The following is a 57,671-nucleotide window of genomic DNA, read 5'->3' on the forward strand; positions in this document are numbered from 1 at the left end:
GAGTTACTTTGTCACAGGGCTTCAACCTTAGGATTTCTCCACCAGTTGCCTGTCAGCTACTGAGCGTCTTGGCACTTACTCAGGTTGGACTTCCACCAACTAGCAATTAACGGCTTGCTGGGCACGCTAACAGTGAAAAAATCAGCGGGTGTGTAATCCCACTGATTTTTAAGCCATTTAGAAGCTAATTTGTAAAAATGACATTTCGATTCTTCCCTGCCTGTTCGTTCCTTTACTCCTTACCTGCCTTTTTGCCAAAAGTCAATAGAATATTCATTTTTAGCAAATTAGCTGAAAATAAAGTGTGTTTGGATGTACAAAATCGCGGGGGATTTGCCAATACGTAGATCCAAAGTGGGTTGGATCTACAAAATCGCGGGGGATCTGCCAAAATGTAGATCCAAAATGGGGGTGGATCTACAAAATCGCGAAGGGCCTGCTAAAACGTAGACCCAAAGCGGGGTTGAATCTACAAAATCGCGAAGGGCCTGCTAAAACGTAGATCCAAAGCGGGGTTGGATCTACGAAATCACGGGGGATCCACCAAAACGTAGATCCAAAGTGGGGTTGGGTGTACGAAAACGCGAGGGATCCACCAAAACGTAGATCCAAAACGTGTTTGGATCTACGTAACCGCGAATGTGCTTAATCATTTTACGAACTTCCGTCACATTCATTCTTTCATCATACGGAGCATTTGCTTAGGCAAATCTTGTACAGATTGAATGACCGCTTCCAGTTTTGCTTCAATCCGGTAGAGTAAATAAAAGGTTACAAGTGCCGGAAATCCGATTTCACTGATAAACGGTAGGAACTGTTCCACTATGATCACCTCCTTTCAATCACAAAAACATAAGAATGTAATAAAATAAAGACGAACGACAGCTAAAACCCTTGATCAACATTTCCTTCAAACTTAACGAACTTTCCACTCCTCTTTGGTTCGTGCAGGAAGAAAGGATAAGGCCCATCCCATACGCTGGGATGAGCCACATTTTAGTCAATATCAATTGTTGTGATGGTTTTGTCGACAATCCGCGCCGACTTGGCCTCTTTCAAAGGATTGCCTTCTGTATCAAGGAAAACATCGGCTTGCAGAATCGCGTCCATCGCCGTTTTGACTTGTTCCGAATCGATTGGATCAATCGGTTCATCGACCGCAATACGCACATTCTTCCCTTCTTCTGATAAAAAGTTTAATTCTAACACTTTCATCTGCTCACCTCCCTTCTGTCAAAACAAAATTACTCACCGATTTGGTACGTATCATTTCGCTCGATGTTCCAGAGCGGCTGGGCTGATAAGGACCCAATTGCATCCGCAGCTTGATAGAGCTGATCAGCAGAAGCTTGCAGACGGATACGATTGAATGTCTTTGTTTTATAGATGGGCTTATTGTCCTCATCTAACCCGTAATCAAACACAAGCTTCATTTTTGACGCTTCTAAAATTTCCTGTGCCATGTTCTCGCCCCCTTTCACCTTCTATATAGAGAAGCACCGAAAAAAAGGATACCCAGTTTTTAAAAATTTTTATTGGCGTAAACAAAAATGTATTCAGATTGAAAAACAATGGCCTAAGTAAAACTTTGCGCTAAGGACATTTTCGTTTCGAAACACTTGTATCTCTCGATAAAATCAATTTGAGCAGCTCGGACAATAAGCCCCGCCCCCACTAGATCAGATCACTTTGCCCTCTTCTTTTAGTACTTGATTTTAAAAAGCTTTATAAAAACATAAAAAAATAATTTATATAAGGGTGTCCTTTTGCGTCTATCGGATCTATATGAGGGGTAGGAGGGATGCAAAATGGAGAAAATCACATTTAGAAAAGAGTTAGCACAAACGATTGGATTGAACGAAAGTATTGTGTTGGAGAAGCTTTACGAACATGTTGAAAAAGCAGGAACCCCTTTGAACGGACAGGTGTGGGTCGAGCGTACATATGAAGCATGGCAAGAGGATTTTCCATTTTGGTCGATTGCCACGATTAAACGAATCTTTGCTTCTCTGAAAAAACAAGGCTTGATTCGAATAGAACAACACGGAAAACATCGTTATGATCGCACGAATTGGTATGCCCTTAGTGAAGAGGGAAACCATTGTTTTGCACAAGAAAAGAAGATAAAGGAGAAACCACAGATTGACGAAGCCGAAGACGTCCAAGAAAAAATAACCATCGTTGAGAAACAATTAAAGAAATTGAATTTTTCCCCCTTCACTTATCGCAAAAAGAAGAATTAACCCATGCTTGCAAAACTTTTTCTTTAGAGCAAATTTTACAAGCCATAGAAGCCACCGCAGAGCGTGCGATTTTTGCATGGAAATATGCATATAAAATCTTATTAACCAATCAGAAATCTACTCCAACTAAGTTGAAGAGAAAAATCATTCGGTCAGAAAAATTGCCAGATTGGTTTCAAAATGAAGAGCACTTGAATACGCAGGAATGGAATGAAGAAACACTTGCAAAAAAACGGCGATTACAGGAGGTTCAGGAAAAATATAAGCAACAACAAGGGGCTACTGTTACTTATATTTGAACAAGGCTGAAGAACAAAAGCGCAAGCGCCTGTTCAGCGACGTACAAATTTAAAGACTTCTGACGAGATAAAGGAAACACGGCGACGAAGGAGCCGATGTTGACTTATCGTAGGAAGAAGGCGTAAATTTGCTAGTCGCTAGGCGCTGGAGCTGGATGTCAACCGCGACATAAGCAGCTTATCCACAAGCTAGGATTTTATAATTTCCTAAGCTACAAAAAATAGCCTCCCCTTTAAATAACGGGTCGGCTATCGGTATTCCTTACACTTTTAAATTGTTGACAATTCTCTTTTCACCTTTGCGCGGAATTCTTCATCTGTTAGGAACTTTAACTGGAAAGCATTCATATTTTTAGATAGCTTAGCTTGCTCCATTGTACTTAAGTTATTAGCGAAAAAGGCTAATTCTGTTTGATTTCCGTGCTGATCTGTTGCGTACATGGCCATTGTCATAACAAAGGCAGTAGATCCACCTTTTTGTCCGGCATGGGCCAGCCATTCTTGATTTTGCGGATTTTCCATTAACCCTTCCATGACAGGATCGAGATAGGTATACACACTGTCATCGAAATACGTTTTGTTGTTCAGTTTCTCCATGATGGCAACATACTCATCGGTTGTCGCTCGTGGCAAACGATCTGACCAAACTTTTTGGAAATCCATATTTAAATCCTTCATGAGTTGCTTTTTTCCTTGAGCATCTAATGGTTGGTGTAGCCATTCTTTATGTGTTTTCAGGGCCCGTTCCCTATATTCTGCCATATCCATCTTTTTCAGCTGAGCAAGAGCTTCCTTTTTCGTTCCTTCCGCTTGAATCATTTGCTTCGGAAGCGCTAAGGCACTAACGAAAGGATAAAGAGGCTCATGAGCGGAAAGCTGCATCTCATCAAGATTTTGGTTTATCTTTTCTAAGCCTAACAAGTGAATAAGATATTCCGTGTTCGCATTAGAACTGTAGACAATCATCCCTTTGGCTACTTCACTTAAGGGAACCTCTCCCGTTTGGTCTCCTTTTACTTCCTTTAGCCAAGCTTCATGTGCACCGCCATCTGTTTTCGGTATGTAAAATTTCTCCAAATCTTCAAAAGAAACGGCTTGTTCAGGATCAATTTGTCCAGCCGCTGCCTGTTTGGCATATTCAATGGCAATGATCGTCTTAACGGTACTCGCAAGTGGAAGTGCTTGATTTTCATTCACTCGCACCCAGCTTTCTTGATTGTAATGAATGGTCAGCGCTACATTCCCTTTGTCCGCTTTTTCTTTTAAAAATTCGACAATATATTCAGGGTCTTCTCTTCCGATTTCTTTTTGAAATAGCCAAATGCCCACCCCAATCAAGACTCCAAATACAACCACAACACTACCAATGATCCAAAGAGCTATTTTCATTTGTTGCCTCCTATTTTTTTCCGTACGATATATACGATCTAAACATATAATAAGATTCATAATTGAAGGCTAAGAAAAACAAGACATTTAGCCTTGGTACCCATTTAAATACTGGATACCAAGGCTAGCAAATATGGAATACAAGAATTACTCCTGGATACGCGGTTTTCCGGGGTCACAATCTGATCCTTGCTGGTTGGTTGCTTCTGCTACTTTAATAAGATAATAGCATTCTTCTCTATACATATGATCAGCCATTAAAGCTGAAAAGGAGCCCAATGCCTCTTTACTTAATTCCATTTCCTCTAATTCTTCCAGAAAGCCCATAAACAACTTCATTTCGAGAGAAACATCCGTATTCATTCTTTCTAGGGCAGGGAATGAGGAAAGATTTGTTCGCAAAAAACCAGCCATTTCCACTGCTTTCAGATAAAAGTCTTCAAAATGTTTCGTATAAAGGTCGCTTTTTTCCTTCAATCGTTTTTCTACACGGGACAGATTTCCAGAAATGGCTCCTGCGTGCCCTGCTGCATCTAGTAACCAGACCATATGATGATGCAATTCATGGAAGATCGGGGGAACTTCTGATTTTTTTAAGTACTCTAATACGCGAATATATTCTTCCACCTCATTAACCATATGATTAATAAAGCTTGGGGTCAAACTAATCGTGATGTCCCCCACTAATTGTCTTTCAATGATCGACAATTTAAATGCACGAATCTTTCTCGCCTCTTCATCAGCGATCCGGCTTAATTGAACCAAATCTGTTGTATCCACCTGATCGAGCAATTGATCAAAAGTCTGAATAAATTCATTTGCTTTTTTGATATCCGCTTTTTCATTAGGTGACAGCGCATCATGCAGAAACCGACCATGTTCTCCTAGGACTTGCAGCCAAAAACGATGTTCAAACCGGGCAGCACTCTGAAAATCTGTTGCCATGAAACTCCCTCCCATTTTCCCTCTGATATATAAGAATATTGAGTGGACAGTGGGAATATGTCTAACAAGGAAATTTTCAGCATTTGAGCAGCTTGAACTTTCGGACGGTTTATGCGGTTCATGCCACTTACATATGATTTTCCATCCTTCCGTCTGTTTCAGGCATGACCTTCCCTTTACGCCGGTCCATTCTCTTAAACAACCATTTGACAAAAGGGGGGACAGCGAAAAAGATAAAAAAGGTTCGGAAAAGTTGATAGCCGGAAACAATATATAAATCCGCGTGAATGGCATGTGCAATGATCCCCATCTGATCCATGCCGCCGGGTGCCAAGCTTAATAAACCTGTGGCCTTTGAAACAGGTTGAATGACCGTTAACAACCATCCCAAGCCAATCCCTCCGATGACGAGCATGAGCCCACTTCCAAGCGCAATCCATAAGGTTTTGAATTTATGGGGCATATCATTCGGTTGGAGCAAAAGGCCGACATAGGTGCCAATCATCAGTTGTGCTAGATTGATAAGAGAGGGAGGAAGATGGAGACCCTCTATGCCAAAAGCCTGTAGAACCGCTGTCCCAATCGCTGGTCCAATTAAATAAGCGGTCGGCATTTTGATTTTGATACAGATGAAGGCCATCCCGACGGAAACGATCGCAAATAAAAGCAGATTGGGAAATAATTGCTCCCAACTTGCAGAAGTAGCTATGGATAGAGCCGAGTCCACCGCCGTCTGTTCGCGCTTTCCCGTTTCTTGAAAAATCGGCAGCATCACAATTAGAGGCGTTGCGATAATAATCATCATCAAGCGGATTACTTGTGTCAGCGTGACAACCCCTAAATTCACCCCTTTTGTTTCTTCCGCCAAAATTAAAACTTGTGAAAGTCCACCTGGTATACTAGCTAATAGGGCCGTTTGATAGTCACTATCCGAAATTTTCGAGACAATATAGGCAATCATCGAACAAAATAATAACAATAACACCGTCAACAACAGCATATAGGGGAGTTGGCGTCCCATTTCAAGTAGTGCTGAAGAAGTCATCGACAAGCCCATTGTATAGCCGACAATGATCATACCCGAATTCCGAATGGAGCTTGGCCACTTCAACCGCCACTGTAAAAGATTGATTGCAAGGAAAATCGAAATCATCGGGCCTAATAACCATGGCACAGGGATATGTAAAAAGTGAAACACTACACCGCCAATGATTGCGATCAAAAGTGTGAGGATGATTTTTCTTATTTGATGAATCTTACTTTCCTTCATAATTGGTAACCCTTCTTTCAACTACCTCAACAAAACCATATCACAGAATCATTTTATCATCCTCTACTATACATGATTTTTTTAGTTGACGTTTCCGATGATTATATTTATAATAATCGTAACCTTTCAAATCTTCCCCTTTTACCACTAACTTCTTTCCCATTTCAAAGGTTTCCATTCTTGTAGATTATTAGCCAAAGTAGGTGATAGATTTTTAATAAAATAGATTAAGATTTTTGGGGATTTGTAAAGGCTATCATATTTCTAAGAGGAGGAAAAATAAAAAATGAAAAACCATAGGTGGTCTGCTTTTGGCGGAGAAGCCAACGAATCTGAAAATAAAAAACCAGTGGAAGTGAAAGCCCATGTCCATACGTTTTCACATCCCGACGAACACAAGGAATTCCTTGAGCGCTTAACATTAGGGAGGCAGTTTGATCTGCGATTTCGAGCCCTTATTCATTATTATGGTGACGATATCATTGCCTATAAACGTAAATATCCAACAAGTCAAAAAGTAAATGAATTTCTTAGGATATTTTCGAATTATCTCACCGATTACCTCGAAGATGACGTTCCTTCATCTTGGCAGGAATGCCAGTCCACATTCTGGGAAGAACTTATTTACTTCTTCTATCCTCACTTTATGAAAACTTCCATCAAACAAAGAGAATCGATTAGTTTTCTTTCCCAACTGAAAAAATTTGTCTATTGGCTTGATCAGCGTACAGGTTGTTCCTGGTATAAAGAAGTGGAAAAATATGCGGAAACAGCTCGTGAAGACCTGCAAACTTGTGAGCGGCTATTGAATGCGCTGTATTTACAAGCTCATCCTCAGCTCCATGACAAAAATTGGAATCCAATGGAAGATATACTTAAAATGAATGAACATGTCCAAAGTTATAGTCACGTTGTAGAAGGAATTTTTGAAGTGAAAGCCGTTGAACAACACATTATCATCGTTGAGGAGATCGATTCAGGGCAATCATTTCAGATTGTAGATTTTCCTGTAGAAAAGCTCGTCCCAGGAATTCTTTTAGATGGGATAATGGGCAAAATGGCAGATGACTTTTTCTGGTCTTGGCAAATGACTCTGGGCGTCTATCCCGCAAAGGCGAAGGCGTATAGCAAGGAAGGATCGTTTTTTTGAAGTGCGAGAAGTTAGGTAGATTTCACCGAGTATAAAATGATTTTTTCATAAAAAAGGAAAATGTAAAGGGGGCCACAAAAAATGCGGCCCCTCTGTTTTGGATTTCCGCTAAGCGGAAATCACCTCATATTTTGTGATCAATGTTCAATCAGCCTCCTTTCCGAATTTCTATCGGTCCGACATCCTTATTAACTCATATATCCCCCTTCAACAAGTGAAAGAATGATTTTAATAAATCTTTACCGGTGTTTCCATTTAAAGCGTTCGATTCATGTCAATGCACAACTTTTCCATACATTGATTGCAAGTACGCGCCTTTACTTTAGGCATATTCTATAAATTAAATCGACTTTTAATCATTGCGGCGACTTCGGCTGCACTTCGTTCTGTATTATCGATCCGCAAATAGTTTTCCTCTTTTATTTCTCCCGCTTCTGAATTTAATCGTAGTGTCTGCATACTACTCAATAAATTTTCCTCGGATTGTTTGATGTTTCTTTTCGTTGGCTTTTGTTCAAGTCGATTCGGTGTTTTATTACGTTTGAGCCTTTCTTCTACATCTGCTTCAAGCTCAACAAAAGATATTTCAGCCCCTTCGGCACGAAAGATACGGCACGTCTTATCCACATATTTCCAATCTGATTTTTTATTGAAGGCCCAGACAAATGTAAAAATCATGCCATACTGATCACTCTTAGAAAATGTTTTAAAAACTTCCCCGCGAAATAAGTCCGTTAATCTCCACATTTCCGGAGTAAACCCGAAAAAAGGTTCAAGTAAATCAATTGTCATATGATTATGAAATAACTTCAACTCTGTGATTTTGGCTAGTTCCTGTCCTACAGTCATCTTCCCAACGGCTTGGGGGCCAAATAATAGAACGAGTTTCAAGAGACTCCCTCCATTCATATTTAGGTGACTTCAAAATGTCACGATGGATACCTTTGAAACATTTTAAAACCCCTTTTTATGTAAAAAAGGAAGTGAAAGCCACTTCCTTGGATGCTGACTTATGCTTCTTTTAATTTTTCCACTTCTTCGATGTCTAGCCCCGTGGCTTCAGCAATTAACTTAGGAGAAAGCACACCTAATAAGGATTTGGCTGTTTTTTTCGCCTGTTCTTTCTTTGCCTTTTCAACAGCCTCCCGTTTTTCCTCTTCAAAAGCTCTTCCTACCTTTGTCATCTTCAACCACTCCTTTACTTTTCTGGCGTATTTGTCATCTATAAATTTATCTGTTGCGGTGAGAATTCCCGCGATCACTTGAATTTGCTCATATTCATTTTGAATGTGTTTGGCTAGTTCAATCGAATCATGGATTAATTCATTACGATCTTTCTTGCTATGCATTAATGGAATAATACTAAGTTTGAACAATTCCTCGTGAGTTAACGGTTCATCCTCATCTATCTTCATCATTAACTTTTCCATTATAGCGTCCCCGTTATACTCAGATAGCAAAATGGCTTTTGACGTAATGTTTAAATCCCCGATATTTAACTCCTCACTAGCCTTTGCCACATCACTCGTATAAATCACAACGATGCGTATTTTTTTAATATCCTTTTCTTTTTGAAAGTATCTTTTCGAAATTCTGTGTGCATATCCTATATACTTCAAATGATTTTCGACAAACCGGATACTGCTTTCATATTCCAACATGAGAATAGAACCATCTTCTAATTGAAAAACGGTGTCTGAACGGTTCCCGTCTGCGGTTACCTCTGGAAAGTCATTCGGCAATAGTTCCTTAATTTTCGGGAAACCTTTCAATCCAAAAACATCAAGAGTGACATCCTCATAAAGTTCACTTAGAGACTTGAATAAAATATCCTTATTTTGATACGAAATCCCCTTTGACACTTTACACTCTCCCTTTGCTACTAATATTATACCATAACTGAAACTTCTGATAAATATCGTCCGACATTGATTTTTGAATCACTTTTAGAAAATTATATTTAATATTTCTTTTATATCCTTCTCACGGATTTTCGAGTGATCTTGCTCATCCGATTCAATTTCCTTTTTACCTTCGAACTTCGATATTCTCCTCATTCAAGTACATCAGATAGTCAAGATCGACATTTCCGTTTGTATAACTGTTGCTATAACCTGGCCATTCCGGAAAAACTACCTCACCTATTTTGTTTTAGCGATAAAATATGTTTCATGTCAGGAGATAAACGAGTGATATTTTGCATTTCCTGATGATGCTTCACAAGTAGAAGGACATTCCCCATTATAAAAATAATCACGATTGTAGCTCCTAGCCATTTCCACTTTTTCGTAATTGTTATAAAACATAAAAGAGCACTAACTAGAAACAACACACACAATATTGATAAAATAAAATAGTCGATCATCTACATATTCAACCTGAAATCGATGCTGAACAAGTAAAAAAACCATTTGCAAGCAGAAAAAACCGATCGCAAGAAATAAGGAAATCCAGCCAATGAACTTCCTGTTTCTACTCTTCTTCATCTGGATCGACCTCCGTTGCAAACTCCCAATTTTACCCACTATCATTTGAGATGAATTTTCCTTTTACTCTGCCCCCGAGATAATCTCCATTCGGCCCTTGATTCAATAACACAGCCAAATGATCGTCTTCCTTAAAAGGCATTTCAGCCCTGACAAAGATCTCTAGGTACTTCTCTGGAACCTTGATTGTGGCGGATTTCCATGTATTCCCGGCGTCTTTTGTGAAGTACAGTATAGGTTCTTGAGGATTTATATAGGAAAGCGAAAGGAAGCCAACCTTTTCATCAATAAATCCACCATCCGACAGCAAATTCGTCACACCAGATGGGTTTGTTCCTTTCCAAGTCCTTCCTCCATCATACGTCAAAAATACATTTGACATTTCCTGGGACATCGTTCGATCACCGGAAACAATCATATAGCCAAATTTGTCATTTAGAAAATTCACTTTCCGGAAACGCATCGATGGGTACGGTTCTGTCACAATCGCTTTCTCCCAATTCCGACCCTGATCAAGAGAATAAATAAAAATAACTCTTTTTCCAACTTCAGCTAAGCCATCTGAATATAAAAATGCCGCCCTCTTTTCATTCAAAATATAACTATGATTGATTAATTCTTCCCTATTCCCATTATATTCACCTGAAAAGAGTTGATCGGGCTCAACCGGAACATTCGTCCAATTTTCTCCCTGATCAAACGTAATTTGCAACTGATCATTTTGCAGAGAATATCCTATTTGTTCATCAGTATAAATCGGCTGTAATGTTTCCGTTCTCTCATTCTCTGTTGACAATTGAGGAGATTGCCCATCCCAAAGCTGAGGTTTTTCCTTACTAGTACTTTCATAATAAAAAGTGGAAATCGATAAACCAATCATTATGACAGCAGCAACACCCAAAATAAATTTATCCACTTATAAACATCCTTTTTCGTTCATTCACATGAAATTCATAACATGTTGGTATTGAGATCTGTTCAATCCATCCCCGGAATATAAATCATCATTTCCCTGCCATCAATTGTACTTTGAAAAGCATAAACAGGTTGATAATAACCTTTGGAATCTAAATAATAACTGACTTCTACTTGATCAATATGTAAGGCTTCAAGCCGATTATTCTCCGGGTAATATTTAAACTTCCCTGCTAAAATCTCGTCATATGCTTCTTGTTCACTTTTTATTTGGACATCCTTTACCTTGTCATAGGTGATCAATTGATTGTCAATGTTCTTCACTGTATCATCGTTATAATACTGAACATTTAAGGAACCATCTATAAGCTGATTTCCGTTGACTATTTTATCTGCTGTCCACTCATATATGCCTGTATCGACTTTTTGAAAATCAGCATCTTCGGGGATATCTATATCGAATGTTGTTACGCTGTCTTTTAAGGTTTTTTTGTTCGTATCTTTTGATTCAGCATCGAAGTTTGAAAAGTCCGTATATCTATAACTCCCATCCAGAAATTGAAACCATATACTATATCCTTGAATCCGATAAATCCCCTCATCTGGATATGTTATAACCTCCATATCCTCTGTATCAAGATGCTGTCTCTTGAAAAAGTCTACAGCAAATTCCTCCCCAGAAACCCTTGTATAGCTTGGCGCCTTATAAATCGGAACGTTTTTTCTTTGATCATCAAGCTGCACATCATTTGTGATAGTGGCACTAGCCATATTTGTCTTATAATTTGGCACAATGATAAGGTTCCCAAATTCCTTCTTATAGTAATAGGCAAACATACTGCCGGATAGGAGGACCACTAGTAATAAAGGAGAAAAATATAACAAAGAATGTTTGATTCCTTTGTCTTTAATCGTCAGGATGCCCATAATAATCCCATAGCCAATAATCGCACCCAATAAATTATTAAATAGATCATCCACCTCAAAAATACCAAACCCTGTTAGGAGTTGAAAAGTTTCAATGGAAAGCGTAAATACTGCTGCCATCCCAATGGTCCACCTGGCTTTTCGAAAGCGAGCATGCCATAACGGGAGAAAAATTCCAAACGGCACAAACATCAAGATGTTTAAATACAAAAACTGCCATTCCCTTACACTAAAACTATACCAAGCCTCTCGGTAAGAACTAAAAAAGGCTAAATTCACCCCACCTGGATAGGTTGAGCTTCTATTCAGGAAAGTCACGCCTATCACCATAATAAAATAGCCAATAAATAAACTGGCAAGAAGCAACTGCTTTTTGGAAAGGCGCTTCTTTCCACCCAAAAGTTTTCTATACACAATGAAATACCCGAGAAAAAAGATAATCCCTACTACTATCACTCCGACTAATGCTAGAGTAAAATTTTCCCTTATAATTCCGATGATTTCTTGTAACCTCATTTTCTATCTCCTTCTATTCTCTCAACTGATTCTTTTTACTTTTCTAGATCACTTATTATTTTATGTATTACCTGCTTATAAAAATCAGACGCAAACCCAGGCGCCTGATAATATAGAAGATCTCGATCTTCTTCTTGATGATCAGCTATTTTTTTCTGCCGCGATCATTAAAAACATCGGTCTGCGGGTTTCATCTTTCATTTCCGGGTCCTTCAACATGTCATCAGAAGGTACGGATTCCTTCACGGCTTTTATTATAAAACCTGATAAAATTAAATCATTTATATAGGTTGAAATCGTACGATGGTATTTTGTCACATTCTCATTCAAGAAGTTTGTTTCACGCACACCTTCTACTTGATAATTGTCAACGGGCCAATGTAGACGATTTCCTTGGTCATCGTAATACCAATCCTGTTCATTCCGAGAGGTAAAAATCGGATGTTCAACCGAGAAAACGAATCTGCCCCCAGGAATGAGACAATCATAAACTTTTGCACAGATTGTTTGAAACGACTGAATATAGTGAAAAGCCAATGAGCTAATGACGACATCAAACTGAGCGTTGGAAAAATCAATATCCTCAATGGACGCTCTTATATAAGCAATGGAAGGATCATTTGTCATTTCGCGGGCTCTTTCAATCATTCTTTCGGAGATATCCACGCCTAAAACAGAACGTGCTTGCTGCTCCCGAGCATATCGGCAATGCCAACCAAAGCCACAACCTAAATCGAGGACCTCTTTATCTTTTAGATCCCCAATCAGCTCTTTCATAATATGCCATTCCCCAGCCCCTTCAAGTCCTTTCACTGACCGTGCCATCTGTTCATACGCAGAAAAGAAATTGGGATCATCATATTTATTTTGTTTCATCGATCATACAACTCCTATTATAGGATGGCCTTCCTACTTTAACATTCCATCCTATTGTTTCTACTTATTATAATTGAGTGTCCGTGTGTGGTGTTTTTTTACATCTTTCCAATCATTAGAAATTCTCCATCGTATACTATTTTCCTTGCCTATCACTCTATTTTTATCCAAATTGATTAGGTTTCTTTCCTATTATCATTCAAATTCAACCTCTTTTGAATACCATTCCCAATACGCATTTCCCTGGGAGATTAACATTCTATCTAGCCACGTAGGTAAATCACAATATAAATTTATTGTATTGACCCCCATCAATAGGATATTTCCTTTATTCGTTTGCTTAAAGTTGGAAAGATCGAGTAATAACGTACCATGATCTACCATATAGCCAATGGGGTAGCAATAATTTAAAATATAATCCACATCACAATACTCTTCTAAAGAATGGTATTCTTTTATCATGTCTTCAATTGAATACAAACAAAAGGAGTAGCCATATTCGTAAGTAAAAAATTCAGCACCGTTATGTAATAATAAAAACTCTCGATATTCCGCAGGCAAGTCCAAATTATTTTTTCTAATCAATTGCTCTAGTTCATATTTTGTAAGAGGTTCATTAAAGACAAAACCCATTTTTGGATAGATTCCAGATGTACTATGAACAGCTAATACATTCTCTTCATCCAATCTTATTTTTAGGGCCTCCAAAACATGTACTATTGATGAATCATTCATCCTGATCACCTCCAAGGCAAAATCAAAATGTAGACCAATGTCCCAAAATGCTAGGGTGCGATTATTCATCCCACAAAGGATTTTCCAACTGTTCTTTTTGTATAGTCTTGGTACGATAACCCTTTCTACATCCCCGGAGTTAACTAGATCATTTTAGCTTCTCGACAATCGCAGTGTACTGACCTTGTTAAATTCACAAATATTTTTCGAGTATAATTTTCGGCTCACTTTGTTTATCCATCTCTATTCCAACCACATCAAAGCCACATTTTATATTCAAAATAAGCATGTTTCGCCATTTATTTTTTGTCTTTGTTTGGACAGTCTTATCCCCTTTAGCTTTTATGTACAAATGTTGTTCATTCATCAGTTTAGTCGCAATGCCTTGATTCCGGTGATTTTCATCAACCGCTCCAAGCCAACTATAAAAAACGTCCGATTTTATCTCATATCCAATTTTATATCCTACAACTTCTCCCTTTATCAGTCCAATTGTAAAGAGAAGTTTCGGCTTATGTTTCGCTTTACTAATTAACGTGGCTGAGTCTTTGAAAATCCTTTCATGAAGACTTAGAACCTTATTGAGTAACCGCTGACCTGGAAATCCAGCAATATTTATACACTCCAAAGAAATCTCTCCTTGATAAATGATCTGACACAAATGAATCTTCGAGATGGGCGTCTGCTTACGGAAGAGTGAAAAAAATCGCTCAGCACTTTTATTTTTAGTATATCAGTTTTAAGCGCTTTAATCTCCTTTGTGGAGGGTCCAGTTTTTGAGGCAAGTCTATCTTCCAATCTACGTTTTTTTATATTCTCCCTTTTTTATTAGACAGTGTTTGACATTGGTATGGGTGTATCAATGAGGGGAATGATCTCTTAGGCAAAGGCCACTTCTACCTCACCTTCTTCGCGAGCAATTTCAAGACAGGATTCGATAAATTTCAAGACTGCCTTTTGCTGCCAATCAAAGATCTCCCCTTTGCTGTTCTCATATAGAAAGGCATGATCCGCTATTTGCATAAATCTTTCTAAAGCTTCTTCTACTTGTGAGGGTGACAGCGTAAGAGTCGCCCCAATGCCACTCACTCCTCCATTATATTGATGCGCATCGAACAAATCATAAAACCAAGGTGCATAAATATCTCCTGCGGTAAAACTTACCTGCTGTAATATTTCACCTTTTTGATTATATGAATATATATCATGACCCACTGATATAAATCCTCCTTTAAAATAGATTTTGGCTTAGGAAATATGCGTTTGTAGAAATTTGTAGGGTTTTTCATAGATGAATAGGCTTTCACTTTTCGGAGAATAAAACGAAGGTAAAAACAGGAAGATAGACCTAGTTAGATATTTACATATTTCGCTAGTTGTAGTCAAATAAAATTTTCGACATATTTCGACTCCACTGTTTGAGGCAGGAATCATCATTGTAATGCTTACAGGAATGATTCCTGTTTTTTTCAGTCAATATCTTCTTAACTCAATTTTCAGAATTGGATTCAAACTCTAAAGCCCTATGGCCGCTTAGATAAAACCAAATTTAAAATTTGTTTTTCTTCAATGAATATGCACTTTTTAGATTTATAAAATATTTCTTCTTGAAGAATCTAAATTCACGTGTGCTATAATCAAAACAACCATGATGAATCATGAAAGGATGAAATTTATGCAGGGTATTCGTGCGAATAATGTGGAGCGCTTTTTAGGCTACAGTCAGCTTTATGATAAAAACCGTCCTGTACCTCCAGCCGATGTTGTCCATATTTTAACGAGATATTTATCGCAAGCACCTAACCGAGTCGTTGATGTTGGTTGTGGAACCGGATTGTCTTCCTTCATTTGGTTAGATCAAGCGAAGGATATTATCGGAGTGGAACCGAATGATGATATGCGTGAGACTGCCATCTCTCATTGGCGGGCGCAGCAGGAGCCGGAAAATCTTCGGTTTGTGAAGGGACTATCTGATCAGCTAGATATAGATGCTGATTCGGTCGATATTCTTACTTGTTCTCAATCGTTCCATTGGATGGATCCGCAACCAACCTTGCGTGAATTTGCTCGTGTTCTGCGTGTTGGCGGAGTCTTTGCCGCCTATGATTGTGACTGGCCCCCCACTTTTACAAAAGAAGTGGAGGAGCATTATCAAACCTTGATTGCTCTTGCCGAATCTCGTGTAGCTGAACTTGCACCAGCCGGGCAATTGGCTTTTAAATGGGATAAAAACAAACATCTACAACAAATTCGCGAATCTCAGCTTTTTTCATTTTCTAAAGAAATCGTGTTCCATCAATGGGAGCGCTGTGATGCCACCCGTTATGCCAATATTGCTTTAAGCCAAGGCGGATTACAGACAGCATTAAAACTTGGGGCTGATGATTTACATAAGGAAATTCAAGCTTTCCAACATCATGTACAACAAGCTTTCAATGGTCAAGCGCAAGACATCCTCTTTAGCTATCGCATGCGTCTGGGGATAAAATAAGCCTTAGTAAAAAATACCTTTTGAGCTTTTCAAAATGGTGTTTTTGCATAAATCTGTCTATAAGAACGTGTTCAAAAAGGAGGATAAAAAGGACCAAGTCGGCTAAAGGCGCTGACGTCCTGTCAGCAACGCCGACACTAGTACGTCCTGTACGTCGAAAGTTCGAGGCGGCGCAGCTTTGAGCAGCGGAATGTATGCATTTAGATACATGAGCACAAGGAAAGCTTCCCCGAATCCGCATCGCACGCCGGAAAAGTGGTTTTCTTTTCCAAGGAGCGAAGAAGCAAGCCAACGAAGAAATTCGCAGTGTCATTTTTACCGGACTTTTTGAACATCCTCTATAAACAATATCGTTAATGAACTCTCCCCTATTCTGAATGACGTGATTTAATCATCAACGGTTACAGGTTTCGTGCCACTTGCTACTAAAAAAAACATTAATGCATATGAATCGGGATTTTCCATCAAATTTTCGAATGCTTTATCAATACTTTGGAACTCACTTTTAGATAGATAGCCAAACTTATAAAACGCTTCAAATCTTTTTGGATTAAATTGCTCTTTAAAACCCTCTCTGCCAACTAAATCACTGTGCACAGAAATGGCATCCATTTCAATATTAGAAAACCCTGTTGATTTAAGTAAACGAGGTAAACTGCGTCCAATTTCACGATTGCCTCCTGCCATTCCTTGCATGGCAATGAACTTATCGATAACAGACTGGAAATTGTCGTCTTTTGGTTCGACTACACCAAAAATTCCATCATCTATATCAATGATCACAAACTTGCCCCCTGGTTTTAATACTCTAAAAATTTCTAAAGCCGCTTTCTCTGGCTCGTAAAGATGGAGAAAGACTAAGCGTGCAATAACAAAATCATACTCATGTTCAGGAAGACCTGTATCATACACAGAAGCGTGTATAAATTCAATATTCGTATTCGTTGCCTTATTTAATCGTTGTTTTGCTGTGGCTAATAAGTTGTTATCAATATCTAATGCTGAAATATTGCTTTGCGGTAAACGTTCAACAAGTTTCTCAGTAACAAATCCCGGTCCACAGCCAACCTCCAACACCTTCATCCCATCAGACAGTCCCAACCACTTCAGGTTTCTAAATTCTTTCTCCCAACTCATCTCGACCTGTGCCTTAAGTCGATCAATCTCTGCCTCTACTCCAATGTTGGAATGGGAGACATTATAAGTTGAATTAAATGGATTCATCATTAGGAAGCTCCTTTTTTCCTATTATTATATTTCGCTTTTCCATTACACCTATAATCGATTAGAAAATTTCTCAAGTCACGATATATACATGACTGCCCTTTAGAGCGTCTTAATCATATACCCATAATGAAAGAGGGCGCCTGAACCCTTCGCTCCAATCCATCTGTAAAATTATTGTATTCTAATAATTTACTATTTAGTAGTCGAAAATCATGATGCTAAAATGAAATATTTCCGGATTCGTCGCCATGCTATTTCGCAACCACGGAAGATAAAAACTTTTTCAGTCATAGATCACCCGTAAAATTCCCGGTATTTTCCGACCCCACCTTTTGAAAATGGAGTACCTTTTGAATGAAGAATGCAACACTTGTATAAACAGGAGCAAAAGCGTAAGCGCCCGTTTAGCGACGTACAAACTTAAAGTAATAAGGTTGAACGGCTAAAGACGCGCCGTCCTGGCGCAACGCCGTTCTGACTAACATCCTGTTAGCCTAAACACGGCGACGAAGGAGCCGATGTTGACTTATCATAGGAAGAAGCTGAAAATTTGCTAGTCGCTGGGCGCTGGAGCCAGACGTCAATACACACTATCAGAACTTATCCACAAGCTAGAATTTTATAGTTTCCTGGCTTAACAGCAAGAAAACTTGAACAGGAATAATCCTAATCAAGTTTTCTCGTCTTTTATAGCTGATCAGCTATCACTCTATTCTTTTAAGGCTATACTCTCTTCTGAAAAAAATTCATTTAATGCTTGTTTATTCTCTTCAAGATCGATGCTTAAGACTGCGCCCACATCGACATTCTGATCCGTAAATGAATCTGGTATAGGGATGCGCATTTTATCCATTTCTTCTGCCTTGTTGGTTATAATGTCTTTTCCCATTGTAAATAAAATACGTTTATCTATATTTGTGTCCACATAAGATGCTACCGTACCAACAATTTTCGGAAGTTGAGCAATATTATGGACAGTAACAGCTTCATCTAAAACCTTGGCTAACACCTCTTGTTGTCGTTCAACTCGTCCAAAATCATTATATTGGTCTTTCCTAAATCGTACATAACCTAATAGTTCATCTCCATCTAACAATTGCTTACCAGGATGCAATGTCATACCAATACCGGTTGACATTTCTTTTTCTATATCCACTTCTATTCCATCTGGAGCAACCAAATCGACTAGTTTCGGAAAGCCGGTAAAATTAACAATCGCATAATAATTTATATCTAAATCGAAATTATGTTTGATTGTTTTTCTAACTAACTCAGGCCCACCAAATGAATAAGCCGCATTTAATTTTTGCATGCCATAACCAGGAATATCTACATATGTATCCCGCATGAGTGATGCTAACTTAATTTGGTGAGTGTTTTGATTATAGTATCCAATCATTAAAGCATCAGAACGACCTTGTTCCCCTTTTCGAGCATCACTACCGATCAAGAGAATCTTAATTTCTCCAAACTTCACCTCCTCTCCTTGAAAAGGTTCCTGCTTCGTTTCTACCAAGTCACCTATTTCTTGATCATCTGCATTACTCGCTAATCCTTTTTGATATTCGTTAACACTATACATAATTAAGAACAAAACTAAAAAGCTAGTAAATAGGCATAATCCTATCATTGCTTTTTTTAATCTTGATTTTTTAGTCTTCGTTCTCAAATCATCTCCTCCTTTAAAACTCCCCTAATCTTTTTGCGATCATTTGCACAGCTAATGCATCATCAATATAACCAATAGGAAAAATATAATCTGGTATCACGTCAACCGGCACAATAAAATATAAAAGGACGCTACCCATTAAAATTAACTCCGCAGAAGAAGCTCTTTTTAGTCGGAATTTCTCAAAAAACCCTTTTAAATTTTTAATGAATGGTCCCACACTATCTACTTTCTTAATTTTCTGTTCAAAGCCTGATAATATTTCTTCCTCTCCATCAGAGGTTTGCACAAAGGCAGCATATTCCTTTAATTTTCGCTCGATGTTTTCCTTAGAAAGTTCAGCGATAGATGGCTCGAGTGAATGTTGAATATTTTCAATGTGCTCACTAAGCTCTGATTCAACTTTTTCTTCGCTAATGGGATAACCAGCAGCCTCTAAAAGCTTATTCATGGAAATATTTAAATGAAGAGAAAATTGGTGTAGATGTTCAAGCGTAGCATTTCGTTTTCCATTAATGATTCTCGATATAGTCGCTGTATCAATTGCAGTTCGTTCACTTAATTTTCTCATGGAAAGGGATTCTTTCTCTAATAAACGTTTTAAAAGCACGCCTAATTGATCATTTTCACTTTGATTTTTCTTCATTGGTATACTCCCTTCCGAAAACTTATTTATCTCGCAGTAAACTATACAAAATCGTTGACACTTTGTCAACACCCAGACCTGAGCTATTTAAAGGTCAGGCCCGAGCTTCTAACCTTCTAAACTTGCACCGATTTTTTATTTATAAAAAAAATAACACGGCGACAAAAATTAATAAGATGCCACTTATGAAAGTTCCGAATTCACCTAAAGTAAACCTTCCTATGCGGACATTGATTAATTTGAAGCCCCAAGTCACCCCAACCCAAATCGCGATAAAGCTTCCTGCAGCTGCTAAAAACGAAATAAGAATTGGAGAAATCCCTAAAAGCCCAGCCCCTACCCCATTTGTGAGGGCATTAGCGGATAGAGCAACTCCTAAAATAATAGACTCTCCAATGCCGATATAAGAAGAATCCTGAGGAGCAACACTTTTGTTTAATGAACATGTTGCTTTTGGCGAATTGGTTGGTTTCGCCAATAAGATAATACGGATTCCAATTATCACTAGTATTACAGCCCCTAAGATAATTGGCAGACCACCATGTAGTATATGAGCGATCCAAATGCCAAAGTAAATTCCAACCACACTAAACAAAAAGCAAATTAAGGCAATGATACAATTGGAATAGGTGCTTATACGAATACCGCGTATACCATATGACAAACCTACTCCTAGATTATCAATACTGGAGGAGATTGTTAGTAAAGCAATAATTAACCATGTTGACATACAATTCAAAACACCCCTTTAACGATTTGCTTTATTGTACTATGTTTGTTGCTTATTGGCATCTTGTCTAAAGAAATTTGTTGACGAATTGACAACAATGACTTTCAGACCAAAACTCTATCCAAAACCTTCCTCAATAAACACAATGGCACAAGCGCCTTTTAATGAAATAGGATGAACGGCTAAAAGCGCGACGACAATCACCCCTCTTCGTTTGTTAAAGCAACATATTCACAGTGTTTCATTCCCATCGCAGAACAATAATCGCATTGAATTTCATCCCTTATAAACGAATAACCCTATCATATAAAATAGGATAGGGTTAACATAAAGTTGTTATTTAATTATGAATCATTAAACCGATAGCCGTTTCTTTTTTACTTGAATAACATAGAGACTTTTGATCTTTTGTACCGATATAATTTGCATTGCCTAGAAATGTTTTCACACTGGATAAATTTATTTCATATTAATCGTTTCAATTTGACTAAGTTTTACACTGATTTTCCGAAACTTTAGCATATACAATGCTGGAATTGCTAGGACGAATACTCCAAATGCAAGCGCAATTCTAGAGGATAAGAACTCGGGAATAGCCCCAGCTAAAAATGTCCCCGCCATTGTAGATAGCCCACCAATAACATATGTAGCGCTTTTAACCCTCGCTAGAAAGTTATTTGGTGTAATGCCTTGATGCACCGATACTTGAACAACAAATGCCATTGAAAGTGCACCATCAAAAATCACCATACCCAAACACATTATTATAAAATTATTTGTTGCAAGAATAACAAAAACACCAAAAGATGAAAAGAAAAGTAATGAACAGAGAAGTAAAAGCCAACTCCTATTTTTAAACAATTTCATTATTAAAACGCCCATGATATTTCCGACACCAGCACTTGATAATAAAATACCTATAAGTTCTTCAGAAAGATTTAAAGATATCCTTGCATGAAATAGAACCGTTAGAACAATGAATACCGTAGAAAACCCTAAAGTACTTAAAGCTATAATGTTTATCAATTGTTGAGTATTCGCAATAAGATATTTTAGTCCGTCTACCGATTGTCTAAGGAAATTTGTTGTTTTATCTTTACTTGAAACGTCATTACTTTGTTGAAAATCTATTTCTTTATTTCGGACTAACGATATAAAGAGTGCTGATAATAAGGATAGTACAGCACAGATACATAATGTTATGGATGATCCTGTTTTAGCTAATAAAAACCCACCTAATGCTGGCCCAATTAAAGTGACAATTGCGTCTGCAGCTTCCAAACTCGTATGTGCTTCTAATAACTTTTCCCTTCCTGCAATACGAGGAATCATTGCCGAAAAAGCCGTGCCACTTATTAAGGCGACTATTCCCATTAAAAATAGAATAAATGCGATTAATGCTGCGTTTAATTGTTCTAACGTTATCAAATAGGCAAGTAAGAAAATACCAATCCCGTATATAAGATGACAAGTTCTTGCTACTCGAACTTTGTTCTTCTTCTCTACCCATGTTCCTATAGGCATTGCAAATAATACTGTTCCTAATTGTTGCGAAAGTGCCACAACTCCAGTAACTAATGGGGAATTAGTTAAACCTAAAACAATTAAGGGTATGACTAATTCTCTAAATCTACTATTTAAAATGGCAAGTAAATTAGAAAACCACATCGATGAAAAATTTCTATTGATAATATTTAATCTCATTATGGTGTACTCCTAGATTATTGTTAGCTTAAGTCCAAAGAATTTTTTTGTTATATACCTTCCCCAATTGCAATATACTCATCTTACCTTTTATACATTTTTTCAAGTATAATTTTCGGATCAGAAGTTATTGCCTTAACGCACCCATTAGGAAGAATAAAATATCGTGTACCACCTTGTATAATATTGATAAGCAACACTTTTAGTCGTGTTTTCCTTTTCAAATACCAAAGCATTTGAATTCTCGTTTCTTTCTACAAAATGCCATCCTTCTTTTTCCATCATTTTAATGTATGGCTCCATCTCCCCTCGTTTTACTATATATCCGTATATCCCATTCACTTCCTCCTTCCCCTTTACTTCAGCTATTTCTTTATCTTGAAAAACAATTTTAGATATGGCCACAGCCAACGGTATTGGGTTCCCTTCTTGAAAAATCACGTCCTTTTTTTGAAATATAAAAATGGATAATAAGCCAAACATTAGTATTGTTGTTATAATAAAAAACTTTGATTTTAACATGTAAACTCACCCCTTTAATTCTCAAACTCTTGTTCAAACTGCTTCTTTAGTATGAGAGAAGAATCATATGTCAAAAGATAAAGGAAAGGAACCAGGATTACCAAAAGAAATTCTCACGGCTGCTTGGGCAATTGCTCTTGGCGCAATTACTCCAATGCTTGCCTCAACGATGGTGAACATTGCTATCGATAAACTAATGAACGATTTCAATACGACATTAGATACTGTTCAATGCTACATTACAGGTTATGTTTTAGCCCTTGCGATTGCGGTTCCAGTGTCTAGTGACGGAAAGAAAATCTTCGTCGGTACAGTTATTGCTTTTGGGTAATCTGTTTTTATTGGAATTAGTTGGGACATTTCCAGATTCATCTTCTTTCGTTTGCTCCAAGGATTTAGTGCCGGTGCTTGTCATTATAAGGCTTTTTCAAGTATAATTTTCGGATCATCGGGTTTATCCGTATCTATCCCGACTACATTAAAGCCATATTTGATATTCATAATAAGCATGTTTCGCCATTTATTTTTCGTTTTGGTTTGGACAAGCTTATACCCTTTATCTTTTATGTACAAATGTTGTTCCTTCATTAGTTTAGTCGCAATACCTTGATTTCGATGATTTTCATCAACTCCTCCAAGCCAACTGTAAAAAATGTCAGAGTTTATTTCATAACCAATTTTATACCCTACAACTTCTCCTTTTTTGAATCCTACCGTAAAGAGAAGTTTTGGCTTAGCTTTTGCCGTGCTTTTGAATGTGTCGGAATCTTTGAAGATTGTTTCATGTAGACTTAGAATCTGGTTAAGTAACTGCTGATCGGGAAAGCCAGCAATATTTACACACTTCAAAGCCATCCCTCCTTGATAAAGATTGACTTAATCTAGTAACTTTATTGTGATTGCCACTGTCCCCCATTCCTTCTCTTTTTCTGGAGTGTATATTTTATAAGTCTGATTAACCATTTCGTCAATTGAATCACCAACAGCATCAAAATCACTTGCAGGAATGCTTTCGTACATTTCTTTAAACGTTGGATACTGCCTTAATCCGATAACCTCAACCACTAACGTCACATGACGATCTGGAAGTCTTGTAAATTTTATCGTGTCCCCGATGTTTAATTTTCTCCTTTTTTCATCGTATAACCTTACTTCCACCGTTTTTTTGCCTGACTTTATTGAATTAAAAGGGGTTTCATAAAGTCCCATTTTGTGTTCCATTATCTCCACTCCCATTCATTTCTTATTACATAAACCTGCCCCGTTTTTCTTTGAAAGGAGATTTAGATTAAACTTTTCGCGAAACCTATACTTTTTTCTATATATCCCATATTCTTGTATAATTTATGAGCGTTAAATCTCTCCGGTCGGTTCCCGCTATTTAACCCAATTCCGGTAGCCCCAATTCTTCTTGCCCAACTTTCTGCTTCTTTTAAAAGTTTCTTTCCTATCCCTTTACCACGAAAATAAGAATCTACAACTAAAGCCACAATACGAACATAGGAGCCATCCATCTCATAATAATAACCTTTAACCAATCCGATCATCCCAACTACTTTTCCTTCATATAATGCTAATAGTGTGTGATAATCAGAACTCAATTCAATATTATTCATTCGTATTCTCATACTTTCAATTGTAGTAGGATAACCAAGTTGCTCCATCAGTGAAGTTAATACCTCGATATCATTTACTGTTGCTTCTCTGATTTGCACTTTCTACACCTCCCTTTTAAACCTAAACTTCATGAGACGTTTATTTATGTTGATCACTAATTTTTAAAGAATCTCCAACTAAACTCCCGATATTCTATTAGCGCCCTGCAAGTTTTAAGAAGAATCAACTTATTTTTCATTGCCAATAACTAAGATATCACCTATCATCTGGATGCTATCTCCATCTACTATAATTCCATCACCATCATGAGCCGCATAAATCATTGTACCCGTTTCTTGTGAGTATTTAAGGACTTCTCGCTTAAAATCCTCATTCCAACGATTATAGTGCGGTAGAAATTCAAAATCTACAAATTGTAAAGTATCCGAATCCTGATTACTTAAATCCCCCGAAAACAATTGAAATAATTTAGTAGATTTGCCAAGTTGAACAGCTCCACCACTAACACCTACAATGGTTCCTCCATTTTTAAAATACTCCCATAAAACATTTTCCATATTACGATTCTTGATAGCATTCCCAAATTCAATTGGGTTCCCTGTTGAAAGATGGATAATATCACATTTTATTAATTCTTTAATTTTCAAAGGGTCAAATTCACTATATAGGTCAAAAAACATTATATTCCTTACCCCGTAATCGCAATAATATTGCACTTCTGTATTAAAATATTTTTTATCTTTGTCTTCCGTAGAAGCAATATAGCCAATTTTAATATTTTTATTTTTCCTATTATTAAATAGAAATTTATCCAATCTTTTATTACCAGGTGATTCAGCTATTTGGTCACTATAAAAGAACAATTTTCCCATTTAGATCCCCTCGACCGTTAAATCTCTTACATCCTTCTACATGTATCCCATCTTTCAGTACAAAACTTTAAAAGGGTTGCCACACTGACAGAAGTTAAGAATTATATAAAATCATAAAGAAATGATTAGGTTTTAATTTTTCCTACCAACATAAAGCAAGTGAGAAGAAACACCTAAAATATAAGGATCAGTTGCTTTTTCTTTCATTAAATCAATTATTTTTTCAATTTCTTGTTCTCCTTTATCTCTCCAGTAATTCCAACTATCATTGGTTAATATGGAAGCTGGGTTGGAACCGATGAGATCTAAAGTCTCAAACCCCTGTGCTTCCATAAAAGGTTTGATGTCATCAATGTTAAAGTAATACGCTCCTGTAAAACGTCCCTCGTCTGCGTGATTAAAACAACCTGATTGAGAAAATTGAAGAATGGAATCCATATTATCGTTTGGTTTCCAATTCTCAGGAGATAAGAGCGAAGTGAGTATGAACCTAATTCTAGGCATAAAGGCAACAAAAACAAGCCCGTTCTTTTTCGTTACTCTATTTAACTCTTTAACTGCCAAAATACGTTCATTCTCTTCCTGCAAATGATACATTGGACCAAGCATTAATGATGAGTCAAATTGTTCATCTTCAATCATTTTAAGTTCTCTCGCATCAGCAGCATAAAAACCATTAAATTGTCCTTCTAAATCAAGCTCTTTCGCTTTATTTTTAGCAACTTCAACTAACCTTGGAGTTAAATCAGTTAATGTTACCTTGTAACCTTCTTTAGCGAGCTCCATTGAATATCTTCCTGGACCTGCCCCATTATCAAGAACATCTCCCGTTTTCGGCAAATATTTTTTCATATAATGCCAATTTACTTGGAACTCAATCGGTTCTCGTTCAAACCTTCCCCACTCATCAAACTGATTGTAATAGTTAATTATACTGCTCATCCATTTCACCTTTTCTATACTCATTCCCGATTTGATTCTATAAAACATATCATGATGAATAAGAGAATAAAAGATCATTCGCTAAATTACCAAAATGTCTTATATCACTTAGATAATCATACCCTTTGGGGTTTCTTAACTGGTTATACATTCTTACTACTACTGCATTATATTTTGGCACAACTAGGCAAGCGCATCCTGTAATACCCAGTACCTGGTAAGAACAACTTGGTAGATTCTCTCCTAATTGATTAAAAGGGCTATCGCTTTGTAACCACCATATAAAACCATTTCGTGGAAAGTGTTTGGATAAGGCTTTTGGAGTTTGAAGTGTCGTTACACGTTCAAAAATACTTATCGGCAGAATTTGATTTCCCGAGAGGCAGCCTTTTCTAAGGTGAATATACCCCCACATAGCTAAATCTTTTGCACTAACAAACAAATTACTTTGGTCTCCTGCCTTACTATCATTTGGTCCGACCCAAGTATCCTTATCCTCGTAATAGTTGTAAATTAGGTATTCATTATTCTCTGTTCTCCATCCAGTTTCATTAAGATTAAAAATTTTTAATATACCCTTCATGAAATCGCTTAAGTTTTTACCAGATAAATGCTTAACTAAGCGAATTAACATTGTGATACCTGTATTTGTATACTCCCAACTTTCTCCAGGGGAAAACTCCCTTTTTATCTTCCCTTCTTCCTCAATTAATCCGTGCGTATGTGTAAGCAGGTGCCGTAAAGTAACTCCTTCACTTATATCTTTATAAGCCTCTACATAGCTTGCAATTTCATCATCAATACTTTTAATCTGGCCTTGTTCAATTAACAAACTTATAGCTAGGGCAAGATATGTTTTACGAATTGAACCAACATTAAATTGAGTGTGTTCATCTACGATTCGTGATTCTTTAGAAGAGTCGTGTCTTCCTGAATACCACTCATTGACAACCTGCCCATCTTTTATAATATAAGTTGCTGCAGCAGTAGCGCCAATTTCCGTTTGAATTTTAGATACATAATCATTTAGACTTCTAAAATGGTTGTACTCCAGCATGTTTCTATCTCCTTAGATTTAGCCTGTTAAAAATTAGTCGAACCCATTTTTTAAATGTACTGTCCCTATTTCAAAGTATTTTTTGAGATGCTCAAAAATTCCCAAGGGTGCAACTTCTTTCAATCCTAACTGGTCTATAGTACGCCACACCATCTTGACATCTGCGTATTCTCGATGCTTCATTTCCTCTACGATTTGATTAAGCAACTGTACCTCGTGAATAAGCGTCACTCGATGCTGCGTTTTTCCTCCATAGTTCAGATATTCTTCGGACAAAACTTTCAAGCCCCTAACTTGAATATCCATTGCATATTCTTCATGAAATTCACGCTGAAGTGCTACATCAATGCTTTCTCCGAATTCAACCGTGCCACCTGGAAAACGATAAAATGATTCCTCTTCATCACATTGGACCAAGAATTGAATCTGGTCTTGATTTTCACGCCATACAATCGCTTCCGTGTGTAGTTTTGGGTTCATTATTAGCCTCCTCTTGGATACTTAAGTCGATGGTGTTTCCATTGCCATGTTCTACAGCGCTATCAAACCCTTAAATGGGAGTCAAAAACTTAACCTGAATTTGCTTAAAGATCACTTTAAAACAAACTCCACTATTTATCCAATATCTTTCTAAAACTACTTCTACTTGTAAAAATCGCGCCGCTATCACTCACTCCCCCATTGTATTGATGCACATCAAATAAAATAAACCGCTACTACTCTATGCTTTTTTGACTTCTTCTTTTGCAAAATACTCCCACTTTCTCTCCATAATGTTATAACATAAAGAAGATGGAATCCTCGCTATCTGTTCCATGTCATTTATACTAGTATAGAGAATGATTGCTATATTTTAAAAAGGGTGTGTTGTATTGAAAAGTGCTATACCAGAACCTATGATTCAGACTTATTCACCCAATCGCTATCTTTGTCAAAAAACGTCTGAAAAACCTGAACTAGATGGAAGGCTTGATAAACCTTTTTGGGAACAAGCTCCTTGGAGTGAAGACTTTGTTGATATTGAAGGAGAAATGAAACCCCTTCCCCATAAGCAAACACGCGTCAAAATGCTATGGGATGATGAATATTTTTACTTTGGAGCAGAATTAATAGAAGACGAGATTTGGGCAACATTGACAGAAAGAGATTCTGTTATCTTTCATGATAACGATTTCGAGATTTTTATCGACCCTGATGGCGATACCCATCATTATTATGAATTTGAAATCAATGCTCTTAATACGGTTTGGGATCTTTTATTAATCAAACCTTATCGTGATGGGGGGCCTTCTGTGAATGGCTGGGACATTTCAGGCATGAAAACAGCCGTTCACATTGATGGTGAGCTCAATGCCCCTGACCAAATGCAAAAGAACCATAAGTGGACTGTGGAGGTCGCGATGCCCTGGAAAATATTAAAAGAATGTGCACGTGATGGGCGTCCACCAAAGTCAGGTGAATTTTGGCGAGTCAACTTCTCTCGTGTCCAGTGGCAAGTTGAAGTGAAAAATGGACAATATGTGAAAAAAATCAATCCTGAAACAGCAAAGCCATATCCTGAGGACAACTGGGTCTGGTCCCCTCAAGGTGTGATTAACATGCATTATCCGGAATTATGGGGATATGTTTTCTTTACGGATACAAAAAATCAACCACTTCCAATGATTCCAGAGGATGAAGAAAAGAAATGGCAACTGCGGAAAATTTATTATTGGGAAAGAAATTATTACGCCGAACACGATACTTTTACCACTGATATTAGTAAAGAATTGCAACAGCAGTTACCCGTTGATTGGGAGATTGAAACAACTTCACGCACATTTATTGCCTCTGTCAAAAGTACAGATGGCCAAAAAAGAATCTATATTCGTGAAGATGGAAAGGTTTGGGAGGAGTCGACAAAATGAGTCAACAAACACGTTGGTTAACACTAGATGAGAAAATGAAACGGCAAATGGAGGAAAAATTTCAATACAAAAGAGAATTAGCAAAAGGGAAAGAAAAGGAATTATTTGGTATCTTGAACGAAGCCCAGACAGAAGATGAGAAACTGGCATTAACATATTTGCTTGCCTACATGCCATTAAATGATTTAGCTGATTATGATGGGGCACTATTTTTAAATCATATAAGAGAAGCCTTCCATATTCAAAGCGTTGTACCTTGGGGGGAACGTGTGCCAGCCTCACTCTTTCTGCATTTTATTCTTCCTTACAGAATCAATAACGAAAATATTGAAGATATACGTGGAGTCTTTTTTGATGAAATTTATCCCCGTGTTCAAGATTTATCCATGGCGAATGCGATTTTAGAGACCAATCATTGGTGTCATGAGAAAGCGAATTATATTGGCAATGACCCACGCACCGTATCACCCCTTACATTGATACGTACAGCTTTAGGTAGATGTGGAGAACAGTCCACCCTTGCAGTTGCAGCACTCAGAAGCATTGGCATTCCAGCAAGACAAGTGTATACGCCACTATGGGCTCATTCTGATTCTAATCACGCTTGGGTAGAGGCTTGGGCAGACGGAAAATGGTATTTCTTTGGCGCTTGTGAGCCTGAGCCAAAATTAAATCAGGGTTGGTTTGAAAATCCAGCAAAACACGCCATGTTGATTCATACCAAAGTGGGCGCTCATTATAATGGACCTGAGGAAATCACCTTAGCCCATCCTTGGTATTCTGAGCTTAATCTAACGAACCTCTACGCCGATACGAAAACGATACACGTGCGAATCACGGATGAAGAAGGACAGCCTACCCAAGCCAAAGTGCAATTTCAGCTATTTAATTTTGGCGGATTAAGAAATATTCTTGTAAAGGAAACGGATGAACAGGGAACGGTCGCCTTAACGCTTGGCCTTGGCGATGTGTATATCTCCGCATCTGGTGCGAAAGGATGGGGCTTTGGGAAATGTGATGTCAAAACAACAGATGAAATCACGATTTCCCTATCCAAAGAGATTCCCGTTGATACGGAAGTAGATTTCAAAATGGTCCCTCCTTCCGCTCCTGCGGATGATGCTAGTAGGGAAGTGACTGCAGAGGAAAGACAAAAGCATAATGATCGAGTCAAAACCGGGGCTAATATTTGCGCGAGCTATGAAGCAACCTTTTTAACGGAGGAAGATGCCCATAGGCTTGCCGATGAATGCTCTTTACCGAAAACAAGAGTATGGGAGGTCCTAAAAAAAGCGCGTGGAAACAGTCATGAAATAGCAGCCTTTCTAAAAGAATATTCCAAGCCATACAAGGAATGGAGCTTGCGGCTTCTAGAAGTTTTAAACGAAAAAGATTTAACAGATACATTTCGTCCAACATTAGCTGATCATCTAATCCAAGCGATGATTGTCAAAGACAGTATACTCCCTGAACTGGATGATGAACTTTTTGCTCAGTATATTTTACGGCCGCGTGTAGACTTTGAAATGTTGACACCTTATCGTTCCTATTTCTTAAAAGAATTCGGAGTAGAAAATGTGGAAGCTGCATTAGAAAATCCACGTTTCTTGGTAGACTTTTTAGATCGAGAATTCGAAGTTGTCGAGGGAGTCAATTATTTTCGCGGCTCAGCGACCCCTGTTGGAAGCTTCAAATTGAAAAAAGGGGACACACTCTCTCGAAATATATTATTTGTCGCGCTCGCAAGAACGATTGGCATTCCAGCACGGCTTGAACCTAGTGATAAACGCCCACAATATATGGTGGACGGATCATGGAAAAATGTACAATTCCGTGATGGTACAATCGATACTAAAGCTGCCGATAGCTCGGATCAAATAGGATTCGTTTTATGGGAAAAAGATGAACATGCAGCAGAACCAATCAAGTATGGAGAAAACGTTACGATTGCTCGTTTTGAAAAAGGGAACTATCAATCCTTATTTTTCAATTTTGATGAAGATGAGCAACAAAAGTTGGCATTACCCTCAGGATATTATCGTCTGACAACCAGTATCCGCTTAAATGAAGGCACAGCGCTCATTCGCTTCCGCTTTTTCCAAGTAAAACCGAATACAGAGACGACTGTACCACTGCAATTTCCTAAGCATGTGTATGACGTCCCTGTGATGGCTGAAGCGAATTTGGATTATCAAGCAGAAGCAATGGATGGTACCATGCTAAATGGAGCTCGACATGTCGGTGCACAAGGAACCACCTTTATTTGGATTGAACCAGACCGTGAACCATCGAAACACTTACTCCGAGAGCTCAGAGAAATGAAAGCGGAGTGGGAAGCACTCGATATCCAAATAAACGGTTTTATTCGAGAAGAAAAATGGGGAACAGCCCAACAACTCCAAGCTGCAGGTGATTTGCCAAACAACATGATCCTGTTAAAAGAGAGCACCGGCGAAAAGGCTTTACATGTCATTGGGCAGGCGATACCAGCAGACAAAAAGGTTGGAAATGAATGGCCGATTGTATATGTCGTGGATGAGAATCAGCAAATTCGTCATATTTCAGAAGGTTATAAACTAGGTATCTCAAAAGAAGTAATCGATGTTTATAAACAAATTTCAGAATAAAGATAAGCCAATCCTAGGCAGAATTCTACTGCTTGGGATTGGCTTAAATGTTTGGGAAGAAACCCTCTTGAAATTCACGTCGCGTTTTTCTCATCATTGTGGATTGTTTTACATCTCCAGAAGGTAGATCGTCATTATCCTCCCCGTCGACTGTACATCAAAGGCATATACGGTGTATTTGGCAATTAAAAAATGCTATACATGGCAGTATCTTTTATGAATGTAAAAAAGGTCAAAATACGCAAGTGAGGCATAGAAACTTGGATGTTTCATTCTATTCCTTGTTTATATTTATGCACCCGTTGCTTAAGTGAAATTCTCCACATTCAAAAGGTATACCACTTTGGTTTTACTTTACTAAAATAATCATGGTCTTCCAAAAACATGTAAACTCTATCTAGCATGTCATCTATATTATCGGGAATAGTTTTTATAGTCCAAATTACAGTAGAGAATACACACATTGCGAGGTAAAGTGAATATAACCTCCAAAAATATTCATCGGGCTCAATGTTATTGTAATAACCTTTGATTTGACCTATTGAAAAAGGAATGCTTACTTTTCGACTGAAAATGCCGATTTTAAGAAATTCATGAATAGGGTCTCCCCAATCATATCTGTTAAAATCTATAACCCCAGCGAATTTTTTATTATTGACAATGATATTACCCACATGGAAATCATCATGTTGAAATATATTAGGCCGTTCTTTCATAAGGTGAATATTTTCTTCAATAAAATCCATTATTTTTTTGTCATGCTTAACTTTTATCTCACATGTTAAATAAGCATCTAAATATTTCTTATGCTTTTCCATTTTTCTTAAATACCAAGAAGTGACATGGTTTGGAGCAGTATATTGGTGCATTTTTTTAAGTTCTTTCCCAGCCTCGATACCAATATTAAATTGTTCCTGGTCTGTGTATAGAGGTAATTCATCTTCAGCATCTTTACCGTCAATGTATGTTGTAATTATATACCCTTGATTATCAACCTTACCAATAGAAATTGGTTGAGAACAAGTGACATTATAATCCTGCATTTTTTCTAGAATTGAATATTCCATCTTTTTAGAATTGAACTCATCATGATTAAATACTCGAAGAAGGACCTTTTTGTTTTCAAGATTTATTATATATTTTCCATCTGCAGAAGCCCCTTTTTTAATTTGAATAATTTCCCTACAATTACTTATTAATGGAATCTGATTGGCTAGTGTTTCAATCATGTCCTCACCCCTGTTATAGCTAATATAGTAATCTTTCTATGAAAATTTAAAATTCCTTTCTTTTTCTAAACTACCATTTAGTAATAATTACTAAGCTAACTCAGGTATTATACTTAGTAACTCAATCAAATCATCAACCACTATATCAGCATAAGACAGCTCGTCTTCACGTGCAAAATCAAAATTACACCCAATTGCAACCAGATCATTATCTTTCGCTGCATTTATATCTGATAAGCGATCTCCCACTACTGCCCCATCAGTAATCCCATATTTCTTGATTATACTGTGAACCAAATCTGATTTATTTAATGATTCAATTTGTTGAATACTGAAAGTTTCAGTCACCCAATAATCCAATTGGTAATAATGTACAATGGCTTTAAGATATTCGGTTAATCCATTACTTGCTATGAAGATTGAACAATTATTCTCTTTCAAATAACGAAAAACTTCCTTTACATTCGGATATAAAGCACCTTTTCCACTTCTTATATTTTCAACTAATCTTTCTAGAAAATAAGCATCCGTTCGTTCTCTATCTATACTTGAATGATCTGGCAACAAAGTTTCCCATACTTCCGGTAAAGGCACACCCATAATTTTGCGATATTGATCAATAGGAGTTGCCTTACTCCATTTATCCAGCGACCTTAAATGACGAAATGTATCATCCAGTGACAATTCTAAAATTGTATCTGTTTGAAATAGTGTTCCATCCATATCAAAAATGACTGATGTTAGCACAGCTTTCTCTCCCTACCAATAGTTAGAAAAGAAGGAATCCTCGCTGTATTCGCACTTAAAAAATGCTATACATGGTATAACCAAAATACGCAAAGTATGCACAAAACTTGCATATTTTAGACTCTTCCATTCTATTCTTTATTTATGTTAAAACACCCGATAGTGAATATTTCACTACTTTAAATTAGCTTTGAAAACGTAGCTCACCTTGTCATAATCCATTTTGTTTTCATAAAAACGGTGTGCATCAGCACGGTGTAACCCCGAGGATAAGGCAACACTTTCATAATTATTTTTCTTTGCCCATTCGTGAACATATGTAAGTAGTTTTTCACCATAGCCTTTTGAACGCTTATTAGTATCCGTTACTAAATCACAGACCCAAACAAATTTACCATAATATAGTGTTATCATTGGTTTAAAGCCCGTTACAGCAACTATTTCGCCTTCATCAATCAAAGCAAAAATTTTATATCTATCTTTTACTTTTGCCTCTAAAACTAATTCAAGAAATGTGTCTTCATTAAGGTGAGTTCGTAATTGCTTCATTACTGGAAATGCTTTAATAATCTCACTTGCTGATTGCAATTCTTTAATTGTTAATGTTTCCATCCCAATCCAATCTCCCTATTTTGAACAGTTTTTTACTGATTTTAACATACGTCTTCTTTTACTAAACTGTTCCTTTCAATGACGTATCTAAATTTTAATATTAACACCCACACAATTAGGTAGGGTATTCCGAAAACTCATTTTACTCCGTCAATTGAGTGGAAATGATATTGATAATATTATTTTTGGGAAGGACCAATTATGTACACTATGAATTTTTCAAACTTGAAATTACCAGGTTCCCAAACATTTGAATATCTTTAATATAATCGAAACCTAAGTTCTCGTATGCATTTAAACTATTGGACATTCTAACAGCCACTGCATTATATTCAGGAATAACAGTACAGGAACATCCAGATGCTCCAAGTATTTGATATGAACCATCTGGTAATTCTGAACCTAATTCATTGTAACTAACAGACACATCTCCGTCCTTAACCCACCATAAAAACCCGAACTTTGGAAGTTGATGGGGAAAGGAATTAGGGCTTTGAACAGAAGTAGTTAGTTCAAATATCTCTTGTGGAAGTATTGATCTACCTTCAAATACCCCTTTGTTTAAATGTAAATTCCCCCAATATGCTAATTCTCTGGCACTTACATATAGATTTCTTTCATCACCTGAATTTGAACCTATTCTCAATGTAGGATAACTCTTAGACGAATCTATATCACAAACTAAATTATTCTTCCCTTCAATAACCCATCCAGTGTTTGTCCAATTTAAAGGCTTAAACACTTTATTTGAGAGGATGCCGTTTACTGTTTTGCCAGTAGCTTTGTATAGGGATTTTTGCCAATATTTCTGGTTTCTTTCCCTCCATATCAGTTCCTAAATCAAAAGCACGATAAACTTTACTATTTTCAAATTTCAGACCAGTACACCTTGTTAATAGATGTCTAATCGTTGTCTCTCCAAGAGTTTCTTTATTATATTCATTTAAATAGTCACTTAATCTATCATCCAAGTTTAATAAACCTTCATTTATAGCTATTGCAATTGCAAGTCCAACATAAGTAACTCTAACCGAATAAACATTGAATCTTGAATCATAATTTATCTTTTTTGCCCCTCGCTCAAAATGATGCTCCCCTGAATACCATTCGTATACTATTTTATTATCTTTCATAATAACCACCGCAGAACCTGATGCTTTCATATCTCTTTGCACTTTTTCAGTATATGTAGTGAGATCTTTAAAAGCGTCTTTCTTTAAAGTTTTATTCATCCCTTAATCCACCCTTTCTCTATATACAAGTTCTCTTGTTATTACTAAACTCCCCCGTTAGCACAATAATTTCTACCTAGAATACTAACATAATATCCCGAAAATAAAATTAGAATTTAACCACAAAATAGGTAAACTCATTTGGATCACATTCTTTAATTTCTTGCACCCGTTACTTAAAAGTAATTATTCCAGTTCGTTTATCTTTTTATTTGTGATAATACTTTAGTAGCCTTTTTGAATGATTGGTGGTTCGTCACTTGACATTTTTCCAAACTTTAAAATTGGATTTCCTCTTTGGTTTAATACTTGATCAATAACCCAATCTGAACCGGCATCAGCCATTATGACAATATCTATATGTTCAGATTGGACAATCATTTTTATTTTTTCCTCTAAGTCATAAATTCCCTTAAGCTATACAAACAAATTATTATACGCTTGCTAATGCAAGCCGATAAAAAAGCTAGGAACCTTTACATCCTGTTTTTACAAAGCCAAATTTTTCATATAATCTGATTGCATCTTTTTGGAATGTAACCGTATCCAATAGAATTTCTCCATATTTCTGTTGTTTTGCATAATCAACAGCTTGTTGTAAAAGCAATCGACCGATTCCTTTTCCGCGAAAAAGCGGCAATAGGTACATACGCTTTAGTGTTCCTGTATATTGGGTATCTTCCCTTAAAGCTGATGTTCCGACTACTTTCGCATTTTCAATGGCAAGCCAAAACCCTCCGCGTCCTCCGTAGACGTGAGATATTTCTTCCAGGTCGGCGTCTAACCTTCGATCATAGTCAAAACCAAACTCTTGATGAATATCAATGACCAGTTGCTTAACCGGTTCAGCATATATTTCATTAAATGGTAAAATTTTAACAGACATAATTACCCCCAATGAATATGATGATAGAGAGTGCTCATCTCTATAAACTTTCCTTATTTCACAATACGGCCCAGGTGGTTTCATAACGCTTTGTCCTTGTACGTGTCGAAATAAATATAACTCCATTCCACACTCTCTCTTTACCTATTTCTCATTCCGCTAACTTGCCATCCAGTAAGCACTTTCATAAATACATATAAATTTTAACATCTTATGCTGTTTCTCTTCGGCCAATGATACATGAGTTTGAATAACCATATGCCAAAATATCATTGAATGTCTTTCCACAATCCTTACATAGATAGCATTGTCATGACCGTTACTTATCATTGCGCTTAACAGACATATTGCCACGATGAACACAAGTAATACCTTAAGCAAACCGAGCCTCAATTTCGTGTGATTTCATCTGATTCCTCTGAAAAAATCCTGTTTCGTAGCTAAAAACATAGTTAAATTCCTGAAATCTTCATACACCAATGCTGTTAATAAACCATCTTATAAGATAGGCTTTTTCTATAATACTATTGTTTTAAGCGTGTATTTCACTTCTTTGAATACATCTCCATATTAAATAAATATTTACAATAACTCATATTCCTGTAATAATTCTAGCAAATTCATTTTTTCTCTATTCAAATGAATACCTCTTATTCCTACCCGTTCTGCCCCTTCAATATTTAAAGTAATATCGTCAATAAAGATACATTTCTCTGGCTTAGCTTGGATATCCCTAAGAGCAATCTCGTAAATAGCTTTTTCCGGTTTTGCTTCATTTACAAATGCAGACAGTATTATTGAATCAAAATATTTACGTATACCTAACCAATCAAATATCCAATCCATACTTGGCATTGCGTTAGAGATTACTCCTAAACGGTACTTATTTCTCAATTTCTCCAACACATCTTTTACTTCTGGAAATAATTCACAATGTCTAGCAAAGTGAGCAAAGTATAACAATTCATTGGTTAAGTCTACTTCTCCAAGTTCTTTTGCAATAGCCCCATAATATCGCCTGAAGTATTGTTCTTCCTCATTCCAATTTGTAATAAAGTTGAGTTTGGTTTGTTTAGCTTTCATAATACCATCATCAATTTTCTTCCTAGGATACCCTCTTTCCGTTAATAGATGTCTGATTCTGTCATCTCCTTTAAAAAAGGTTTCAAAAAGAACACCACCTGCATCCAGGAAAATTACTTTTACTTCGGTTTTTAACTGATTCATTTTTATCTCCCTCACAATTAGGTACCCAAGATCGAAACATCTTTAATGCTTCAGTTGCTTCAATAGCGCCATCAAAACCTTAGCTCCAGCATAGCCTAGGGGATTGCATTGAAACCGTTCTACACCTGGATACTTTTCACCCAGACTCGATATTTTGAACCCAGCAGTGATCATACCCTACTCGAAATATTTTATAGTACAGTAATCCACTCGTGAGTACCAGAATGACATATTTCAAGTGATCTCTTTAGCCATTGCTTTTGTTCCAGGGATAATAGTGGCAAGGAGTATTTAAAGTCATGGTGATGCTTAGTTGCATCTATTGAGTTTAAATAAGTTGATTTATATAATAAAACAATTTCTGGAGACAGATATTGAATTCCATCTTTTTCAAGAAATGCATCATTTAAAGATCGTTTTATAGAATTATTGTTCGAATAATAAATGTATTTCTCGTCTCTTTGATTAAATAGAAATTCTATATAATCAAAATCTATTTGTTCATATGTTTTAATTGAAAATTGATATACATTGATTTCATTTGTCGGTTGTAAAGCACATCTGGTGTTATTGTCTGGAAAACAAAATAAATTTCGTATCATTTGCCTTTCAGAATCATCGAATAACTCGATTACCTTTCCGCCGCCGCAAGCTTCAAAAACTCTCCAACCTTTATTTATCATAAACGTAATGATATTTTATCTATCTTCCCAAAACGCAAGAATATCTACATCCGTGTGTACTCTTGTCGTTTTCCCAATAAAGAGTTCAATAGCACAGCCTCCACATATAGCCCATTTGAAATTTGCATCGTTTAGAAATGCTTTTACACTGGCTAATATATTTTCCATCCCGCTCCTCATTTTTTTTCAAAATAATCTCCCTACTAAGTTATAAGGATGTACCTTCCAAGTTTCATAAGGGATAAAGTTTTTAGTTTTCATACAATCAATTGTACGCGACTTCATATGCGGGCGAGTTATGTAATTATCTATATTTTCCTCAGTAAGTTTGATGAATTTAGCCTCTTTAATTTCTTCCGGTTGAATTTTTATATCTCCGCTCACATATTTTGCCTTAAACACTACAGATAAAATATGCTTTGTCGCATTGTAATACACCCCTGTTATTCCAATAGGTGTAATTACTATTCCTGTTTCCTCTAATATTTCTCTACATACAGCTTTATCAAGAGGTTCTCCTTCTTTCACCTGTCCTCCTGGAGCTTCCCAAGTATCAGACCGCCAATGTGTTTTAACTAATAAAGTTTCTCCATTTTCGTTAGTAACATTAGCAGAAACTGCAATTATATGTTTTGGTGTTCCACCCATTATTCATTCCTCCATATTTTGTTCATTACATTTTCTTGCACTACACTTATTCCTCAACTTTTCTGCCCCATTTGAAAACAACTTCAAAAACGAGAATGGGTGTTATCCCCTTAGATTAACGAGCAACTATCTTAAGTGAATGATCCCTCCATCTCTTAATAAACCATGGCGATTCCGCCCTACAAGGAAAGCAAACCACAAGAACAACTTCCTACCACAATATCTCAATGGTCAACATGTTTAAAAAGTTTAGTTCCTATTCCTTTTTTGTTGTACTTCAAGCCCAGTAGTACCGCGATTATAAGTCGGATCTGTTCAAGAACTTGATTGTTTTTTTAGACAATCAATGGTCCAACCGATTATGATTTTTGCGGATTCTATGCGATCTTTCTCATTCCCAATAAACATAGAGGTAATTTCTTTATCAGGTATTTTATCTAAAAATCTAAGATAATATAAAACTGAGCCATTTGGAGGCATTGGACGGTTATTTACTGCCCAAATACCTTCAAGTATTTTCCAGGAAGTGGTTGATAATACAAAACACGCTTTCACCATATCTTTTGCTTCTTCTGCCGCTATTATTTTAATGTGAGAACTTTCAAGCCAGTACGCTATGGATTGCATTTCACTTTTTGGAGTTTTATATTGTTTGAATAATGTAATAACTAATAATTCAAGATATTTAAGCGTACCCTTTTTGTCAAAAAGAATAATTGCATCCAAAAAATTATACAGAGCACTAGGTTGAGTTTCACATTTCTTTAATGCGCTTTCAAAATTAGAATATTTGTACTCAACAAGTATTCCTCTTCTGTACTCCGAAGAAAAGGTCCTTTTCAAGTCATCCTTTAACAAAACGAAAATATCTAGATCAGATGATTGGTAATTTTCTCCTCTTGCCACAGAGCCTTGAATTAATATTCCAATTACCTCATCATCTTTAATCATTTCATCATAAATTTTGTTAATCAAATTTTGATGAACTGGACTATTAATGAAAGATAAATCAATCATAGCTCACCTCAATAAAATCGTCGTTTATGGATCCTTGTTAAACATTTAATTCACTTAGCAATAGGGATTTTAATGTTTCTAGTTCTTCATCATTTGGTTTCACATTTTCTGCGTACATACGCTCTCTGGGTGTCCACCAGACTGGATGGGTCGGATTTGGTTCCCGCTCACTTCTAGGGAAAATATGCCAGTGCATATGAGGATCGCCATTTCCTAATAGCTCGTAATTTAATTTGATAGGTTTAAAAGCTTTATACACTGCTTCTGAAACTTTACTCATTTCTACAAGAAACCGTTCTTTGAAGTCGCTACTCAATTCGTGTAGTTCGTTTTTATGCTCTTTACAAAGGAATAGCGTATAACCTCTAAAATATTGATGGTCACCAATCACGACATATCCAGTTTCGAGTTCTTTTACAAAATATTTATTGACGCCTTCCTCAATCATTTTTATTCGCTTGCAAATTAAACAATCTTCCATGAAAGAACCCTCCAAAGTTCGAATCGAATAGCAATTCACAAATGCTCTAGAATAACTCTCTTACAATTCCTTCCATTACTTGATTAAGACATACCTACCTTTATTTTTATGTCAATATGATAGCTTTAAAAGTTCCTCGCCTAACTCGCATATTTCCTTTACGTTTTTCTCTTCTAAAGCAATAAAGCCAATTTTCGATAAATCATTTTGTAGCTCATTTGGTAATTGATTAAAATACTGTTCAAAGGAAAGTCCTTCTGATGTTTCAAAATATAACCATAATGCTTCACCATACATTTGATATCGCAAATTCAGGTATTCCTTTTTATTAGATAATCGTTGGATTTTTCTTTCACATAAGATATCGTGGATTTCAAATACATCATTATAAGAATAACCTTTGTTCCGAAGATGCTTGCGGAAACGACTGATAATTCGTTGAACCTCTAAAACGTTCACATCTAAATTGAATGGGGATACACGTTTAAATGTATGATAAACTTCTAAACTTTGCATTCGAGGTATCATAAGTTCATTTGCAAGTGAATGCTCTTTACAAAATAAATATAAAAATCCTGCCTTTGCCCAAGCACCCATTGCAGCAATTGTAGCTGAATAATATTTTTGCTGCTTTAGACAATCGAAAGCAGACTCTATTCTTTCTCTAACAATATGAGAGACTTGTTCGATCATCTTTTTTCTACCATGATCGGAATGAAAATAGTCAGTAGCCCATTTTATTAGCTCATTAAGCTTTCCTTCTTCATCTTTAAGAATAGTAACCTCAACCAAAAACCTGAAGTCCCAAGGTGTTACTTCTATCATATCCTGATTCGGTAACTCACTGATATGCAATGTTTCTAATTGGATGATTTCTCCTTTATAAAGGATGTCAGCCTTTTTCGAAGCTACTTCCGTGAGTGTGAATACGGTTAAATCTATGTCGCTGTATTGGTCTGCTTCGCCTCTTCCTACTGAACCACCTACATAAGCACAAATCAAATCTTTGTCCTTAATAAAATCCCTAGCAATCTGAAGCAATTCACTGCTTCTATTTATCAATATCCTCTCCTCCATGTAATCAACTCTACTGTTCCTTTCGTGAAACTAGCAAAAAACCTGCCACAGCCAGTATTTTGGCATTAGTTAGTAAAAATAAATCTATTTATTTTAAACTTTAGTTTCATTTCAATTATTTCTATAAATATAGTTTACACTAAATTACAGCGAAACACCCCCTTTCGATAAAAAATCCAAAAGGGGATAAAATGGTACAACTTTAGTTTAAAGCTGCTTTTTCTTCATTCGTGTGCCCAGTATTATGAGAACGACATAGATTACGATGGCAATCGAATCTATAAGCGTATCCTTAAGCCCCACCACGTCAAGGACCGCTGTAACACCGAGAATAACCATCAATCGGACAATCAGAATCGTCACAATCAGCCATGCGGTAAACCGGATCTTTGATTGATCGGTTTGAAATGACATGAAAATAAAAGCGATACCGAAGACCAGATTTTCCGCCGTGATAATGTGCCAAACATACGTGAATATTGTCTGGGTGCTTAAGGATATCACTTCAATGTTAAGTGTCGGTAGCACAGTGGACTGCCCGTTCCATGCGTGCGTGATAGCAAACAGTATCGCAAGGACGCCCGCAATCAGATAATAAAAATTCGTAATCTTGATGTTCACCACAACCTTCCTAAGAGATCCCTAGTTCCTTCTTGCTCTTTTTAATTCCTGCGTTAAAGAACATTGGCTCGCTTCTGTGACCATATCATTCTATGCCATAGCATGCGCCATTATTTATCGAACGAGTGCATCTTCTTAAAGTAATGCACCAAATAAATAATGGCCAAGTCAATTTCTCACTTTCAATGACAATGGCTGTTAATCCTAAGTAACGTTCTATTTACAATTCTACACTGTTCTTGAATTAGCCTACCCTTTAGCGGAAACTAAAAAAGCTGTCACGTCGACAGCTCACAATCATGTGCGCCATACAATCGCGTCTGTGCGAAGTGTCGGCTTCATTATTAAGCCTCCTTTTGGGTACTCGAGTCTGAAACTCTCTTTGATGCTTCAGTAGCAATATTCAATATCGTGAGTAAAACATCTTTTGGTGAACTAGAGATGTCAGCTATTATAAGGAATCACGGATTGATGGCCTATTCGATGAATTTGAATATAGATAGGCTCGTAATCATACCCTCCGTCCATCGTTTCTAGAGTATCTTCTTCTCGTTAAATGACTATATGTCACCTCCCCGTTCAACAATTACAAATCATCACAACATTCCCATCTGGATCTGTTATATTAAACCAAGCTGTGTCGCCTACTCGCTCGATTTCTCTCACAATCTTAATCCCTTTTTCTTCAATATATTGATATGCTTCGTCAATGTCAGGTGCGTAGAAGTTAAAAATCGGGCTTAAACTAGGAGTGTGCTGGAATTGGGGATCAAAGGTGTGATCATCTAAGGTTAAAGAAGTTGTTCCTACAACAGGTACGTTAAATACGGGTGATTCTACTTCGTCTAAATCAACTTGCAGGCCTAATAAATCGCAATACCATTTAGCTGATGCTTTCAAGTTTCTGACATGAACAAAAACACCGTTCATTTGATTTTTTATGGCTGTTCTCTCCATTTGGATCATCTCCTAGATTAGATTTATGAATAAGTTAGAGTGAGGTCCAAATAGTTGCAGACCCCATCTTTACTGCCCACCTTAAGTTATTTTTTATTTCATACTCTCTAAGTTGCTTAAAACACTTGGTACAGCATTATGGATATACATCACCAATTGATTCATTTGCTCCAAGAAATTTACATGATCCGGCGCGCCAATATGTACAGGTGTTTGTTGACCATTATATACCTCGTTAAATAAGGATATATCACGGTTATACCGCTGTTTTATAAACTCTTTATGTAATTCGCTCATACCAATAATCACATCGAATTTATAGAAACAACTTTCATCAAATTGCGTTCTTTTGAAATCAGAAGTATCGATTCCCATCCCATCCATAATATGAAAATGAACTTTTGAATATCTACTAATATCGCTATTTGCCCTGATGCCAGCAGAGGCTATTTGAACAGATGTATTATTGATTTTCTCCAGATAACTTTTCGTGCAAAATTCAGCAATCACACTTCTTGTAAAATTATCGGTACAAACAAAGAGTATATTCATTTTCCCCTCCTACGGACTATTTAAAGAAGAATCATTAAACAGCTTACCAGTGTTTACCTCCCCCACTCTCTTTAGTCAAAAAATTCCATATGTAGCTTTTCTTGTTTGTAGTAATCCAAACGATCTTGCAAAGTACCTGTGTGAAACTCAAATTTATGTCCATCTGGATCGGTAAAGTAAATCGATTTCTTATCTCTCCTATCCCTTTGGCGTCCTGGCAAAATGTTTACCTTTAATTCCTTTAATTTGCCGTATATGTTATCGTATTCTTCCTCGCCAATCGAAAAGGCAATATGTGTATATGATTGGTTAATTTCATCACGAGGGATGTCTTTCTCCACATTCAGTGCAAGCCACATGCCGTTTAAGTCAAAGTAAGCTGTGTTTCTTCCTTTTACTAACAATTTGGCCCCAAATACTTTCTGGTAAAAATGAATCGATGTTTCTAAGTCGGAAACGGAAAATAATAAATGATTCAGACCTTTGATCGTCACCTTTATCTCCCTCTTTTTCATTTCTCCTTCTTTCTATAAAATCCCCCTCCATTATATCAAGAATTTTGTTTATTTAATATCACTTCAGCAATTAAGGAGAATTTCAAAAATTAAAATAATAGCACCACCATTTCATATGAATGGCAGTGCCCTCAGATTTAACCGCTCTTATTATTGCTTCACTTCACTATAAAGCTCACGTGTCTTATAGACAATTTTGCGAATACTATCCATCGATAAATTATAGGTTTGTTCCAGTTCCTCGAATGACTGGCCTTCTCTATATAATCGATAGATCTCCTCGTTTCTTTTGGCTAGGGCGAGACGTGATCCGTTGGCTTCTCCCCATCCGGCCCGCTGACTGGTTTGTTTCGGGACATAAATAAGCTCTCCCTGAATATATTTTTGGAGTTCCTTCAACAAATGAGGGGGAAGCACCTCTTTTCCATTTTTGTATGACAAGCCAAGACATCCTTCCTATTAAGATGTATGTGTCGATTATGCGTTATTTTCTCATTCATGAATAAAACTCCTTTCTTATGGTTTTATTTCAGTAAGCCTTTTCACTTTTATTATACATTAGATTTGGAAAGAAAAGGATAATAAAGGAGACCGCAAAATAAATGCGGCCTCATGTTTTACGATTTCCGCTAAGCGGAAACCACCTCATATTTTGTGATCAATTTCAATCAGCCTCCTTTCCGAAATTCTATCGGTCCGACATCCTTATTAACTCATAAAACTGGCCCTGCGAACAAGGGAAAGAATGGTTATATTTGTTTTTTCCCACTAACCTTTCACAAATCCTGAGTTAACCGAACCATATCGACCACTTGTATGCCGTTTTCAAAGATTTTCTCTGGGTAATGGCGAATGAAGAAATCTTTATCAATCCCCGTTATTCTAAACCCACACTTTTGATAAAGGGCAAGCTGAGCTACACCTGAATTTCCAGTGCCAACCTCAATCGTTTTAAAACCAAGTCGCCTTGCTTCCGCAATCGCATGAAGGACCAACTGTTTTCCGATCCCTTTTCCTTGATGGTTTTCATCGACGGCAAGATTCACTAACTCTATCGTTTCAGGTCTTGTTGGCAGCAAAACATAGACACCAATGATCTGCTCCTTTTCTTGCGCGATAAAGCATTGGCCCCTATTCAAATAGGCCTCCACAATTTTTCTAGAGGGATCTGCCAGTAAAAGTAAGGCCATTGGTGGCTTCTCCTCTTTCATTAACATCCTGATTTGCACTTTAAGTCCTCCCAGCATCAAACAAAGTCCATTGTACTTCCACTTTATCATACTGAAAGAAAATTTTCGAAATTTATACCAGGTACTAACACTTAGTGCTATAATAATAAAAAACAAGGATGTGATTTGATGGTTCAATCAAAAGCACGAGTGACAGCGCTTGGAACAGCTGTCCCAGAAAGAAGATTACTTAATGAAGATTTAGAAAAACTAGTGGAGACGAGTGATGAATGGATTGTCCAACGAACAGGGATGAAAGAACGGAGAATTGCTGGGAAAAATGAGTTTGCTTCGACTTTAGCGTATCAAGCCATCAACAATTTAATCAAAAACTATGATAAGGATTTGCATGATGTCGACGGTATTATTGTAGCAACAACAACCCCCGACTATGCTTTTCCAAGTGTGGCCTGTCAAATTCAGGCGCATTTCCAAATTCCTTGCGCAGGTGCATTTGATCTCAACGCAACTTGTGCCGGATTCACCTATGCTTTGCATGTAGCCAATAATTTGATTACTTCAGAAGCGCATAAAAAGATTTTAGTGGTGGCGACCGAAACGTTATCAAAGGTAACCGATTATCAAGATCGATCTACTTGTATCTTATTTGGAGATGGGGCTGCCGCCATGCTAGTTGAGTATGATCCGGAAAATCCGAGCTTCCTCGCAAGCCATATGGGAACAGATGGAACTGGGGGTATTCACGTTTATCGGACATCACTTGCTCCGACGATGAACAGCACGGCTCTCAACACTTCAGGGAAAATGATGCAAAATGGACGGGAAGTGTACAAATGGGCTGTACGTACTATCCCAGACGGCATGCAGAGATTAGCAGATAAAGCCCACTTAACATTTGCTGATATCGATTGGTTCATTCCGCATAGTGCTAACTTGCGGATGATCGAATCAATCTGTGAAAAATCAGGCTTTCCAATTGAAAAATCCTTAACAAGTGTTAAATATTTCGGGAACACATCATCCGCTTCGATTCCATTAGCCTTACAGCTTGGGATTGAAAATGGTCAGGTGCAAAACGGTGATACGCTTATGTTGTATGGTTTCGGTGGAGGACTAACACATCTAGGTCTAATTCTCAAATGGGATTTATAAAGTGCTAGACAATATTCGACTTATATCTTTATTGCTCGGGAAATAATCCTAGCTCGGTTTGTTCGAACATCCACATAAAACAGGAGAGAATACGCTTCTCTCCTGTTTTGTTGCATAACTCCTTATTGAACTGGTCCAAGCTCGTTTTCTGTTACCCATTTATGATTTTTGACTTCCTCCCCACCGGTTGTCGGCTTATAGTCAATCATATAAACGGTTGTATGTTCAGAGGATTCAATCTCTGCTGTTGCCCCTTCCATTCCTTCCATATGGTCTGCTTCAAGTGTCACTTCTGTACCTGGGCTTAATGGTTCCTGACCAGCATCCACTATTTCTTCCTGAATGACCCATTTATGATCTTTCACCTTCTCCCCACCATTTGTGGGTGTGTAAGAGACGACATACGCGATCGTGTCATATGCACCGACAATGGTCGCTTCTGCTCCATCCATTCCTTCCATATGATCCGTTTCAACTATAGCTTGACTCCCGGCTTTGTATTTTGGGTCTTTCGCTTCCTTTAAACCTTCTGGTACTTCCGCTGAGCTTGAATGCTGCATCGAATCATGGCTTGAATTCGCCCCTTTGTCCGTACTCTCTTGATTATTCTCTACATTTTCTTGAGGGGCTTGTCCCTCATCTTTTACCTCTTTATTCTGATCCGAAGCTTGTCCACATGCTCCTAATGCAAGCATCATGGCAACATTAATAGTTAAAATATATCGGTGTTTAGACATGATGAATCGCTCTCCCTCTCTCATTTAAAAATAAAATTGTGCTTAAAAACCTATCCCATGTCCACTATTCCCTCCTACCTTTACGTTAAACCATTCTCTATATTTAAATAGGACATTCTTTCGTTGCTCTTTATTTATACAGAGGGATAAAGAAAAGCTTCATCTGATCTCTTAATCAAATGAAGCTTTTGCTTAATTTTTAACTGTTGCCTTTTCTAGTCAATCTACCTAGTGCTTACAATCAGCTATTCCGTCACAGGAAAACTACTATCTCCTTTTATATTAGTCTGCCCTTCATCCTTTTCATCACCCCTCCAACTGTTCATAAAGCCTTTCCCACTGTCTTTCCAATTTCTCTCTTTCCTTATACATTTTCTGTAATTGTTCCAACTCCTGAATTTCCGCCAATTTTTTATCCAGCGTTGTCATTGACTGCTCAATCGCTTCTAATTCCTTTTCAATGGCGTTATTTTCACGGTCAGTTGGTTGTTTTTCCCTTTCTTTTTTCAATCTAGTCTCCTTCGTTTTTACAGGTTGAACAGCTTCCTTTCGTCTCCTTATTTCTTCCATTTTCTCTCTCGCCCAATGATAGTCTCCTTCAAAACAGCGAACTTCTTGTTCTTCCAACCAATAGATTTTTTCAAATAACTTATTAAGAAAATAACGATCATGGGAAACAGCTACAATCGTTCCGTTATAATCATCTAATGCTTCCTCTAAGACCTCTTGAGAGTCAATATCTAAATGATTCGTCGGTTCATCTAAAATCAACACGTTCACGTCCTGATGCATAAGTTGTGCCAGACGAAGTCTCATTTTCTCGCCGCCACTCATTTGCGAAACCTTGCGAAAAACCATATGCCCATAAAATAAAAATCTCGCTAGAATTTGCCTGGCCTCTCCTTCTGTGACTTGCACTTCCTTTCGAAATGCTTCTATGATTGTCGTTGCATCATCCATATCTGAAAAAACATGTTGTGCCAAATAGCCGATTTTCACGTTACTGCCTACACGAACTTCCCCTTCATCTCCATCTACCTGTTGAAGGATAAGCTTTAGTAATGTTGACTTCCCTGATCCATTCTCCCCTACAATCGCGACTCGTTGCTGATAGGTGATATGCATATCCACATCCTTGAATAGCAGCTGTTTTCCAAACCGTTTGGCAACACCTTTTAATAAAATCACATCGTTCCCACTTCGTTTCGAAGCATCCATTTCAAGCCCCATTTTCTTCCGATTTAACGGAGGTCGCTTGAGTTTTTCCATCCGTTCTAATGCCCGCTCCATATTGGTTGCCCGCTTATGCAGACCCTCATTTGGCGGCTTTGCTCTATTCGCCCAGTCCCGTAGGCGTTTAATCGCCTCCTTCATTTTTTTGATTTTCTTTTGTTGATCTTCATAAGCCTGGAATTCTCTTAGCAACTGCTCTTCCTTTTCCTTGATAAAACCAGAAAAATTAGTGTGATAGCACTTCAATTCGCCATCCTCTAAATCCAAAATCTTGTTTACCACTTCATCTAAGAAATAACGATCATGAGATATCACGACAATGGTTCCTTCATAGCCTTGTAAAAAGTCCCCTAGCCATTCAATAGCCATAAGATCCAAATGATTGGTCGGTTCATCTAACAGTAGAAAATCTGGATTTTTAAGTAAAATAAGCGCTAAACTAATCTTCGTTTTTTCGCCTCCGCTTAGGCTCGCAAATTTTCTATCTAAAAGATCAGCCAGCTTCAATCCGCCTACCACTTTTTCAATCTTGGCGTCAATTTCGTACCCGCCGTTTATTGTAAAGGTCTCTTGATACTCGCCATAATCCTCCACTAATTTTTGTAGCTGCTCCTGATTCCTTTCCTCGCTCATTTTTAGCTCCAGCTGCTTCATTTTATCTTCTATTTCTAGAAGTTCAGCGAAAGCAGTCCTTAAAACTGTGGTCACGGAAATTTCATTATCAAACTCTGGTATTTGTGAAAGATACCCAATGCTCGAGCCTTTTTTCCAATGAATTTGACCAGCATCTGGTATTTCCTCCCCGGCTAATAATCGAAATAATGACGTTTTCCCACTCCCATTCCGGCCAACTAAACCAACCCGCTCCTTTTCTTGTACTTCGAATGATAGATTTTCAAAAAGGAGATGGCCTCCATACATTTTCTTCACTTGATTGACACTGCATGCAATCATGCAAACGCCTCCTATTCTCTACACATTTACTCGTCAAGCTAATCTCACATCCGGCCACTTTTTAGACCAGAACAAAAGCGCAAGCGCCCGTTTAGCGACGTACAAACTTTTTAGGGGCCTGACGAGATAAAGGAAACACGATGAACCCAAAGGGTGAATCGATGTTGACTTATCGTAGGAAGGCACCGAAAGTTTGCTAGTCGCTGGGCGCTGGAGCTGGATGTCAAACCGCAACGTAAACAGTTATCCACAAGCGACAAATTTTATAATTTCCTTAACCACAAAAAAAGCCACAGGAAAATACAACACTTCCCCATAGCTTTTGAAAAAATAACATAAAAAAAGAAGAGCAAGAAAAGCTCCTCCCTAACTTGTTATATAATGTGGGCATAGAGATGTTTTCGCTGTTTTTTAATCTGCTATTCAGTTGCTAAAAAGGGCATACGTATCCCGTTCGCAAGCAAAACAGCAAATTTTGCACGGCAAAAATATAAAAAGTCGATCATAAAACCGTGCACAAAAACAGCTTCCTTCAACATCCTTTCCCACCTCCGTTCATACATTTGTCTTTATTCTATTATGTTGGACCTAGAATTTCAAGTTTATCCTTTAAAATTTTTCCTCTTTATTTTAATAACAGTGATGCCTGCCCTGCAGAGACCTTGAGCCCCTTCCCCCGTACCGAGGCAAAGAAAGGCGAATGAAATTTGACTTATGCAACCTGAAACCGAAAGTTTACTAGATCCGTCATTAGTCAAAATTTCTTTTACAAAAAAAGCTCCATTTGATCTCTCAATCAAATAGAGCTTTTAGCTTAATTTTTAACTGTTGCTTTTCCTAGTCGATCGACCCATTGTTTATGATGTTCATCAGACATCGGGGCTTCCATAATTGCATAATGAAGGATAAACAGACCATCATCAGCCTCAATCACTCGAGCTACCTCATGCTGATCTCCGTAAAGCTCATCCTCCGTCAAGATAAATTCATACATGAGCCCATCCTCTTTTTCATTAAAAACATTCCACTCTAATTTTCCAGTGGCATCTCCTTCCATAGATTCCTTCATAAGATCTACAAATTCCGCCGAATCAATGCCTTGCAAGTCTGGAAAAAATTGAGCTGTTACCAATTCGGTCCATGCTTCAACAGATTCTCCATCTACCACATATTCCCTCATCATGACTCCAGGCTGTTCATCTTCAAAACCAACTTGCCAGTCCCGATCATCAAAATGTAAGGTCAAATCTTCTAATCTCGAAAACCCTTCAGCTGAATCTGCATGATCGTCGCTTGCAACCTCTTCCGTGTCATCGGCTTCTTCATCCAAATCCCATTCCGTCTCTTCATCTAAAATACTGCCGATATCATCCTGATCTAATTCATCCTCAATGCCGATCGGATCTGCGTTAGAAAGACTGCTTTGTTCAGAAAAGGCATTAAAAATAAAAGCCATCATAACAATGCCGATAATGATACAGATCACAAAATAAGCAGAAATAACGACCGTCACAATCGTCTTCACTGCCTTCTTCCAATCAGCAAATCTCCACATTAAAAAAAGACCTACCGGCCAGAAGAAAATTAAAAACAGTACGATCACCCATGTTTGTTCATACCATTTTTTATTCATAGAACCTTCAACCATCTTATCTCTCCCCTTTTAACGAATTCCCTCGATTATTATACTGGAGTTTTCATATGATTACGACTGTTTTTAAAAAGACAGCTATTAGCACCCATTTCTTTTCTCCTAATTCACATTAGTTTATTTCTTCCTGCCCAACCTCGCTAGGATAAATTTCCTACCCTACTTTCAAACGGATCGATTCCTGCTTATTTAAGCAAGAGTCACTGCTAATATTTTCGAAACCACATTCGCCACGTCAGTTCTTTGCTAAAATTTAATTATCGGAAATTGCAACTTTTCATTGGCTTGAACCGTGGATAAAGTGAGAGGGGGAGAATTGCTTGGAGCTTGAGGATGTCTATAAACTGTATATGAATGACTTGTATCGCTATTTACTCTCCCTTTCACAAGATCACTATGTAGCGGAAGATCTTTTACAAGAAGTTTTTTACAAGGCTTATACCGTTTTGGAGGATTACGAATTTAGTTATATCAAAGCCTGGTTATTCAAAGTTGCTTATCATACCTTTATTGATCATCAGAGAAAAAACAAGCGACTGATTTTTAAAGATAACATGGAAGATCACCTACAAGTGGAGCATAAAACTCCTGAGATAGATGTAATCGAGAAAGAGACATTTACTTCGTTATTAGCCGATTTAAATCATTTAAAAGAAAACGAAAAGCAAGCGATTCTGTTATGTGATTTTCATGAACTTCCTTATCAGGAAGCGGCTGATATTTTAGAGGTAAAATTAAATACGTTTAAAAGCCATTTATTAAGGGGACGAAAAAAACTTGTAAAACTTTTTAAAGAAAGGGTGAAACAAGATGACCGATAAATTCAACAAAGATGATGAAAAGCTATATAGAGCGATCCTCCAAGAAACCAAGCAGAGTCTACAACATGGTCCCTCAGAGGAGGAACAAAGAAAAATTATTAAAACGGGAAAAAATAATGCCCGTTTAACCAATATCTTAATCAGTTTGGCCATCATTTTATTAATCCTGCCCGTTCTGACCCTTACAACCTTTATGTATTACGGATTCGGAAAAGCTGATCGGCTAATAGATGTAGCGGCTTATACTGTTTATGTGACTGAACCCAATATCAGTCTAAAACCTATGGAGATCGAAGACGAAATCGGACTGTTCTCAATGCATGTTTTATTTGATGTCTATAAACGAATTGGCAAGGAAGATTATAAGGCTGGCGACTATGATATCCTTTTTAGCCTTAACCAACCAGATTTCCCTAAGAAAAATGATTACTTGGATCGACCATGGCCCGAAATTCCAAGCAAGGAGACAGAGAGATTACTCCATCCCGCGGCCCCTATTCCATTTTCAGTCGACGAAGAATGGAACAAATTAAATGGGTTGCCTGACGGAACCGTTGCGGAACTTTATCTTTCGCTTTCAGATTTACTTGATCCAGATGAGGTAAGGTATTTTATGCCTGAAGATGTGGAAGTACGTTGGCTGGCCGTGGATACAGGACTCGAGGCTGAACAACAAGATGAGGAGGGACTTCCCTTAACACCAATCGGTTATCCAGCTCAAATTGATTCAACAACTTGGTCGCCTTTTAATGGCAGAGAGAAGAGTAATCAAGAAGTTTTTCTCGATCTAATCCATACGTTGAAAAAAAATGAAGACGTGGCGGTAAAAATCGCTAGAGCGAAATCATTGGCTCTGAAAGAAAGAATCGCCTATTTAGAAAAAAATGACATAAAAATCTATGGAGCTGTTGTCACAGGCCCTACTCCAGAATTAAGAAAACTCAAGGATAAAAAAGAAATTCGTGCGATGAAAGTGGGTGAGGTCAAATTATGGAATTAAATGTGCATACAAAACGAACATATGGCGGAAGGTTCCAGACCATTTCAGGTTTGCTTTCCTTCCTTCTCGGTCTGATCGCCCTCGCCGCACTAAATGCCGGTTTGATTTTAAAAACGGAGATGATTCCCGGCTTTTTCTTTTATCAACTTCCACTATTAGGGCTTATCCTTGGCATAGTGGGTCTATTCACAAGAAAGCGCCCGAGAATGTATGCTTGGTGGGGAATTGCGTTAAATGCTTTTATATTTGTATTTATCGCCATGATGTTCATCCTAGCATGGACGATTAATGCGAAACCTTAACCAGTAGCTCTTTAGCCCAAATGATCATATGAATATCCCTTTGCATCTTTGATCTTATTAATCGTTCTTCTTCCAAAGGGATATTCATGATTTATACATTAAACTAGTCCTTTACCGTCGCAGGTATTGTAAAACGGATTTACTGAACAGTCCCCTCCCCAAGCAAATTTTGAAACTCCTCCAAAGTCGTGCTATAACTTACACGAATCCGATTTAGTTCATAAGGTGTGGAAAGGCTGGCCGTACCGGGATTGGTGGTCACCGCATAATTATAGTATTTACGTGTTTCCTCTATCACTCTGTCATCATATTTCCCTGCAGGGTAGGCTATGGCGTTAATCTTTTTCCCAGTAATTCCTTCCAATTTATCTTTTATTTCTCCTAATTCGGCTTCATAATGTTGAATGTCCGGTAATTCTGGATGGGTTTCCGTATGGGACTGGATCGAGATGATGCCTGAATCACTCATCTCTTTTAATTGCGCACTCGAAAGCCCTGTTTTCGTATCAATCTTTTTACCAATCATGAAAATAACTGCTTTGGCATGAAAATCTGCACTGTTCAAATCCTGTAAAATCTGATAGGCATTTATATTGTTTTGATAGCCATCATCCAATGTCACAAGAATTGGTTTAGAGATCTTGTCCAAATGTTCAATATCCTCAAAAGTAATCGGGGTAAACCCACTCGATTTTAAATACGTCATTTGTTGTTTAAAATTGTCGGGTGTGACGTATAACTCTTTTATTCCCTTCCCGATATATTCATCAATGGCATGATACATCAAGATCGGAACCTTATCTACGTTTTCTGAAACAGTGCCATTCGATGTTTGCACAACCTCCTGCAAATATTGGTTGCTTGCATACCCTGTTTCTCCCCCATAGGAAATATGATCCCAATCCCCAACGGAAGAAATGTACTCCACTGATTCTCCCTCTGGAATGGTTGTAAGGATCTGGGAATCAAGGGAAGCCTCTTGCCTTAGATTTAGATTCCCTGTTGTCCGGTATATCTTAGGAGCAGACGTCTCTTCATCTTGTTCAACAGCTTGTTCAACAGTTTGATCCTTCCGTTTTAGATCATTTGTGTTTTCACGAGAAATCGTATGGATTTCTTGATCCAGATCTACATTCGTTTTTAAAGATTGAGGTTGTAATCGATCTGTTTTTACTTGTGGGGAACATGCGGTTATAACGATTATGATCAAACTAACCCCCACTAAAAAAAGCCAATTTTTCTTCTCCATGCTCTTGGGTCTCCTTCATTGAAATAGAAAAGGCTAAGAAAAGCGTAAGCATTTGTTTAAAAGATGAACAGCTAAGTGCGCGGGTCCTGTCGCTTCTCGGGGCTGGGCGCTGAAGCTAGATCTAAACACTAGCCAAATGTATGCTTTCTTATCTTTGGGTCAACAGGATGTTGGTCACAAAGGCGTGGCGATTGTTGTCGTGAATTCAGCCTTTGATCCTTTTAAATACGGTTCATGAGAAAAATGTTATTTTTTCTCATTTAGTCCTTTCCTATTGTACCAAATAATAGGGCGACTAATCTTACTCTTTTTCCCATATTTATTGAAATATCTGGATCTTCGGATTAGGCTGAGCGATTTGTATGGCCAAACACCTTTCCCCATTAACCATTTGCTGATATTATAAGGGGAAAACACGAACGGAATTAGGCTTGAAAAGGCATTGTGACTATTTCTAAATGGCAGATGAAGTATTCATCAAAGCGGGAGAAAGATTGGATCAATCTTGCGCAGTTTATTTTATTTCAAGTGCGGAGGAGACGAAATTCAATGTGTATATTAAAAAGGGGGAATCCCTATGAAACTTGATCGGCTTTTACGTATGACCATGCTTTTACTTGATCGAAAAAAAGTAACAGCCCGAGAATTAGCAGAAGAATTTCATGTTTCTGTTCGGACCGTTTATCGCGACATCGATACATTAAGTAGTGCGGGAATTCCCGTCGTTAGCTATCAAGGAGCAAATGGCGGAATCAGTTTAATAGAAGATTACCGCATTGATAAACATTTTTTAAAAGCGGGGGAGATTTCCTCCCTATCGCTAGCTTTAAAAAGTCTGCTTACAGCCTACGAAGATCCTAATGCCAAAACCGTTCTGGAAAAGATACGTCACGTTGCGAATATAGAATCGAAAGAGGATTACCTTTTTATCGATGACAGTCCATGGGGGCAAGATGTTCATATTAAGCAAAAGCGGACATTTTTAAAAGCAGCGATCGAAACAAGTACATGTGTGGAGATCCTGTATGGGAACGGTACAGACACGCCCCGAATGATTGAACCTCATACACTTGTCCAAAAGGGGCGCTCTTGGTATGTGTATAGTTACTGTTTGCAGCGACAAGCGTTTCGCTTATTTAAATTAACAAGAATCAAGGAACTGCAACTAACCGGGCAGACATTTCAGCGAAAAGAGGTCAATGTGTCCGAACTTCCCTGGGACACGGATTGGTATGATCACAAAGTTGTGACCTTAAAACTAGCTTATCAACAAGAAATTCGTGAAAAAGTGGAGGAAATGTTTGGTGTGGAGGCTATAGATGAGGAAAAGCAAACCGTCACCCTGCAACTACCAGAAGACCAATGGCTGTACGGCTTTCTGCTAAGCTTTTCTGACAAAATAGAAGTGCTCGAACCAATGCATATCAGGGAAATTATCCAGCGGCAGGCAAGAAATATTTTAAACGTGTATAAAACATGACAGACTGTTGTCAAGTTTAGCCTGATATAGTGAGGGCAAAGGTGGTGAATAGCATGACCAAACCAATCGTCCAAAAGAAGGAAGCTTTCAAAGTGATGGGGATCTCCGTAGAAACTTCCAATGAGAACGAAATGACGGCTCAGGCCAAAATCCCTTCCTTATGGGATCGTTTTTATCAAGAAGAGATTTACAAGCAAATCCCCGCTTTGAATCATACTGTGTATGGCGTGTATTCGGATTATACAACAGATGTGAATGACGCCTACCAGATGACCATCGGGCTCGAAGTGGACAAAGACACACAAGCGAACAAATGGGTTACCAAAACCATTCCTGCTTCACAATATCTCGTCTTTACTTCTAAAAAGGGACCGATCGCCCAAATCGTGGTCGAACTTTGGCAAGAGATTTGGAATTACTGTGAAGAGAACAACATCAAGAGATCCTATACAGGAGATTTTGAAGTGTATGACGGGAAATGTGCAGACCCTGGGAATGCGCTGGTGGAGATTTATGTTGGGATTAGGGAATAAAACAGTCGGCATTTACTTTATCAAGTGAATGCCGATGCCTAGATTCAATAGGGATTATTGAATTAAGTAAAGGGAATAGGGAGGAAAAAAGTGGAGAATAAAGATGAAAGATTCCAAAGAATTGAGTCTATCGTTAATAGTTTCATACAAAAGAAAAACATCCCTGGCATTAGTATACAAATGGTTTCAAATGGCGTAACCGTCTTTACCTTTGATAGAGGTTATTCAAATATACAATCCCAAAAACGTATGAACCAGAATTCTATATCCTCCATTATGAGTTTGACCAAAAGTTTTACTACAAACGCCTTATTACATTTAGCGGAACATACCCATTTCACATTAGATACACCTATTGTTGAATATTTACCTTGTTTCAGAACGAAAAGTGGCCAGTTTAATAGAATTACAACCAATCATATTTTAAGCCATACAGCGGGCTTTCCGGAAAACATATGGCTTGTGACCTTGTTAGACAAAGATTTATTTACACTCGTGATGCAGTCACCCGAATACCATTTTATTTTTAAACAAGTCCCCGACATTGAAAAAATCATAAATAACATTAAAAGCAGAGAAGATATTACAAAATATTTTTCATCTATAGAATTAGAATATGAACCAGGTGAAGGGTGGAAATATTGTACAGATGCTTATGTGATTGCTGCTGATATTTTAGAAAAGGTAAGCGGTTTAACATGGGAAGAATACGTTATCAAACATATTATAAAACCACTAAATATGAACAGTACGTATATAAACCCCTCATTAAAAACTTCCATTGAAAACATGAGTCATTACTATTTATATAAAAATGGGGACTATCATCAGGTTCCTTTTCCGTATAACCCATTAGGAGCGCCAGTTGGTTTTATCTACTCTTCCACAAATGATATGGCAAAATATCTAATCGCACATATGGATAACAAGCAAAAAATAATAAGTATATCTGCCAGAAACAATATGTTTGTTATGATGGCGCCAAGAGAACCGGGATTAAGCTATGGACTGGGTTGGAAAATAAAAAGAGTTCGTAATCTAAAAATAATGGAACATGCCGGTGGCTGCCCAGGTGTCAGTAGCTTTGCTGCTATGATACCTGAAAAAAATTTTGGTCTTGTGA

At 37.5% G+C, this 57,671-nt stretch carries 66 protein-coding genes and 2 pseudogenes (1 of these 68 running past the window's edge); 14 read left to right on the forward strand and 54 right to left on the reverse strand.

What is annotated here, in order from left to right; genetic code table 11:
• Positions 1 to 673: 673 nt before the first annotated feature.
• The 3 genes from KI363_RS12590 to KI363_RS12600 all read right to left on the reverse strand — a co-directional run bounded on the left by KI363_RS12590 (position 674) and on the right by KI363_RS12600 (position 1,463).
• Positions 674 to 823 carry a YvrJ family protein gene (locus tag KI363_RS12590; RefSeq protein WP_158324477.1) on the reverse strand — a complete coding sequence of 50 codons (150 nt, stop codon included), beginning with the start codon at positions 821 to 823 and terminating at the stop codon, positions 674 to 676.
• Positions 824 to 996: 173 nt separating this feature from the next.
• Positions 997 to 1,215 carry a DUF2922 domain-containing protein gene (locus KI363_RS12595; protein ID WP_158324478.1) on the reverse strand — a complete coding sequence of 73 codons (219 nt, stop codon included), beginning with the start codon at positions 1,213 to 1,215 and terminating at the stop codon, positions 997 to 999.
• A gap of 29 nt (positions 1,216 to 1,244) precedes the next feature.
• Positions 1,245 to 1,463, reverse strand: a complete 219-nt coding sequence (locus tag KI363_RS12600; RefSeq protein ID WP_212966508.1) for a DUF1659 domain-containing protein — start codon at positions 1,461 to 1,463, stop codon at positions 1,245 to 1,247.
• A gap of 345 nt (positions 1,464 to 1,808) precedes the next feature.
• On the opposite strand from KI363_RS12600, the gene KI363_RS12605 reads away from it, so the two are divergent.
• Both KI363_RS12605 and KI363_RS12610 read left to right on the forward strand, forming a co-directional pair.
• Positions 1,809 to 2,243 (forward strand): hypothetical protein, encoded by a 435-nt coding sequence (locus tag KI363_RS12605; RefSeq protein ID WP_212966509.1) that lies wholly within the window; start codon positions 1,809 to 1,811, stop codon positions 2,241 to 2,243.
• Positions 2,244 to 2,374: 131 nt separating this feature from the next.
• Positions 2,375 to 2,542, forward strand: a complete 168-nt coding sequence (locus KI363_RS12610) for a hypothetical protein (protein WP_212966510.1) — start codon at positions 2,375 to 2,377, stop codon at positions 2,540 to 2,542.
• A gap of 270 nt (positions 2,543 to 2,812) precedes the next feature.
• On the opposite strand, the gene KI363_RS12615 is transcribed toward KI363_RS12610, so the two are convergent.
• From KI363_RS12615 to KI363_RS12625, 3 genes are all read right to left on the reverse strand, one after another.
• On the reverse strand, positions 2,813 to 3,931 hold the full coding sequence (locus tag KI363_RS12615) for a serine hydrolase (protein ID WP_212966511.1): 1,119 nt from the start codon (positions 3,929 to 3,931) through the stop codon (positions 2,813 to 2,815).
• Between the two features lie 147 nt (positions 3,932 to 4,078).
• Positions 4,079 to 4,876 (reverse strand): DUF2935 domain-containing protein, encoded by a 798-nt coding sequence (locus KI363_RS12620; RefSeq protein ID WP_158323476.1) that lies wholly within the window; start codon positions 4,874 to 4,876, stop codon positions 4,079 to 4,081.
• A 127-nt stretch (positions 4,877 to 5,003) separates the two neighbouring features.
• Complete coding sequence (locus KI363_RS12625; protein WP_158323475.1) at positions 5,004 to 6,146, reverse strand: AbrB family transcriptional regulator; 1,143 nt, start codon at positions 6,144 to 6,146, stop codon at positions 5,004 to 5,006.
• A gap of 286 nt (positions 6,147 to 6,432) precedes the next feature.
• Between KI363_RS12625 and KI363_RS12630 the strand changes: the two genes are divergently transcribed.
• Positions 6,433 to 7,296 (forward strand): hypothetical protein, encoded by an 864-nt coding sequence (locus KI363_RS12630; RefSeq protein ID WP_158323474.1) that lies wholly within the window; start codon positions 6,433 to 6,435, stop codon positions 7,294 to 7,296.
• A gap of 333 nt (positions 7,297 to 7,629) precedes the next feature.
• Here the strand turns inward: KI363_RS12630 and KI363_RS12635 are convergent, their stop codons facing one another.
• From KI363_RS12635 to KI363_RS12675, 10 genes and pseudogenes are all read right to left on the reverse strand, one after another.
• Positions 7,630 to 8,187, reverse strand: coding sequence for an ATP-binding protein (locus KI363_RS12635; protein ID WP_191967543.1), 558 nt, complete (start codon positions 8,185 to 8,187; stop codon positions 7,630 to 7,632).
• Positions 8,188 to 8,306: 119 nt separating this feature from the next.
• A complete protein-coding gene (locus KI363_RS12640) occupies positions 8,307 to 9,158 on the reverse strand; it encodes a transcriptional regulator (protein ID WP_212966512.1) in 852 nt (283 codons plus the stop codon).
• 453 nt (positions 9,159 to 9,611) lie between these two features.
• Positions 9,612 to 9,782, reverse strand: a complete 171-nt coding sequence (locus tag KI363_RS12645) for a hypothetical protein (protein ID WP_191967542.1) — start codon at positions 9,780 to 9,782, stop codon at positions 9,612 to 9,614.
• Positions 9,783 to 9,813: 31 nt separating this feature from the next.
• Positions 9,814 to 10,698 carry a WD40/YVTN/BNR-like repeat-containing protein gene (locus KI363_RS12650; RefSeq protein ID WP_212966513.1) on the reverse strand — a complete coding sequence of 295 codons (885 nt, stop codon included), beginning with the start codon at positions 10,696 to 10,698 and terminating at the stop codon, positions 9,814 to 9,816.
• Between the two features lie 62 nt (positions 10,699 to 10,760).
• Entirely contained in the window at positions 10,761 to 12,140 is a 1,380-nt protein-coding gene (locus KI363_RS12655) for a VanZ family protein (RefSeq protein ID WP_158323470.1), read from the reverse strand.
• A gap of 141 nt (positions 12,141 to 12,281) precedes the next feature.
• Complete coding sequence (locus KI363_RS12660; protein WP_212966514.1) at positions 12,282 to 13,016, reverse strand: class I SAM-dependent methyltransferase; 735 nt, start codon at positions 13,014 to 13,016, stop codon at positions 12,282 to 12,284.
• 53 nt (positions 13,017 to 13,069) lie between these two features.
• A pseudogene (locus tag KI363_RS22035) lies at positions 13,070 to 13,193 on the reverse strand (dihydrofolate reductase); the annotation flags it as partial.
• Between the two features lie 18 nt (positions 13,194 to 13,211).
• A complete protein-coding gene (locus tag KI363_RS12665) occupies positions 13,212 to 13,751 on the reverse strand; it encodes an SMI1/KNR4 family protein (protein WP_191967541.1) in 540 nt (179 codons plus the stop codon).
• 193 nt (positions 13,752 to 13,944) lie between these two features.
• Positions 13,945 to 14,379: a GNAT family N-acetyltransferase gene (locus KI363_RS12670; protein ID WP_158323467.1), complete on the reverse strand. Its 435-nt coding sequence runs from the start codon at positions 14,377 to 14,379 to the stop codon at positions 13,945 to 13,947.
• A gap of 251 nt (positions 14,380 to 14,630) precedes the next feature.
• Positions 14,631 to 14,966 carry a hypothetical protein gene (locus tag KI363_RS12675; RefSeq protein ID WP_158323466.1) on the reverse strand — a complete coding sequence of 112 codons (336 nt, stop codon included), beginning with the start codon at positions 14,964 to 14,966 and terminating at the stop codon, positions 14,631 to 14,633.
• Positions 14,967 to 15,426: 460 nt separating this feature from the next.
• On the opposite strand from KI363_RS12675, the gene KI363_RS12680 reads away from it, so the two are divergent.
• On the forward strand, positions 15,427 to 16,242 hold the full coding sequence (locus tag KI363_RS12680) for a class I SAM-dependent methyltransferase (protein WP_212966515.1): 816 nt from the start codon (positions 15,427 to 15,429) through the stop codon (positions 16,240 to 16,242).
• A 387-nt stretch (positions 16,243 to 16,629) separates the two neighbouring features.
• Here the strand turns inward: KI363_RS12680 and KI363_RS12685 are convergent, their stop codons facing one another.
• The 6 genes from KI363_RS12685 to KI363_RS12710 all read right to left on the reverse strand — a co-directional run bounded on the left by KI363_RS12685 (position 16,630) and on the right by KI363_RS12710 (position 22,740).
• Positions 16,630 to 17,469, reverse strand: a complete 840-nt coding sequence (locus tag KI363_RS12685) for a class I SAM-dependent methyltransferase (RefSeq protein ID WP_246516855.1) — start codon at positions 17,467 to 17,469, stop codon at positions 16,630 to 16,632.
• 709 nt (positions 17,470 to 18,178) lie between these two features.
• Positions 18,179 to 19,138: an LCP family protein gene (locus KI363_RS12690; protein ID WP_246516856.1), complete on the reverse strand. Its 960-nt coding sequence runs from the start codon at positions 19,136 to 19,138 to the stop codon at positions 18,179 to 18,181.
• Between the two features lie 13 nt (positions 19,139 to 19,151).
• Entirely contained in the window at positions 19,152 to 19,784 is a 633-nt protein-coding gene (locus KI363_RS12695; protein WP_212966516.1) for a DUF1232 domain-containing protein, read from the reverse strand.
• Between the two features lie 139 nt (positions 19,785 to 19,923).
• Entirely contained in the window at positions 19,924 to 20,514 is a 591-nt protein-coding gene (locus KI363_RS12700; RefSeq protein ID WP_212966517.1) for a manganese efflux pump, read from the reverse strand.
• 459 nt (positions 20,515 to 20,973) lie between these two features.
• Positions 20,974 to 22,218, reverse strand: a complete 1,245-nt coding sequence (locus KI363_RS12705) for an MFS transporter (protein ID WP_212966518.1) — start codon at positions 22,216 to 22,218, stop codon at positions 20,974 to 20,976.
• A gap of 147 nt (positions 22,219 to 22,365) precedes the next feature.
• Positions 22,366 to 22,740, reverse strand: coding sequence for a hypothetical protein (locus KI363_RS12710; RefSeq protein ID WP_212966519.1), 375 nt, complete (start codon positions 22,738 to 22,740; stop codon positions 22,366 to 22,368).
• Between the two features lie 67 nt (positions 22,741 to 22,807).
• Here KI363_RS12710 and KI363_RS12715 point away from each other — a divergent pair.
• A pseudogene (locus tag KI363_RS12715) lies at positions 22,808 to 23,146 on the forward strand (MFS transporter); the annotation flags it as partial.
• 8 nt (positions 23,147 to 23,154) lie between these two features.
• Here the strand turns inward: KI363_RS12715 and KI363_RS12720 are convergent.
• The 7 genes from KI363_RS12720 to KI363_RS12750 all read right to left on the reverse strand — a co-directional run bounded on the left by KI363_RS12720 (position 23,155) and on the right by KI363_RS12750 (position 27,708).
• Positions 23,155 to 23,595, reverse strand: coding sequence for a GNAT family N-acetyltransferase (locus KI363_RS12720; RefSeq protein WP_212966520.1), 441 nt, complete (start codon positions 23,593 to 23,595; stop codon positions 23,155 to 23,157).
• A gap of 21 nt (positions 23,596 to 23,616) precedes the next feature.
• Complete coding sequence (locus tag KI363_RS12725; RefSeq protein ID WP_212966521.1) at positions 23,617 to 23,961, reverse strand: ASCH domain-containing protein; 345 nt, start codon at positions 23,959 to 23,961, stop codon at positions 23,617 to 23,619.
• Between the two features lie 62 nt (positions 23,962 to 24,023).
• Positions 24,024 to 24,455 carry a GNAT family N-acetyltransferase gene (locus tag KI363_RS12730; protein ID WP_246516858.1) on the reverse strand — a complete coding sequence of 144 codons (432 nt, stop codon included), beginning with the start codon at positions 24,453 to 24,455 and terminating at the stop codon, positions 24,024 to 24,026.
• A gap of 129 nt (positions 24,456 to 24,584) precedes the next feature.
• A complete protein-coding gene (locus tag KI363_RS12735) occupies positions 24,585 to 25,229 on the reverse strand; it encodes a Type 1 glutamine amidotransferase-like domain-containing protein (RefSeq protein WP_212966522.1) in 645 nt (214 codons plus the stop codon).
• A gap of 132 nt (positions 25,230 to 25,361) precedes the next feature.
• Positions 25,362 to 26,171 (reverse strand): class I SAM-dependent methyltransferase, encoded by an 810-nt coding sequence (locus KI363_RS12740; RefSeq protein WP_212966564.1) that lies wholly within the window; start codon positions 26,169 to 26,171, stop codon positions 25,362 to 25,364.
• Between the two features lie 49 nt (positions 26,172 to 26,220).
• Positions 26,221 to 27,228 carry a serine hydrolase domain-containing protein gene (locus KI363_RS12745; RefSeq protein ID WP_212966523.1) on the reverse strand — a complete coding sequence of 336 codons (1,008 nt, stop codon included), beginning with the start codon at positions 27,226 to 27,228 and terminating at the stop codon, positions 26,221 to 26,223.
• Positions 27,229 to 27,261: 33 nt separating this feature from the next.
• A complete protein-coding gene (locus tag KI363_RS12750; protein ID WP_212966524.1) occupies positions 27,262 to 27,708 on the reverse strand; it encodes an NUDIX domain-containing protein in 447 nt (148 codons plus the stop codon).
• 416 nt (positions 27,709 to 28,124) lie between these two features.
• Between KI363_RS12750 and KI363_RS12755 the strand changes: the two genes are divergently transcribed.
• Entirely contained in the window at positions 28,125 to 29,135 is a 1,011-nt protein-coding gene (locus KI363_RS12755) for a carbohydrate-binding family 9-like protein (RefSeq protein ID WP_212966565.1), read from the forward strand.
• Positions 29,132 to 31,762, forward strand: a complete 2,631-nt coding sequence (locus tag KI363_RS12760) for a transglutaminase domain-containing protein (protein WP_212966525.1) — start codon at positions 29,132 to 29,134, stop codon at positions 31,760 to 31,762. Before KI363_RS12755 ends, KI363_RS12760 begins: the two co-directional genes overlap by 4 nt.
• 326 nt (positions 31,763 to 32,088) lie before the next feature.
• Here the strand turns inward: KI363_RS12760 and KI363_RS12765 are convergent, their stop codons facing one another.
• From KI363_RS12765 to KI363_RS12855, 20 genes are all read right to left on the reverse strand, one after another.
• Complete coding sequence (locus tag KI363_RS12765) at positions 32,089 to 32,991, reverse strand: aminoglycoside phosphotransferase family protein (protein ID WP_212966526.1); 903 nt, start codon at positions 32,989 to 32,991, stop codon at positions 32,089 to 32,091.
• A gap of 90 nt (positions 32,992 to 33,081) precedes the next feature.
• Positions 33,082 to 33,738, reverse strand: coding sequence for an HAD family hydrolase (locus KI363_RS12770; RefSeq protein WP_212966527.1), 657 nt, complete (start codon positions 33,736 to 33,738; stop codon positions 33,082 to 33,084).
• A gap of 174 nt (positions 33,739 to 33,912) precedes the next feature.
• Complete coding sequence (locus KI363_RS12775; protein WP_212966528.1) at positions 33,913 to 34,350, reverse strand: GNAT family N-acetyltransferase; 438 nt, start codon at positions 34,348 to 34,350, stop codon at positions 33,913 to 33,915.
• A 208-nt stretch (positions 34,351 to 34,558) separates the two neighbouring features.
• A complete protein-coding gene (locus tag KI363_RS22250) occupies positions 34,559 to 35,092 on the reverse strand; it encodes a serine hydrolase domain-containing protein (RefSeq protein WP_281414123.1) in 534 nt (177 codons plus the stop codon).
• Between the two features lies 1 nt (position 35,093).
• Positions 35,094 to 35,582 (reverse strand): serine hydrolase, encoded by a 489-nt coding sequence (locus KI363_RS22255; RefSeq protein WP_281414124.1) that lies wholly within the window; start codon positions 35,580 to 35,582, stop codon positions 35,094 to 35,096.
• A gap of 225 nt (positions 35,583 to 35,807) precedes the next feature.
• Complete coding sequence (locus KI363_RS12785) at positions 35,808 to 35,963, reverse strand: hypothetical protein (RefSeq protein ID WP_212966529.1); 156 nt, start codon at positions 35,961 to 35,963, stop codon at positions 35,808 to 35,810.
• Between the two features lie 85 nt (positions 35,964 to 36,048).
• Complete coding sequence (locus tag KI363_RS12790) at positions 36,049 to 36,468, reverse strand: GNAT family N-acetyltransferase (protein WP_212966530.1); 420 nt, start codon at positions 36,466 to 36,468, stop codon at positions 36,049 to 36,051.
• Between the two features lie 582 nt (positions 36,469 to 37,050).
• Positions 37,051 to 37,695 (reverse strand): HAD family hydrolase, encoded by a 645-nt coding sequence (locus KI363_RS12795; RefSeq protein WP_212966531.1) that lies wholly within the window; start codon positions 37,693 to 37,695, stop codon positions 37,051 to 37,053.
• Between the two features lie 191 nt (positions 37,696 to 37,886).
• Complete coding sequence (locus KI363_RS12800; RefSeq protein ID WP_212966532.1) at positions 37,887 to 38,378, reverse strand: hypothetical protein; 492 nt, start codon at positions 38,376 to 38,378, stop codon at positions 37,887 to 37,889.
• A 15-nt stretch (positions 38,379 to 38,393) separates the two neighbouring features.
• Positions 38,394 to 38,546, reverse strand: coding sequence for a nucleotidyltransferase domain-containing protein (locus KI363_RS12805; RefSeq protein WP_212966533.1), 153 nt, complete (start codon positions 38,544 to 38,546; stop codon positions 38,394 to 38,396).
• An 18-nt stretch (positions 38,547 to 38,564) separates the two neighbouring features.
• Positions 38,565 to 39,026 carry an NUDIX hydrolase gene (locus tag KI363_RS12810; protein WP_373306784.1) on the reverse strand — a complete coding sequence of 154 codons (462 nt, stop codon included), beginning with the start codon at positions 39,024 to 39,026 and terminating at the stop codon, positions 38,565 to 38,567.
• Between the two features lie 315 nt (positions 39,027 to 39,341).
• Complete coding sequence (locus KI363_RS12815; RefSeq protein WP_158323451.1) at positions 39,342 to 40,043, reverse strand: nucleotidyltransferase domain-containing protein; 702 nt, start codon at positions 40,041 to 40,043, stop codon at positions 39,342 to 39,344.
• A gap of 37 nt (positions 40,044 to 40,080) precedes the next feature.
• Complete coding sequence (locus KI363_RS12820; RefSeq protein ID WP_158323450.1) at positions 40,081 to 40,524, reverse strand: HIT family protein; 444 nt, start codon at positions 40,522 to 40,524, stop codon at positions 40,081 to 40,083.
• 111 nt (positions 40,525 to 40,635) lie between these two features.
• A complete protein-coding gene (locus tag KI363_RS12825) occupies positions 40,636 to 41,586 on the reverse strand; it encodes a nucleotidyltransferase domain-containing protein (RefSeq protein ID WP_191967537.1) in 951 nt (316 codons plus the stop codon).
• A 222-nt stretch (positions 41,587 to 41,808) separates the two neighbouring features.
• Entirely contained in the window at positions 41,809 to 42,225 is a 417-nt protein-coding gene (locus KI363_RS12830) for a hypothetical protein (RefSeq protein WP_191967536.1), read from the reverse strand.
• Positions 42,226 to 42,801: 576 nt separating this feature from the next.
• Entirely contained in the window at positions 42,802 to 43,179 is a 378-nt protein-coding gene (locus KI363_RS12835) for a VOC family protein (RefSeq protein WP_212966534.1), read from the reverse strand.
• Positions 43,180 to 43,272: 93 nt separating this feature from the next.
• Positions 43,273 to 43,731, reverse strand: a complete 459-nt coding sequence (locus KI363_RS12840; protein WP_212966535.1) for an arsenate reductase/protein-tyrosine-phosphatase family protein — start codon at positions 43,729 to 43,731, stop codon at positions 43,273 to 43,275.
• A gap of 71 nt (positions 43,732 to 43,802) precedes the next feature.
• A complete protein-coding gene (gene fosM, locus KI363_RS12845) occupies positions 43,803 to 44,246 on the reverse strand; it encodes a FosM family fosfomycin resistance protein (RefSeq protein WP_373306785.1) in 444 nt (147 codons plus the stop codon).
• 150 nt (positions 44,247 to 44,396) lie between these two features.
• Positions 44,397 to 44,687: a CD3324 family protein gene (locus tag KI363_RS12850; RefSeq protein ID WP_212966536.1), complete on the reverse strand. Its 291-nt coding sequence runs from the start codon at positions 44,685 to 44,687 to the stop codon at positions 44,397 to 44,399.
• Between the two features lie 335 nt (positions 44,688 to 45,022).
• The gene (locus KI363_RS12855) at positions 45,023 to 45,475 is read right to left on the reverse strand and encodes a GNAT family N-acetyltransferase (RefSeq protein WP_246516859.1); all 453 of its coding nucleotides are present in this window, start codon (positions 45,473 to 45,475) and stop codon (positions 45,023 to 45,025) included.
• A 129-nt stretch (positions 45,476 to 45,604) separates the two neighbouring features.
• On the opposite strand from KI363_RS12855, the gene KI363_RS12860 reads away from it, so the two are divergent.
• Positions 45,605 to 46,588 carry a ketoacyl-ACP synthase III gene (locus KI363_RS12860; RefSeq protein ID WP_212966538.1) on the forward strand — a complete coding sequence of 328 codons (984 nt, stop codon included), beginning with the start codon at positions 45,605 to 45,607 and terminating at the stop codon, positions 46,586 to 46,588.
• 122 nt (positions 46,589 to 46,710) lie between these two features.
• Here KI363_RS12860 and KI363_RS12865 read toward each other — a convergent pair whose 3' ends face one another.
• The 4 genes from KI363_RS12865 to KI363_RS12875 all read right to left on the reverse strand — a co-directional run bounded on the left by KI363_RS12865 (position 46,711) and on the right by KI363_RS12875 (position 51,160).
• Positions 46,711 to 47,325 carry a YdhK family protein gene (locus KI363_RS12865; RefSeq protein ID WP_212966539.1) on the reverse strand — a complete coding sequence of 205 codons (615 nt, stop codon included), beginning with the start codon at positions 47,323 to 47,325 and terminating at the stop codon, positions 46,711 to 46,713.
• A gap of 306 nt (positions 47,326 to 47,631) precedes the next feature.
• Positions 47,632 to 49,512 (reverse strand): ribosomal protection-like ABC-F family protein, encoded by a 1,881-nt coding sequence (gene abc-f / locus KI363_RS12870; RefSeq protein WP_212966540.1) that lies wholly within the window; start codon positions 49,510 to 49,512, stop codon positions 47,632 to 47,634.
• A 419-nt stretch (positions 49,513 to 49,931) separates the two neighbouring features.
• The gene (locus KI363_RS22260; RefSeq protein WP_281414125.1) at positions 49,932 to 50,051 is read right to left on the reverse strand and encodes an RAxF-45 family protein; all 120 of its coding nucleotides are present in this window, start codon (positions 50,049 to 50,051) and stop codon (positions 49,932 to 49,934) included.
• A 275-nt stretch (positions 50,052 to 50,326) separates the two neighbouring features.
• Complete coding sequence (locus KI363_RS12875) at positions 50,327 to 51,160, reverse strand: HI_0983 family protein (RefSeq protein ID WP_212966541.1); 834 nt, start codon at positions 51,158 to 51,160, stop codon at positions 50,327 to 50,329.
• A gap of 323 nt (positions 51,161 to 51,483) precedes the next feature.
• Between KI363_RS12875 and KI363_RS12880 the strand changes: the two genes are divergently transcribed.
• From KI363_RS12880 to KI363_RS12890, 3 genes are read left to right on the forward strand one after another with little or no spacing between them, the layout of a single operon-like run.
• Positions 51,484 to 51,984, forward strand: a complete 501-nt coding sequence (locus tag KI363_RS12880) for a sigma-70 family RNA polymerase sigma factor (RefSeq protein ID WP_212966542.1) — start codon at positions 51,484 to 51,486, stop codon at positions 51,982 to 51,984.
• Complete coding sequence (locus KI363_RS12885) at positions 51,974 to 52,984, forward strand: anti-sigma factor (protein ID WP_212966543.1); 1,011 nt, start codon at positions 51,974 to 51,976, stop codon at positions 52,982 to 52,984. The genes KI363_RS12880 and KI363_RS12885 overlap by 11 nt, the downstream gene beginning before the upstream one ends.
• Positions 52,975 to 53,286 carry a hypothetical protein gene (locus tag KI363_RS12890; RefSeq protein ID WP_212966544.1) on the forward strand — a complete coding sequence of 104 codons (312 nt, stop codon included), beginning with the start codon at positions 52,975 to 52,977 and terminating at the stop codon, positions 53,284 to 53,286. The genes KI363_RS12885 and KI363_RS12890 overlap by 10 nt, the downstream gene beginning before the upstream one ends.
• Before the next feature lie 139 nt (positions 53,287 to 53,425).
• On the opposite strand, the gene KI363_RS12895 is transcribed toward KI363_RS12890, so the two are convergent.
• The gene (locus tag KI363_RS12895) at positions 53,426 to 54,535 is read right to left on the reverse strand and encodes a polysaccharide deacetylase family protein (protein ID WP_212966545.1); all 1,110 of its coding nucleotides are present in this window, start codon (positions 54,533 to 54,535) and stop codon (positions 53,426 to 53,428) included.
• A gap of 577 nt (positions 54,536 to 55,112) precedes the next feature.
• Between KI363_RS12895 and KI363_RS12900 the strand changes: the two genes are divergently transcribed.
• The 3 genes from KI363_RS12900 to KI363_RS12910 all read left to right on the forward strand — a co-directional run.
• Positions 55,113 to 56,015, forward strand: coding sequence for a helix-turn-helix transcriptional regulator (locus KI363_RS12900; protein ID WP_212966546.1), 903 nt, complete (start codon positions 55,113 to 55,115; stop codon positions 56,013 to 56,015).
• A 53-nt stretch (positions 56,016 to 56,068) separates the two neighbouring features.
• The gene (locus KI363_RS12905; RefSeq protein WP_212966547.1) at positions 56,069 to 56,548 is read left to right on the forward strand and encodes a GyrI-like domain-containing protein; all 480 of its coding nucleotides are present in this window, start codon (positions 56,069 to 56,071) and stop codon (positions 56,546 to 56,548) included.
• A 90-nt stretch (positions 56,549 to 56,638) separates the two neighbouring features.
• Positions 56,639 to 57,671, forward strand: the 5' portion of a protein-coding gene (locus KI363_RS12910) for a serine hydrolase domain-containing protein (RefSeq protein WP_212966548.1). The gene runs 80 nt beyond the window's last position; only the first 1,033 of its 1,113 coding nucleotides appear in the window; the start codon lies at positions 56,639 to 56,641; its stop codon lies off the right edge, out of view.

The organism is Lederbergia ruris, from assembly GCF_018332955.1.
Lineage (GTDB): Bacteria > Bacillota > Bacilli > Bacillales > Bacillaceae_C > Lederbergia > Lederbergia ruris.

Coding starts and splice junctions, on each gene's coding strand:
- KI363_RS12595 (WP_158324478.1), bottom strand. CDS start 1,215: ATGAAAGTGTTAGAATTAAACTTTTTATCAGAAGAAGGGAAGAATGTG.
- KI363_RS12600 (WP_212966508.1), bottom strand. CDS start 1,463: ATGGCACAGGAAATTTTAGAAGCGTCAAAAATGAAGCTTGTGTTTGAT.
- KI363_RS12605 (WP_212966509.1), top strand. CDS start 1,809: ATGGAGAAAATCACATTTAGAAAAGAGTTAGCACAAACGATTGGATTG.
- KI363_RS12615 (WP_212966511.1), bottom strand. CDS start 3,931: ATGAAAATAGCTCTTTGGATCATTGGTAGTGTTGTGGTTGTATTTGGA.
- KI363_RS12620 (WP_158323476.1), bottom strand. CDS start 4,876: ATGGCAACAGATTTTCAGAGTGCTGCCCGGTTTGAACATCGTTTTTGG.
- KI363_RS12625 (WP_158323475.1), bottom strand. CDS start 6,146: ATGAAGGAAAGTAAGATTCATCAAATAAGAAAAATCATCCTCACACTT.
- KI363_RS12630 (WP_158323474.1), top strand. CDS start 6,433: ATGAAAAACCATAGGTGGTCTGCTTTTGGCGGAGAAGCCAACGAATCT.
- KI363_RS12645 (WP_191967542.1), bottom strand. CDS start 9,782: ATGAAGAAGAGTAGAAACAGGAAGTTCATTGGCTGGATTTCCTTATTT.
- KI363_RS12655 (WP_158323470.1), bottom strand. CDS start 12,140: ATGAGGTTACAAGAAATCATCGGAATTATAAGGGAAAATTTTACTCTA.
- KI363_RS12660 (WP_212966514.1), bottom strand. CDS start 13,016: ATGAAACAAAATAAATATGATGATCCCAATTTCTTTTCTGCGTATGAA.
- KI363_RS12665 (WP_191967541.1), bottom strand. CDS start 13,751: ATGAATGATTCATCAATAGTACATGTTTTGGAGGCCCTAAAAATAAGA.
- KI363_RS12680 (WP_212966515.1), top strand. CDS start 15,427: ATGCAGGGTATTCGTGCGAATAATGTGGAGCGCTTTTTAGGCTACAGT.
- KI363_RS12685 (WP_246516855.1), bottom strand. CDS start 17,469: ATGATGAATCCATTTAATTCAACTTATAATGTCTCCCATTCCAACATT.
- KI363_RS12695 (WP_212966516.1), bottom strand. CDS start 19,784: ATGAAGAAAAATCAAAGTGAAAATGATCAATTAGGCGTGCTTTTAAAA.
- KI363_RS12700 (WP_212966517.1), bottom strand. CDS start 20,514: ATGTCAACATGGTTAATTATTGCTTTACTAACAATCTCCTCCAGTATT.
- KI363_RS12705 (WP_212966518.1), bottom strand. CDS start 22,218: ATGAGATTAAATATTATCAATAGAAATTTTTCATCGATGTGGTTTTCT.
- KI363_RS12710 (WP_212966519.1), bottom strand. CDS start 22,740: ATGTTAAAATCAAAGTTTTTTATTATAACAACAATACTAATGTTTGGC.
- KI363_RS12720 (WP_212966520.1), bottom strand. CDS start 23,595: ATGGCTTTGAAGTGTGTAAATATTGCTGGCTTTCCCGATCAGCAGTTA.
- KI363_RS12725 (WP_212966521.1), bottom strand. CDS start 23,961: ATGGAACACAAAATGGGACTTTATGAAACCCCTTTTAATTCAATAAAG.
- KI363_RS12735 (WP_212966522.1), bottom strand. CDS start 25,229: ATGGGAAAATTGTTCTTTTATAGTGACCAAATAGCTGAATCACCTGGT.
- KI363_RS12740 (WP_212966564.1), bottom strand. CDS start 26,171: ATGAGCAGTATAATTAACTATTACAATCAGTTTGATGAGTGGGGAAGG.
- KI363_RS12745 (WP_212966523.1), bottom strand. CDS start 27,228: ATGCTGGAGTACAACCATTTTAGAAGTCTAAATGATTATGTATCTAAA.
- KI363_RS12750 (WP_212966524.1), bottom strand. CDS start 27,708: ATGAACCCAAAACTACACACGGAAGCGATTGTATGGCGTGAAAATCAA.
- KI363_RS12755 (WP_212966565.1), top strand. CDS start 28,125: ATGATTCAGACTTATTCACCCAATCGCTATCTTTGTCAAAAAACGTCT.
- KI363_RS12760 (WP_212966525.1), top strand. CDS start 29,132: ATGAGTCAACAAACACGTTGGTTAACACTAGATGAGAAAATGAAACGG.
- KI363_RS12765 (WP_212966526.1), bottom strand. CDS start 32,991: ATGATTGAAACACTAGCCAATCAGATTCCATTAATAAGTAATTGTAGG.
- KI363_RS12775 (WP_212966528.1), bottom strand. CDS start 34,350: ATGGAAACATTAACAATTAAAGAATTGCAATCAGCAAGTGAGATTATT.
- KI363_RS22255 (WP_281414124.1), bottom strand. CDS start 35,582: ATGAATAAAACTTTAAAGAAAGACGCTTTTAAAGATCTCACTACATAT.
- KI363_RS12785 (WP_212966529.1), bottom strand. CDS start 35,963: ATGATTGTCCAATCTGAACATATAGATATTGTCATAATGGCTGATGCC.
- KI363_RS12790 (WP_212966530.1), bottom strand. CDS start 36,468: ATGTCTGTTAAAATTTTACCATTTAATGAAATATATGCTGAACCGGTT.
- KI363_RS12795 (WP_212966531.1), bottom strand. CDS start 37,695: ATGAATCAGTTAAAAACCGAAGTAAAAGTAATTTTCCTGGATGCAGGT.
- KI363_RS12800 (WP_212966532.1), bottom strand. CDS start 38,378: ATGATAAATAAAGGTTGGAGAGTTTTTGAAGCTTGCGGCGGCGGAAAG.
- KI363_RS12805 (WP_212966533.1), bottom strand. CDS start 38,546: ATGGAAAATATATTAGCCAGTGTAAAAGCATTTCTAAACGATGCAAAT.
- KI363_RS12810 (WP_373306784.1), bottom strand. CDS start 39,026: ATGGGTGGAACACCAAAACATATAATTGCAGTTTCTGCTAATGTTACT.
- KI363_RS12815 (WP_158323451.1), bottom strand. CDS start 40,043: ATGATTGATTTATCTTTCATTAATAGTCCAGTTCATCAAAATTTGATT.
- KI363_RS12820 (WP_158323450.1), bottom strand. CDS start 40,524: ATGGAAGATTGTTTAATTTGCAAGCGAATAAAAATGATTGAGGAAGGC.
- KI363_RS12835 (WP_212966534.1), bottom strand. CDS start 43,179: ATGGAGAGAACAGCCATAAAAAATCAAATGAACGGTGTTTTTGTTCAT.
- KI363_RS12840 (WP_212966535.1), bottom strand. CDS start 43,731: ATGAATATACTCTTTGTTTGTACCGATAATTTTACAAGAAGTGTGATT.
- fosM (WP_373306785.1), bottom strand. CDS start 44,246: ATGAAAAAGAGGGAGATAAAGGTGACGATCAAAGGTCTGAATCATTTA.
- KI363_RS12860 (WP_212966538.1), top strand. CDS start 45,605: ATGGTTCAATCAAAAGCACGAGTGACAGCGCTTGGAACAGCTGTCCCA.
- KI363_RS12865 (WP_212966539.1), bottom strand. CDS start 47,325: ATGTCTAAACACCGATATATTTTAACTATTAATGTTGCCATGATGCTT.
- abc-f (WP_212966540.1), bottom strand. CDS start 49,512: ATGATTGCATGCAGTGTCAATCAAGTGAAGAAAATGTATGGAGGCCAT.
- KI363_RS22260 (WP_281414125.1), bottom strand. CDS start 50,051: ATGTTGAAGGAAGCTGTTTTTGTGCACGGTTTTATGATCGACTTTTTA.
- KI363_RS12875 (WP_212966541.1), bottom strand. CDS start 51,160: ATGGTTGAAGGTTCTATGAATAAAAAATGGTATGAACAAACATGGGTG.
- KI363_RS12885 (WP_212966543.1), top strand. CDS start 51,974: ATGACCGATAAATTCAACAAAGATGATGAAAAGCTATATAGAGCGATC.
- KI363_RS12890 (WP_212966544.1), top strand. CDS start 52,975: ATGGAATTAAATGTGCATACAAAACGAACATATGGCGGAAGGTTCCAG.
- KI363_RS12895 (WP_212966545.1), bottom strand. CDS start 54,535: ATGGAGAAGAAAAATTGGCTTTTTTTAGTGGGGGTTAGTTTGATCATA.
- KI363_RS12900 (WP_212966546.1), top strand. CDS start 55,113: ATGAAACTTGATCGGCTTTTACGTATGACCATGCTTTTACTTGATCGA.
- KI363_RS12905 (WP_212966547.1), top strand. CDS start 56,069: ATGACCAAACCAATCGTCCAAAAGAAGGAAGCTTTCAAAGTGATGGGG.